The 56257-nt window shown below is 73.2% G+C and carries 51 protein-coding genes and 2 pseudogenes; 28 read left to right on the top strand and 25 right to left on the bottom strand.

Annotated features, from left to right (window positions below; all coding sequences use genetic code 11):
* Positions 1–203 precede the first annotated feature (203 nt).
* Positions 204–926 (top strand): hypothetical protein, encoded by a 723-nt coding sequence (locus tag ACIA8Q_RS31080; RefSeq protein ID WP_396318083.1) that lies wholly within the window; start codon positions 204–206, stop codon positions 924–926.
* 213 nt (positions 927–1139) lie between these two features.
* Here ACIA8Q_RS31080 and ACIA8Q_RS31075 read toward each other — a convergent pair whose 3' ends face one another.
* Together ACIA8Q_RS31075 and ACIA8Q_RS31070 are read right to left on the bottom strand one after the other, a co-directional pair.
* Positions 1140–1709, bottom strand: coding sequence for a hypothetical protein (locus ACIA8Q_RS31075; protein WP_360215392.1), 570 nt, complete (start codon positions 1707–1709; stop codon positions 1140–1142).
* A 145-nt stretch (positions 1710–1854) separates the two neighbouring features.
* Entirely contained in the window at positions 1855–2838 is a 984-nt protein-coding gene (locus tag ACIA8Q_RS31070; RefSeq protein WP_396318082.1) for a hypothetical protein, read from the bottom strand.
* Between the two features lie 292 nt (positions 2839–3130).
* On the opposite strand from ACIA8Q_RS31070, the gene ACIA8Q_RS31065 reads away from it, so the two are divergent.
* Positions 3131–3592 carry a hypothetical protein gene (locus ACIA8Q_RS31065; RefSeq protein ID WP_360215398.1) on the top strand — a complete coding sequence of 154 codons (462 nt, stop codon included), beginning with the start codon at positions 3131–3133 and terminating at the stop codon, positions 3590–3592.
* Positions 3593–3785: 193 nt separating this feature from the next.
* Here ACIA8Q_RS31065 and ACIA8Q_RS31060 read toward each other — a convergent pair whose 3' ends face one another.
* The gene (locus tag ACIA8Q_RS31060) at positions 3786–4202 is read right to left on the bottom strand and encodes a hypothetical protein (protein WP_360215401.1); all 417 of its coding nucleotides are present in this window, start codon (positions 4200–4202) and stop codon (positions 3786–3788) included.
* Positions 4203–4728: 526 nt separating this feature from the next.
* Here ACIA8Q_RS31060 and ACIA8Q_RS31055 point away from each other — a divergent pair.
* Both ACIA8Q_RS31055 and ACIA8Q_RS31050 read left to right on the top strand, forming a co-directional pair.
* On the top strand, positions 4729–5163 hold the full coding sequence (locus ACIA8Q_RS31055; RefSeq protein WP_354644735.1) for an Hsp20/alpha crystallin family protein: 435 nt from the start codon (positions 4729–4731) through the stop codon (positions 5161–5163).
* 264 nt (positions 5164–5427) lie between these two features.
* Positions 5428–5826 (top strand): DUF2267 domain-containing protein, encoded by a 399-nt coding sequence (locus ACIA8Q_RS31050; RefSeq protein WP_360215404.1) that lies wholly within the window; start codon positions 5428–5430, stop codon positions 5824–5826.
* A gap of 239 nt (positions 5827–6065) precedes the next feature.
* Here ACIA8Q_RS31050 and ACIA8Q_RS31045 read toward each other — a convergent pair whose 3' ends face one another.
* Complete coding sequence (locus tag ACIA8Q_RS31045; protein WP_387906238.1) at positions 6066–6716, bottom strand: hypothetical protein; 651 nt, start codon at positions 6714–6716, stop codon at positions 6066–6068.
* Positions 6717–6903: 187 nt separating this feature from the next.
* Between ACIA8Q_RS31045 and ACIA8Q_RS31040 the strand changes: the two genes are divergently transcribed.
* The 4 genes from ACIA8Q_RS31040 (at position 6904) to ACIA8Q_RS31025 (ending at position 10877) form a co-directional block, all read left to right on the top strand.
* Entirely contained in the window at positions 6904–7194 is a 291-nt protein-coding gene (locus ACIA8Q_RS31040) for a hypothetical protein (RefSeq protein ID WP_360215466.1), read from the top strand.
* Positions 7195–7349: 155 nt separating this feature from the next.
* On the top strand, positions 7350–9422 hold the full coding sequence (locus tag ACIA8Q_RS31035; RefSeq protein WP_360215409.1) for a SpoIIE family protein phosphatase: 2073 nt from the start codon (positions 7350–7352) through the stop codon (positions 9420–9422).
* A gap of 150 nt (positions 9423–9572) precedes the next feature.
* Positions 9573–10079, top strand: coding sequence for a DUF6924 domain-containing protein (locus ACIA8Q_RS31030; protein ID WP_396318081.1), 507 nt, complete (start codon positions 9573–9575; stop codon positions 10077–10079).
* Between the two features lie 201 nt (positions 10080–10280).
* A complete protein-coding gene (locus tag ACIA8Q_RS31025) occupies positions 10281–10877 on the top strand; it encodes a GNAT family N-acetyltransferase (protein ID WP_396318080.1) in 597 nt (198 codons plus the stop codon).
* A 450-nt stretch (positions 10878–11327) separates the two neighbouring features.
* On the opposite strand, the gene ACIA8Q_RS31020 is transcribed toward ACIA8Q_RS31025, so the two are convergent.
* A complete protein-coding gene (locus ACIA8Q_RS31020; RefSeq protein WP_396318090.1) occupies positions 11328–12260 on the bottom strand; it encodes a YihY/virulence factor BrkB family protein in 933 nt (310 codons plus the stop codon).
* Between the two features lie 923 nt (positions 12261–13183).
* On the opposite strand from ACIA8Q_RS31020, the gene ACIA8Q_RS31015 reads away from it, so the two are divergent.
* Positions 13184–13597 (top strand): DUF6296 family protein, encoded by a 414-nt coding sequence (locus ACIA8Q_RS31015; RefSeq protein WP_396318089.1) that lies wholly within the window; start codon positions 13184–13186, stop codon positions 13595–13597.
* A 388-nt stretch (positions 13598–13985) separates the two neighbouring features.
* On the opposite strand, the gene ACIA8Q_RS31010 is transcribed toward ACIA8Q_RS31015, so the two are convergent.
* The gene (locus ACIA8Q_RS31010) at positions 13986–15083 is read right to left on the bottom strand and encodes a glutamate--cysteine ligase (RefSeq protein WP_360215424.1); all 1098 of its coding nucleotides are present in this window, start codon (positions 15081–15083) and stop codon (positions 13986–13988) included.
* Between the two features lie 570 nt (positions 15084–15653).
* Here ACIA8Q_RS31010 and ACIA8Q_RS31005 point away from each other — a divergent pair.
* The 3 genes and pseudogenes from ACIA8Q_RS31005 to ACIA8Q_RS30995 all read left to right on the top strand — a co-directional run.
* A pseudogene (locus ACIA8Q_RS31005) lies at positions 15654–16784 on the top strand (molybdopterin cofactor-binding domain-containing protein); the annotation flags it as partial.
* 177 nt (positions 16785–16961) lie between these two features.
* Positions 16962–17753, top strand: a complete 792-nt coding sequence (locus tag ACIA8Q_RS31000) for an ABC transporter ATP-binding protein (protein ID WP_396318079.1) — start codon at positions 16962–16964, stop codon at positions 17751–17753.
* Positions 17747–20152: an FtsX-like permease family protein gene (locus ACIA8Q_RS30995; RefSeq protein WP_396318078.1), complete on the top strand. Its 2406-nt coding sequence runs from the start codon at positions 17747–17749 to the stop codon at positions 20150–20152. Before ACIA8Q_RS31000 ends, ACIA8Q_RS30995 begins: the two co-directional genes overlap by 7 nt.
* Positions 20153–20400: 248 nt before the next feature.
* Here the strand turns inward: ACIA8Q_RS30995 and ACIA8Q_RS30990 are convergent, their stop codons facing one another.
* Positions 20401–21465, bottom strand: a complete 1065-nt coding sequence (locus tag ACIA8Q_RS30990) for an aldo/keto reductase (RefSeq protein ID WP_360215434.1) — start codon at positions 21463–21465, stop codon at positions 20401–20403.
* A gap of 127 nt (positions 21466–21592) precedes the next feature.
* On the opposite strand from ACIA8Q_RS30990, the gene ACIA8Q_RS30985 reads away from it, so the two are divergent.
* Positions 21593–22429: a helix-turn-helix transcriptional regulator gene (locus ACIA8Q_RS30985; RefSeq protein ID WP_360215437.1), complete on the top strand. Its 837-nt coding sequence runs from the start codon at positions 21593–21595 to the stop codon at positions 22427–22429.
* A gap of 277 nt (positions 22430–22706) precedes the next feature.
* Here the strand turns inward: ACIA8Q_RS30985 and ACIA8Q_RS30980 are convergent, their stop codons facing one another.
* Genes ACIA8Q_RS30980 through ACIA8Q_RS30970 form a run of 3 tightly spaced genes read right to left on the bottom strand, consistent with a single transcriptional unit; the run spans position 22707 to position 24508 of the window.
* Positions 22707–23021: a hypothetical protein gene (locus ACIA8Q_RS30980; RefSeq protein WP_360215440.1), complete on the bottom strand. Its 315-nt coding sequence runs from the start codon at positions 23019–23021 to the stop codon at positions 22707–22709.
* Positions 23018–24004: a protein kinase gene (locus tag ACIA8Q_RS30975; protein ID WP_360215443.1), complete on the bottom strand. Its 987-nt coding sequence runs from the start codon at positions 24002–24004 to the stop codon at positions 23018–23020. Before ACIA8Q_RS30975 ends, ACIA8Q_RS30980 begins: the two co-directional genes overlap by 4 nt.
* A gap of 36 nt (positions 24005–24040) precedes the next feature.
* A complete protein-coding gene (locus tag ACIA8Q_RS30970) occupies positions 24041–24508 on the bottom strand; it encodes a hypothetical protein (RefSeq protein ID WP_360215446.1) in 468 nt (155 codons plus the stop codon).
* 579 nt (positions 24509–25087) lie between these two features.
* On the opposite strand from ACIA8Q_RS30970, the gene ACIA8Q_RS30965 reads away from it, so the two are divergent.
* From ACIA8Q_RS30965 to ACIA8Q_RS30950, 4 genes are all read left to right on the top strand, one after another.
* The gene (locus ACIA8Q_RS30965; protein WP_396318077.1) at positions 25088–25921 is read left to right on the top strand and encodes an inositol monophosphatase family protein; all 834 of its coding nucleotides are present in this window, start codon (positions 25088–25090) and stop codon (positions 25919–25921) included.
* A gap of 95 nt (positions 25922–26016) precedes the next feature.
* The gene (locus ACIA8Q_RS30960) at positions 26017–26613 is read left to right on the top strand and encodes an NAD(P)-binding domain-containing protein (RefSeq protein WP_360215449.1); all 597 of its coding nucleotides are present in this window, start codon (positions 26017–26019) and stop codon (positions 26611–26613) included.
* 242 nt (positions 26614–26855) lie between these two features.
* Complete coding sequence (locus ACIA8Q_RS30955; protein WP_360215452.1) at positions 26856–27239, top strand: hypothetical protein; 384 nt, start codon at positions 26856–26858, stop codon at positions 27237–27239.
* Between the two features lie 174 nt (positions 27240–27413).
* Positions 27414–28007: a GNAT family N-acetyltransferase gene (locus ACIA8Q_RS30950; protein WP_396318076.1), complete on the top strand. Its 594-nt coding sequence runs from the start codon at positions 27414–27416 to the stop codon at positions 28005–28007.
* A 15-nt stretch (positions 28008–28022) separates the two neighbouring features.
* On the opposite strand, the gene ACIA8Q_RS30945 is transcribed toward ACIA8Q_RS30950, so the two are convergent.
* The 4 genes from ACIA8Q_RS30945 to ACIA8Q_RS30930 all read right to left on the bottom strand — a co-directional run bounded on the left by ACIA8Q_RS30945 (position 28023) and on the right by ACIA8Q_RS30930 (position 33339).
* A complete protein-coding gene (locus ACIA8Q_RS30945) occupies positions 28023–28841 on the bottom strand; it encodes a glycine betaine ABC transporter substrate-binding protein (RefSeq protein WP_396318075.1) in 819 nt (272 codons plus the stop codon).
* A 656-nt stretch (positions 28842–29497) separates the two neighbouring features.
* Complete coding sequence (locus ACIA8Q_RS30940; protein WP_360215460.1) at positions 29498–29917, bottom strand: hypothetical protein; 420 nt, start codon at positions 29915–29917, stop codon at positions 29498–29500.
* Between the two features lie 801 nt (positions 29918–30718).
* Positions 30719–32020: a hypothetical protein gene (locus ACIA8Q_RS30935; RefSeq protein WP_396318074.1), complete on the bottom strand. Its 1302-nt coding sequence runs from the start codon at positions 32018–32020 to the stop codon at positions 30719–30721.
* Between the two features lie 338 nt (positions 32021–32358).
* Entirely contained in the window at positions 32359–33339 is a 981-nt protein-coding gene (locus ACIA8Q_RS30930; protein ID WP_396318073.1) for a helix-turn-helix transcriptional regulator, read from the bottom strand.
* A 56-nt stretch (positions 33340–33395) separates the two neighbouring features.
* On the opposite strand from ACIA8Q_RS30930, the gene ACIA8Q_RS30925 reads away from it, so the two are divergent.
* From ACIA8Q_RS30925 to ACIA8Q_RS30915, 3 genes are all read left to right on the top strand, one after another.
* Entirely contained in the window at positions 33396–33842 is a 447-nt protein-coding gene (locus ACIA8Q_RS30925) for a hypothetical protein (protein ID WP_360213475.1), read from the top strand.
* The gene (locus tag ACIA8Q_RS30920; protein WP_396318072.1) at positions 33839–34381 is read left to right on the top strand and encodes an NIPSNAP family protein; all 543 of its coding nucleotides are present in this window, start codon (positions 33839–33841) and stop codon (positions 34379–34381) included. The genes ACIA8Q_RS30925 and ACIA8Q_RS30920 overlap by 4 nt, the downstream gene beginning before the upstream one ends.
* A 363-nt stretch (positions 34382–34744) precedes the next feature.
* Positions 34745–35044, top strand: a complete 300-nt coding sequence (locus tag ACIA8Q_RS30915) for a hypothetical protein (protein ID WP_396318071.1) — start codon at positions 34745–34747, stop codon at positions 35042–35044.
* Positions 35045–35157: 113 nt separating this feature from the next.
* On the opposite strand, the gene ACIA8Q_RS30910 is transcribed toward ACIA8Q_RS30915, so the two are convergent.
* The 7 genes from ACIA8Q_RS30910 to ACIA8Q_RS30880 form a co-directional block, all read right to left on the bottom strand.
* Positions 35158–36507, bottom strand: coding sequence for a hypothetical protein (locus tag ACIA8Q_RS30910; RefSeq protein ID WP_396318070.1), 1350 nt, complete (start codon positions 36505–36507; stop codon positions 35158–35160).
* Between the two features lie 222 nt (positions 36508–36729).
* Positions 36730–37230 carry a hypothetical protein gene (locus ACIA8Q_RS30905; protein ID WP_396318069.1) on the bottom strand — a complete coding sequence of 167 codons (501 nt, stop codon included), beginning with the start codon at positions 37228–37230 and terminating at the stop codon, positions 36730–36732.
* A gap of 57 nt (positions 37231–37287) precedes the next feature.
* Positions 37288–37629, bottom strand: a complete 342-nt coding sequence (locus ACIA8Q_RS30900; RefSeq protein WP_396318068.1) for a hypothetical protein — start codon at positions 37627–37629, stop codon at positions 37288–37290.
* A 380-nt stretch (positions 37630–38009) separates the two neighbouring features.
* Positions 38010–38627: a hypothetical protein gene (locus ACIA8Q_RS30895; RefSeq protein WP_360213469.1), complete on the bottom strand. Its 618-nt coding sequence runs from the start codon at positions 38625–38627 to the stop codon at positions 38010–38012.
* 117 nt (positions 38628–38744) lie between these two features.
* On the bottom strand, positions 38745–39758 hold the full coding sequence (locus ACIA8Q_RS30890) for a helix-turn-helix domain-containing protein (protein ID WP_396318067.1): 1014 nt from the start codon (positions 39756–39758) through the stop codon (positions 38745–38747).
* Positions 39759–40022: 264 nt separating this feature from the next.
* The gene (locus ACIA8Q_RS30885; RefSeq protein WP_360213465.1) at positions 40023–40661 is read right to left on the bottom strand and encodes an NAD(P)H-binding protein; all 639 of its coding nucleotides are present in this window, start codon (positions 40659–40661) and stop codon (positions 40023–40025) included.
* A gap of 97 nt (positions 40662–40758) precedes the next feature.
* On the bottom strand, positions 40759–41712 hold the full coding sequence (locus ACIA8Q_RS30880) for an EamA family transporter (RefSeq protein WP_396318066.1): 954 nt from the start codon (positions 41710–41712) through the stop codon (positions 40759–40761).
* A gap of 98 nt (positions 41713–41810) precedes the next feature.
* On the opposite strand from ACIA8Q_RS30880, the gene ACIA8Q_RS30875 reads away from it, so the two are divergent.
* The 3 genes from ACIA8Q_RS30875 (at position 41811) to ACIA8Q_RS30865 (ending at position 44221) form a co-directional block, all read left to right on the top strand.
* A complete protein-coding gene (locus ACIA8Q_RS30875; RefSeq protein ID WP_396318065.1) occupies positions 41811–42326 on the top strand; it encodes a MarR family winged helix-turn-helix transcriptional regulator in 516 nt (171 codons plus the stop codon).
* Between the two features lie 435 nt (positions 42327–42761).
* Complete coding sequence (locus ACIA8Q_RS30870; RefSeq protein ID WP_396318064.1) at positions 42762–43604, top strand: hypothetical protein; 843 nt, start codon at positions 42762–42764, stop codon at positions 43602–43604.
* Between the two features lie 23 nt (positions 43605–43627).
* Positions 43628–44221, top strand: coding sequence for a HEAT repeat domain-containing protein (locus tag ACIA8Q_RS30865; RefSeq protein WP_396318063.1), 594 nt, complete (start codon positions 43628–43630; stop codon positions 44219–44221).
* Between the two features lie 91 nt (positions 44222–44312).
* Here the strand turns inward: ACIA8Q_RS30865 and ACIA8Q_RS30860 are convergent, their stop codons facing one another.
* Together ACIA8Q_RS30860 and ACIA8Q_RS30855 are read right to left on the bottom strand one after the other, a co-directional pair.
* Positions 44313–45065, bottom strand: coding sequence for a hypothetical protein (locus ACIA8Q_RS30860; protein WP_396318062.1), 753 nt, complete (start codon positions 45063–45065; stop codon positions 44313–44315).
* 474 nt (positions 45066–45539) lie between these two features.
* Positions 45540–46730, bottom strand: a complete 1191-nt coding sequence (locus ACIA8Q_RS30855) for a HEAT repeat domain-containing protein (RefSeq protein WP_396318061.1) — start codon at positions 46728–46730, stop codon at positions 45540–45542.
* A 748-nt stretch (positions 46731–47478) separates the two neighbouring features.
* On the opposite strand from ACIA8Q_RS30855, the pseudogene ACIA8Q_RS30850 reads away from it, so the two are divergent.
* Positions 47479–48985, top strand: a pseudogene (locus ACIA8Q_RS30850) (ISL3 family transposase).
* A 458-nt stretch (positions 48986–49443) separates the two neighbouring features.
* On the opposite strand, the gene ACIA8Q_RS30845 reads toward ACIA8Q_RS30850, so the two are convergent.
* Entirely contained in the window at positions 49444–50139 is a 696-nt protein-coding gene (locus tag ACIA8Q_RS30845) for a DUF4241 domain-containing protein (RefSeq protein WP_387906191.1), read from the bottom strand.
* A 502-nt stretch (positions 50140–50641) separates the two neighbouring features.
* Here ACIA8Q_RS30845 and ACIA8Q_RS30840 point away from each other — a divergent pair.
* A complete protein-coding gene (locus ACIA8Q_RS30840; RefSeq protein WP_396318060.1) occupies positions 50642–52081 on the top strand; it encodes a hypothetical protein in 1440 nt (479 codons plus the stop codon).
* On the opposite strand, the gene ACIA8Q_RS30835 is transcribed toward ACIA8Q_RS30840, so the two are convergent.
* Positions 52019–52519 carry a hypothetical protein gene (locus ACIA8Q_RS30835; protein ID WP_396318059.1) on the bottom strand — a complete coding sequence of 167 codons (501 nt, stop codon included), beginning with the start codon at positions 52517–52519 and terminating at the stop codon, positions 52019–52021. The two genes, ACIA8Q_RS30840 and ACIA8Q_RS30835, sit on opposite strands and share 63 nt — an antisense overlap.
* A 142-nt stretch (positions 52520–52661) precedes the next feature.
* Here ACIA8Q_RS30835 and ACIA8Q_RS30830 point away from each other — a divergent pair, with 142 nt between their 5' ends.
* The 3 genes from ACIA8Q_RS30830 (at position 52662) to ACIA8Q_RS30820 (ending at position 54590) form a co-directional block, all read left to right on the top strand.
* Complete coding sequence (locus ACIA8Q_RS30830) at positions 52662–52952, top strand: hypothetical protein (RefSeq protein WP_396318058.1); 291 nt, start codon at positions 52662–52664, stop codon at positions 52950–52952.
* Positions 52953–53081: 129 nt separating this feature from the next.
* Positions 53082–53486 (top strand): hypothetical protein, encoded by a 405-nt coding sequence (locus ACIA8Q_RS30825; protein ID WP_396318057.1) that lies wholly within the window; start codon positions 53082–53084, stop codon positions 53484–53486.
* Between the two features lie 726 nt (positions 53487–54212).
* Positions 54213–54590, top strand: coding sequence for a YidB family protein (locus ACIA8Q_RS30820; RefSeq protein ID WP_387907838.1), 378 nt, complete (start codon positions 54213–54215; stop codon positions 54588–54590).
* Positions 54591–56257: the final 1667 nt, after the last annotated feature.

Here is a 56257-nt window from a genome sequence, read left to right as displayed (position 1 = left end):
CAACACACCCATACCACCCACCGGCCCCCCCCCCCCGGCCCGGGGCCCCGCGCCGGGGGGGCGGGGGGGCCGCCGCCCGCCCCCCCCCCGCCCCCACCACCCCGCCCGGGGCCCCGCCGCGTCCCTTCGGCGGCGTCACCCACTACGACGAGCAGCAGCGCGCCGCCCTGCACGACGCCGAAGAAGTCCTCGTCACCGGATGCATGCGCGAGCGCGGCTTCGACTACCGCCCCCAGGGCCTCGTCACCGGCGACCACCGCGTCGACGCCAACCCGTACGGGCTGCTCGGAGCCGACCAGGCCGCCGCCGACGGCTTCGGCGTGATCAGCACGGTGCTGCACCTGAAGCAGGCCGCCGACCCCAACCAGGAGCACGACGCCGACCAGGCGTGGAAGGCTGCCCTCCTGGGGACGGACGCGCACCGGGTCACCGTCGACCTGCCCGGCCAGCAGCAGTTCTACTACAACGGCGACTCCTGCCTCACCCGGGCCCGCGACACCCTCTACGGCCCCGACTACTTCCGGCTGTTCAACACCTTCCAGGTGCTCAGCGGCGATGTCGTCGCCGGAGTCCAGGCCGACGGCCGGTACGCCGCCGCCGAGGGCCGGTGGCGGGACTGCATGTCCTCGGCCCACCAGAGCGCCACCCACCTGGCAGACCCGGTGGCCGTGATCGACCAGCGGGTGAAACAGGAGGGCGGAGATCCGGCGAAGACCCACGACCTCATCGGCGGCGAGCTCTCCCTCGCCAGGACCTCGGCCCGCTGCCAGGACCAGGCCGGCTTCGCCGCCACCGTGGAACGGATCCAGGCCGACGTCGAGAAGACCGTGCTCGGGGCCGACCAGCCCCTCCTCGACCAGCTCCGCGGCCTGCGGCAGCAGGCCCTCGCCCGCGCGAGCCACCCGGCCCCGACCGCCACCCACTGACGGCACGACCCCCGGCCGCCCCGCCGCCACCCGGCCGTCGCAACCCGCGGCAGCGGACCACCCGGCGCCCCCACCGGCCACTCCGCGCCCGAGAGGCGAGTCCGGCGGCGGCCCAGCCCCGCAGCCCGGGTCGCCGCCGGATTCCGACAACCTCTTCTCCCGTCCTTCTCGTTGCACCCGTGGCTGGACCGAGTGCGTCTGGATGCGGTCGTCTCAGTTGCACTGCCCACAGAAGCAGGGGGTCCGTTCGAGCCGTTTCGCCAGCCACCTGCTGGCGCGTATCCGTGCAACCGGATTCCTGGCCATACCGCAAAGGCGCAGCAGCTCCCACTCGTCCCGACGAAGCTTGCGCAGGTGCCGTGCGCCGAAGTACATGGCCATGTCGGTCTTCAGTCGTGTCCGCAGGACGGACAACTGTCTGGCCCGGATGCAGGTGATCCTCAGACCGGCGGTCGGCCCCTCGACTCCTGCAGGAGCAGTTCGTACAGACGCAGGCTGGAGGTTCTGGACGGGTGCCACCAAGTTGCCGCGTACGGTGAAGAAGAGCGCACGCGTCTTGGGTGACATCAGCATGCCGTTACCGTTCGCGTAGTACCAGGTCATCATCTCCTCCGCGAGCTGACGGCTCTCCTCGTCGGTCATCGGCGGTTCACGGTTGAGATCGGATACCGCAGTCAGTTCCCAGAGCTCCAGGTAGGCAGCCAGCATGCGTTCAGTGAGCTTGCCTTTGAGCTGGCGCCGGTAGTTGTGGGCCAGCCACAACCCGGCGGCCGCCACTGCCATGGTCAGGAGCGTCTGCATCCCGTCGTGCACTGCGTCCCCCCGCAGGACTCGTCAGAAGGTGAAACGCCGAGGCAGCCCCCGCGGTTCACGACCTCCTTGCAAGGTCCCTGATGACACGTCAAGTCGCAAGGCCGTCGACGGCCGGTCAGCCGCAGGTGTTGTCCGGGTGGTCGTGGGTGATGGCGCAGATCATCGCCTTCGCCCGGCCGTTGTTCGGGTACCGGCGCTGGAGCTCGCCCTTGAAGTCGTTCCACTGGCGGGTGATGTCCTTGACGGCCATGTCGTAGGCGCGGTCGAAGTTGTGGCCGGCGGCCGAACGCGGGCTGTCCGCGGTGTCCTTGTTGAGCACCCCGTCGTGGGTGACGCGGTTCGCGCAGTCGGACACCGTCCCGGTGTGGTCGCGGTCCGGGTAGCAGCCGGTGGCCAGGTCGTGGGGGATGTGGCCGGTGGCGTCCTTGGCCCAGTCGGTGCGGCTCATGGCGCTGTAGCGGGCGATGGAGAAGAACGCGGGCAGGTCGGTCCTGCCCAGGCCCGGGGGGTTCCTGACGCCGACGGCTCCCGGGCCGGCCTGGTCGCCCCAGTTGCTGTGGGCGTAGAAGTCCTCGATCTGGTGCCAGCCGCGGCCCAGGTCCTCCAGCACCTCGCACTTCGCCCGCCCCGGCTGGTCGTTCCACGTGCAGGCGGGGGAGAGGGAGGTCTGGGCGGCGAGGACGTGCCCGTTCGCGTCGACCAGCCGGTCCGCGGCGGCGACGGCCCGCTTGAAGTTGTGGACGGAACCGTCGATGCAGTCGATGATCTCGGCGTCGGCCTGCTGGCGGCTGCGGGGGTAGCGGCCGTCGTACCGGGGGTCGAGGTAGTCGGCGTTGTCGCAGTGCAGCTTGCCGATGCCGAAGTACTCGCCGTGGTCGTTGGCGACGATGGCGCCCGAGTTCCCGTCCGCCATCGCCGTCAGCGAGTTCGGGTGCCAGCCCCCGGCCCCCAGCGCGGCCCGGGTGATCCTCTCGTGGTTCCCCCCGCTGAAGGCCTGCGCCGGTGTCGCGGCACCGAGGGCGGTGGAGCACAGCAGGGCGAGGCAGGCGGCGCCGGGGGCGAGCAGGCGCCGCCTGCGGGAGGCGGTGGCGGGATTCACGGGGTCTCCAGGGGTGCGGTGGACGTCTTCGGACGGGCGGCGCGCGACCGGGTGCGGTGTCCCGCCCCGTCCCGCCCGCCGAATTAAGCATGTCCATGCCATATCAGCCTGAACCGCCACGGAGCCTGAGGCCCGTGTGCCGGTGCCGGGCGCCTCCGCCCGCCCCGGCCGGCAGGCCTCCGCGCGGCCCTGCCCGTCGCCCGGTGGCCTCTTCGTGTACGCCTGCGTTTGCTACCATCGCGGCTCGCGCGGACGCCCGGGGGCCGCGCACGGGGGAGACGGAGCCGGATCCATGAGCGTGCCCACTGGAGTCTCACAGTTCCGCCTGGGCCACCGGGCGAGCATGACCCGCACCGAGGGGGTGCGGAGCACGACCTACCGGTCGCAGTGGCACCTGTTCCCGCTCGGCGCGAGCCGGCGCCCGGAGTCGGGGGCCGTCGTCCTCGACGTGTTCTGCGGCGACTGCCGCCTCCCCGTCAGGGTGGTGCTGGAATCCGGGCCGACCGCCGCGCAGAAGCAGCGCACCCGCAGCACGTTCGGCTGGCTCCTGCTCGCGGCGGGGATCGTCCTCGTCGTCATCGCCTGCCTCATCGGCGGCGGCGGCGCCGTCGCCGGCCTGTCGGGCGTGAGCGGCCTGCTGGCCGTGGCCACCAGCTTCGGGGTGCGCAGCGCCGCAAAGACGTACCCGGGCGTCCACGTGGAGCGCAAGCAGATCGCCACCTCGGACGCCCCGCACCGGATCTTCGTCAGCTGACACCGCCCGACGGTGACGGGCTCCGGTGAGTCCGGCCGGTCCCGGCCGCGGTCGAAACCCCGTACGCGATGACGTCGGCGCGTCGCGCGTCAGGCCGGGCCCCGGTTCCGTGCTGCGCCCCCGTGTGCCCGTTCGCCCGCGTGTGCCCCCTTGCCCCCTGTGTGTCCGCTCGCCTGCGGGGCCGAGTGGCCGGTCAGCTGCGGCCGGTGCGGGTGAGTATGGCGGCGACGGTGCGGATGGCGGCTTCGGCGTCGGCGAGTTCGTCGTCGGTGGGCGGGACGGCGCCGAAGGCACGGCCGCCGGGGGCGTCCAGAGCGCGCCAGTGGAGGACCGGTGTGAGGTGGCTGCTGGCGTCGGCGAGGAACCAGGCGAGGTGGCCGTGGGTGCGTGCGACGGTCGTGGCGAGGGCGGCGAGGGCCTCGCGCAGCGCGGCGAGCCGCTCGATCCTCGGCAGCGCCTCCTGGACGTCGGCGGGGCCGACGGCGCCCGCGAGGGCCTCGGCGGTCTGCCGGGCCAGCGCCGAGTCGGGCGTGCTGAGCTCCCACGTCCCGTCGGTGAGCTGGAGTTGCGCCTCGTGAACGACCTGCTCGACCGCTTTGGACATGCTCATGGCGGCACCCTATCCGCCGAACGGATCTTCTCGTCTCCGAGGGTCCGTCCCCGGGGGCGGGTCGCCGTACGGCCCGGCGGAGCCTGGCCGGTGGAGGCCCGGCAGCAGGCCCGGTCGCTCGCTCCGGTCGGTCCCCGGCCCGCGACTCGGGCTGAGGCGGCGGTGCCGGTCATGCCGGCATCCGCCCGCTCCGGACCGTTCCCGGCGGGCGGCCGTCCGGGGTGTGCGAGGCGTCCGGGTCCCACGGCGGGCCCGTCGCGTCGGTCGGGGCGCAGGGCGTCGAGGTGCGCCAGGTGGGTGTCGACGGCGTCGAGGGCTGCGGCGGACGTCCGGTGGATCCGCTGGCTGCCAGGAACGAGGCGGGCTCGACCGGCCGGGGAGGTGTCGGCGGCGGCTCTGCGGGACTTCTCGCTCATGAAGTCACTCTATAGGCGACACGCCGACTTGTCATCGGATGGATGACCGCGCTACAAAGGTGTCAGGTGAAGCGCACTGGCACCCATTCGATCTGTGGAGGTGTTTCGCGATGCTGCTGCGCACTGACCCGTTCCGCGAGCTGGACCGGCTGACCCAGCAGTTCCTGGGCAACACGGGGACTTGGTCGCGTCCGGCGCCGATGCCGCTGGACGCCTACCGGGCCGGCGACGAGTACGTGATCTGCTTCGACCTGCCGGGGGTGGACCCGGAGGCGATCGACATCGACGTCGAGCGGAACATGGTGACCGTCAAGGCCGAGCGCCGCCCGCGCCAGGAGGGCGAGGGCGTGAAGTGGGAGCTGTCCGAGCGCCCGCTCGGTGTGTTCTCCCGCCAGGTCATGCTCTCCGACACCCTCGACCCCGCCGGGATCACCGCCGACTACGACGCCGGCGTGCTGACGCTGAAGATCCCGGTCGCCGAGAAGGCCAAGCCCCGCAAGGTCGCCATCAGCCACAGCGGCGACCGCAAGCAGATCCGGGCCTGACCCGTCCCCGACCGTTCCGGCCGCCCCCGATCTCTCCCCCTCGATCGAAGGGGCGGCCGGAACACCCCCAGTCGGTCGCTTCCCGAGGCCGCCCGGACGGGCAGCGCCCCGGACGCCCGGAGCGCTGCGCCAGGCCCGGGGGCCGCAAGATCCGGCTGCTGAACCTCACCGGTCTACACCGGCGCCGGGCACTCGGACTCCGACCGACCACCCTCACGCCGCCGCCGACCCGCGGCCGGCCGGCCCCCGGAAGGCTCCACAGCCATGACCCGCTACCGCCACCTGATCCAGCAGGTCCGCACCCTCGGCCGCTACGCCGGCGACGAGGAAGCCGAACGCGTCCTCACCGCCGTCCTGGCCGTCCTCGGCTCCCAGCTCACCGGCGAGGAGCGCTGCGACCTCGCCGCGGCCCTGCCCGACCGCGCCCGCGCCGTCTTCGCCTCGCAGATCCCCCTCCCCGCCCCGGTCGCAGCCCCCGTCTTCGTCGAAGCGGTCGCCCGCAACCTGGGCACCAGCCTCACCGCGGCCCGCTGGGACACCTCCTCCGTCCTCGCCGCCGTCACCGACCTCGCCGGCGACGACCTCAGTGACCGCATCCTCGCCCAGCTGCCCCGCGGCTACGCCCTGCTGTTTGGCCGCGCCGACCTGACGGTCGCCGCCTGAACAGACCCGGAGGGGGAACCCGGGAGACCCCGGCCCGGGCGTTCCACCTCCCGTGGGCCGGACGTCCGTCCCGCCACCGCCGACGCCGGCTCCCTGGCCACGAACACACTGATCGAGCCCGTCCGGGACCACCTTGCCCCGGCGCCGCCGACCGCTCCCGGGCCGGACCCTCCGCTCCTGCACCGACGGCGCGCCGCCGCGGGCCCGGGCCGCTCGTGCGGAGACCGCCCGGCAGGTCGTCACTCGGTCTCGAACTGTACGAGGTGGGCGACCTCTCGCCCTTGCGCGTCGAGACAGGGGTAGATGCCGCCGTTCTCGCCGTGGTCCAGCAGCGCGATGACCGTCGACCCGGTCCGTTCGTCCGACAGGACGTGCCATCCGGCACGGAACGTGTCAGGCGAGGATTCCTCGGGCGGCTGCAGGGCGTCGGGACTGTATTGCCGACACGCCCCCTCGAACGCCGGCAGCAGACCTCGGTCCCGGCCGTTCGCCGCACGGCGCCGGATCTCCTGCCCGGCCAGCCTCATCAGCCCGCTCACCAGGGCACCGTCGTCGTCCCGCCGATCGCCGAGGCACACGACGCCGCAGTGCGTCATCACGCCCACGCCCGAGTACTCACCGAGTTCCACCGGCGGTGCCTCGTCGAACCACAGCAGCAACCCGAGCGTCATCGGCGCCTCTCCCGGCGCCGCATCCATCACCGCGTACACCCGATGGCTGCCCGCAGGCACCTCCAGGCCGTCGGCCTCACCCGACGTGGGGTCGAACACGAGGGCCATGTCCGAGGAGACCGGGAGCGTACCCACGGGGTGGATCCACCACGAATCGCGCGGCCCGCTGGTCTGCGGTGCCTCCGCGAGGTGGGCGAACAGGGTCTTGGCGAAATCCATCTGACGTCTCCTCACTGCCAGGGCAGAGCGGGGCCGCCCTCCTCCAGGCCCGCATCCTCTCAGCAGCCCCTGACAACGAAGGCCTTCAGGAGCAGCGGAACCCTCCCGGCCGCCGTCCAAGCCGGGGTGCCGACCATGCCCACGCTGTTCATCGCGTTCGACCTGCTGCACGCCCACGGCCGCCCCCCTGCTCGCCGAGCCGTACGCACGACGACGGGACCTGCTCGAGAATCCGGAACCGGGGCAGCCGGGTCTGCGCGTCCCGCCGACCGGGGACTCGGTGGCCGAGGCCTACGGGTGGACACGCGAACACCGGCTCGAAGGCGTCATCGCCAGACACGGCGACTCCCGCTACCTCCCGGGGGCACGCTCCCGGGACTGGATCAAGATCGAACACCTCCGGGCGGCCGACGTCGTGATCGGAGGCCGGCTGCCCGCGGGCCCCGGCGCAGCCTCGGTACGCGCCGTCCTGACCTGAGTGGGCGGCGACGGGACACCGGGAGCCCGGCGTCCCGCTTTTCGCGCGGGGCCGAGGCCCGGGCCGCCGGTCACGTCCGCGGCATCGGGCAGACGATGGAATGACACGGGATCCTGGTGCGGTGGCCGGGCGAGCGGGCGAGGAGGTGGTGCACGGTGGCGGAGCGGTTGGGGCCGGCCGATGCGGCACTGGCGGCGGGCGGCCTGCTGGACGTCCTCGGCGTGGCGGCCGTCGTGGTGGACGCGCAGGGGCGGATCTCGCTGTGGAGCCCGCAGGCACAGGCGCTGTTCGGCTACCGGGGCGAGGAGGCGCTCGGCCGCGCGGCGATCGACCTGCTGGTCTCGCCGGACCGGCGGCAGACGGTGCTGGAGGCGTTCGAGCGGGTGATGGCCGGCGAGGGCACCTGGGCGGGGGCGTTCCCGGCCCGGCACAAGGACGGGCGCACGGTGCTGGTGGAGATGCGCAACATGCGCCTGCAGGCCGCGTCCGGCACCTGGTACGCGCTGTGCATCGTGTCGTCCCGGGAGACCCTGCAGCGGGTCGAGCGGGATCTGGCGCTGTCGGCGCGGATGGTCGACCAGGCACCGATCGGCCTCGCGGTCCTGGACGAGGACCTGCGCTACGAGCTGGTGAACCCGGCGCTGGAGCGGATCAACGGGGTGCCGGCCGCCGAGCACCTGGGCCGCACCCCGCACGAGGTCCTGCCGCACCTGGACGTCGCGGCGATCGAGGACCGGATGCGCGGGGTGCTGGTCACCGGCCGGCCGGTGCTGGAGGAGTTCACCGTCGGCCACATGCCGTACGACGACCGCACCCACGCGTGGACGTCGTCGTTCTACCGGCTGGAGGACCAGGCACACCGGGTGATGGGGCTGGCGATCTCCGTCATCGACGTCACGAACCCCTACGAGCAGTCCCTCACCGCGGCCCGCGCCCGGCGGCGCCTGTCGCTGATCGCCGACGCGTCGATCCGGGTCGGCACCACGCTGGACCTGCCCACCACGGCCCGGGAGCTGGCGGAGGTGACCGTGCCGGAGGTCGCCGACATCGCCGCCGTCGACCTGCTGGACGCCGCCCTGCCCGGGGCGACGGGCCGCGCCGACGACGGGCCCGCCCGCTTCCGCGCGATGGCGATCAAAGCCGCCCAGCCCACGCCCGCGACCCTGGCCGCGGACCCGGTCGGCGAGGTCACCCGCTACCACCCCCGCCGCCTGGTCACCCAGGCCGCCGTCGGCGGCCACCCCGTCCTCGTCGCCCACGTGAGCGCCGCCGACCTGCCCCGGATCGCCCGCGACGAGACCGCCGCCCGCCTCCTCGCCGAGGCCGGCGTCCACTCCTACCTGGCGGTGCCGCTCATCGCCCGCGGACGGGTCCTCGGCGCCCTCGACCTCAAGCGCACCCGCAACCCCGACCCGTTCGACCAGGACGACGTCCTGCTCGCCACCGAACTCGCCGCCCGCGCCGCCGTCGCCATCGACAACGCCCGCTGGTACCAGCACCAGCGCCAGGCCACCATCGCCCTCCAGCGCCACCTCCTGCCACCCCAGCACGCCCCCGACCCGCCCGGCCTGGCCATCGCCCACCGCTACCAGCCCGCCAGCGCCACCGACGACACCGGCGGCGACTGGTTCGACACCATCCCCCTGGCCGGCCACCGCACCGCCCTGGTCGTCGGCGACGTCATGGGCTCCGGGATCAACGCCGCCGCCACCATGGGCCAGCTGCGCACCACCACCCGCGCCCTGGCCCGGCTCACCACCGACCCGGCCGACCTCCTCACCCACCTCGACGCCACCACCCGAGACCTCGGCGACGCCATGGCCACCTGCCTGATCGCCCTGTTCGACCCGGCCACCGGGCTCCTGCGCATCGCCTCCGCCGGCCACCCCCCGCCCGTCCTCGCCCGCCCCGGCGACACCCCGCACCCGGTCCGGATCGACCCCGGCCCGCCGCTGGGCGTCGGCGGCCTGCCGTTCCCCACCCGCGACCTCACCCTGCGCCCGGGCGACGACCTCGTCCTCTACACCGACGGCCTCGTCGAAGTCCGCGACCAGGACATCGACCGCCGTCTGCAGACCCTCGCCGACCTCCTCGCCGGCCCCCGCCGCCCCCTGGACGACACGTGCGACCTGCTCCTCACCGCCCTGCGCCGCCCCGACACCCCGGACGACGTCGCCCTCCTCATCGCCCGCGTCCTGCCCGCCGGCCCGGACACCCCCGACCCGTGAACCGGCAGCGCTCCCGGCCCGGCCCCGCCGATCGCCGCCGCGCGGCTCGGCCAAGGGCCGGGCCCCGGGCCCGTGCGACCGGCTGTCAGCGGTGGCTGGCAGGGTGTGCGTGACACGTACGTACGGTCACGTGAAGATCGGAGCCTGACGATGCTGCCCGCCATTGCCGAGCGCGACGAGTTCGCCGCACTGGTCATCAGAACCGACTTCAGCGACGACCGGGCCTGGCAATCCGTGCTGGCAGAGCTGTCGAAGCCGTGGGAGTTCGACGGCAGCGACGATGTCGACCCCCACCTCCACGTGGTGGACGATCCGGCCTGGTCGGGTGCGACGCCCGATGCCGTGATCGCCGCGCTCTCGGGCGATCCGGAACTGAGCGTCGTCTACCTGGCGGACGGCGTCGCCATGGAGGACCACGAGCACACCCTGCTGGTGGTGTCCGTGCCGACCCGTGAGGAGCACGCGAGCGACGAGGAGTACACGAGCGACGAGGAGCACGCGAGCGACGAGGAGTTCGAGGCGGACGGCGGCACCGTCCGGACCGTTCCCGCCGGCATCGGTGACATCCACGCGAACCTGTCGATCGCCAATCTCGCCTTCGCGGACATCGTCGAAGCCGCCCGGAACGACCCCTCCGGCATCTTCCGGTCCTTCTGAGAACCCGCCGTGTGAGCTGGTCGAACTCCGGGGGCCCGTCCAACTCGCCACGGGGCCCGCCCGTTGAACGGCGCGACCCGGTCGGGCTGAGGCGGCGGCCGGCGGAGAGCCGCCCAGAGCACCAACCGGGGCGACCGCCGTGCCCGGCGGGACCGCAAAAGCGGTGGACAGCCTTCCGGCCGCCGGGCGAGCATCTCCGCGATGAACAGCGAACCCCACCCCACCAGCCCCCAGCGCGTCCGTTTCGTCGAGCTCGGTGCGAAGGCGCTGAGGGCGCTCGCCGACGGCGACCTCGCCGGCGCCAGCGCCGAGGCGGGCGTGGCCCTGGACCCGCACTTCGTCGGCGACCGGGCCCGCTGGATCTTCGGCTACCGCGCCGACCAGCTCGCACGGGAGCCGGAGGCCGCGCCGTGGATCACGCGGGCCGTGGTGTCCGAGCCGGACGGGGTCGTGGTCGGCGACGCCGGGTTCCACGGGCCGCCGGACGAGGACGGCACGGTCGAGGTCGGCTTCACCGTCGTGCCCGGGCACCGCCGCCAGGGCTACGCCCGCGCCATGCTGGCGGCGCTGCTCCGCAGGGCCGCCGCCGAACCCGGCGTCAGGACCGTGCGGGCCAGGGTCAGTGCCGACAACACCGCCTCCCTGGCCACCGTCGCGGGCTCCGGGTTCACGCGCGTCGGCGAGCAGGGAGACGAACACGACGGGCTCGTGATCGTCTTCGAGGTCCAGGCGGACGCGATCCGGACCGGGCACCCCGCGGCTCCGGCGGACTCGACGTCCGTCCCGGTCGAGCCCTGACCGAGCCGTGGGACATGGCGGCAGGGTGGCCGGGTCAGAAACTCCCGACCCGGCCACCCGCCCGAAGCGGGCCGCTCACGCCGTGCCGTCCTCCGGGCTCCACCGCGGGACCCTGACGGCACTCATCGACCACGGCTTCCGCTGGTTCCGCTTCGACGGCTGAAGCCTGGCCGACGCGCTCGGGCAACCGGCCGATCCGCCCGCCCCGACGGCTGCCGGGTCACTGCGGCCTGCCGGTCACGCCAGGCACGCCCGTTCGGACCGTTGCCGGTCCTGTGACCAGCAGCGGAAGGACCGGGGAGCCCAAGTGCAGCCGGAGGCCGCCCGTGCCGCCGACGCCGCGCTGCGCCCGTGCCGGCGAGGACCACCGGCGGTCGTGGAGCGCCGGTGCGGTGGCGCTCGACGAACACGAAGCTCAGGAGGAACGGCCCGGCACCTCGTGGAGCAGCTTCAGCCTTCGGCCGGTCGGGGGCTGCTGACGGGTGGCTGAACCGTGGCTCCGGATACGCCAGCCGGCCCGGCGGCGTCGCGGCGTAGTTCCGCTGCGAACTGTGCACCCGCCAGCAGCGCCAGGTTGGAGAGCCACAGCCAGATCAGGAACAGCACCGTCCCCGCAAGCGAGCCGTACAGGCGGCTGTAGGTGCCCAGGGCGCTGGTGTACAGCGTGAAGCCGGCCGAGAAGACCAGCCAGAGCGCCGCCGCCAGGGCGCCGCCGGGCAGGCTGGTGTGCCGCCGCCGCGCCGGTTCGGGGCCGGTGCGGAAGACGACCAGCACCAGTACGGCCACCACCAGCAGCAGAACGGGCCAGCGGACGAGCGACCACACCAGCGGTACCGTCCCTCCCAGGTGCAGAGCCCGGCCCACGCCCTCGGCGACAGGACCGCTCAGGATCAGGGCCAGGGCGCTGACCGCCAGCAGCACCAGCAGCACCGCCGCCGTCGCCACGATCCGCGGGGCCTTGCGCAGCGGGGAGCGCCGGTCGCTGGTGCCGTGCATCCGGTGGAGCGCCCGCCGGAACACCGCCAGATAGCTGCAGCACGACCACAGCGCGCTGCCGGCGCCCGCTGCCAGCAGTGTCCAGCCGGTCGAACCACCGCCCAGTGCCTGGGACAGCACTCCGCCCAGCTGCGCGCCGGCCTGGCCCGGCACCAGCCCGGCCAGGTGCGCCGCCGCGTCCCGGGCCACCGCCGGGCTGATCAGTGCGAAGCCGACCACCGTGGCCAGCAGTGCCGGCAGGACCGCCAGGATCGCGTAGTACGTCAGGGCTGCGGCGAAGTCGGTGACGTCGTCGTTCCACATCGTCAGCGGCGTGCGCCGCAGGGCCCGCCACCACCGTCCGTCGCCACCCGACGACCGAGCCACCGCACACCCCCAACTGCCCAGGAGACCGAAGGCGTCCGATCGGACGCCTCGGCCGCCTGCCCGCTCCGTACGATGCGAAACGCCTCATCCGCATGGCGTCCGTATGACGGCTGTCGTGCCAGTCGGTGAGCCGGACTGACCGGGTTCTGCAGCAGGGCCACCAGGGCACGGGGCGTGGCTCCGGCAGGGCCGCGGGGGAGCGGCGCACGTCGTGCGCGCCGTCTCCGTCCAGGGCCCGGGCCGCCCGCTCGTCGAACGTCCCGGGTGGGCCTCGAAGCGCACCCGGTTCTGTGCGTGTCCCCCTTCCGAGGAGCCACCGCAGTGCCAGCCGTCGGACGCGTGCACGGACCACCCGGGGGTTGTGCTGTCGGCGGGCACCGTTGGCGGCGGCTCCTCTGTCAGGGCCTCGAGCCGAGGTTTGCCGGACGGCTGCCCGTCCCTGGCAGGCGGGAAACGACCGTGCCGCCGCCAACGGAATGGACCTGGTGGGCGTCGCCGCGCGGCTGGGGTCGAGGAGGGCGGCGACGCCCTGTCGGGCGCCTGGGCAGCGGGTGCCGGTCCAACCCCCTTGGCCGCGTCGACGGCGGCCGGCAGACGGGGGAGGAGGCGTCCTTCCGGGCTGTGGGGTGGCGCAGTAGCCTGAAAGATTCACCCGCATGCGAAGGGGTTCTCTGCTGATGCGTCCGAACTGGGACCCGGCGTCGGTCGGCGAGATTCTCGAACCAGCCGGTTCGGTACCGGAATCGGTCCTGTGCCGGGCGCGCAGGACGATAGCCGCTCACGCGCTCGACCGCGAAGACTGCAGGCGGCTTCTGGAGGCGTTGGGCCTCGCGGAGGACGAGCCGTCGGCGACCCCGGGACATCAGTGACCGGACCGAAGCCGCTGTGGTTCCCGCGAGCCAGTGCCGCAGGCGCTTGCTCGAGGAGACCTGAGCGGGTGAGGGCTGGTCACTGACCACCTTCGGACTGGTCGGGTTCCTGCGGGCCGACACCTGTTCGGGCCTTCTGGGAGTAGCCTCCGGCCGGACGGCGGGACGGGCCCTTGGTCCCCTGGTCACGCCGGTGCTTCGAGGGGCCCTGCTCCTCGCCGCGCGGGCTTCGCTCTCCACGCTCTGCCCTGGCACCCCCTGCTCCTCCTCTTTCGAGGGTTCGCGCCCCCGGGCCGGGTCGGACACGTCCGTCCCAAGGTGCTGCTGGTGCATCTGAGCGACGACGTGGCTCCCGGTGGCGGCCACGTGTGGAAGGATCCCGCCGGGCTGTGGCGGCTGCGGATCGAGGGGGAGGCGGCGACCGTGCTGTCCGCGCCCGACGACTACGCCGACGGCCATCCGGTTCTGCACGCCGTCGCGATGCCCTGAGGACCGGTCGACGCCTGCCTGCCCGCGTTGTCCGGGTCTCAGAGGGCGGTGGTCCCACCGGCACCACCACGGGCCGTCGGCGGGGCCGGTCAGGCTCACGGGGCTCCTGCGGCGCATGTCCACGCCCTGGCATGCTGCCACGCCGGGGCGGTCGGCCCCGCCAGGGCGGTGGAGACGGGGACGGGGAACGACGGGGACGTGCTCGACGGGATGCGCTCGGTCCCGGGGAGACGGCGGTGGCCCTCGGGCCGATGACGGTCGAGGCAGCGCCGGCCGTCCCGGAGCCCGCCCTCGACGGGGCCGCCGGGACGGCCCCGGGCCACGGGCGCCGGGCACACCGCCGACCAGGCCCGGGCTGCGGGGAGGTCGGCTCCGGGGAGCGGGGAGCTCAGTGGCCGGTGGTCTGGTCGGTGAGCATCGCCACGAGGCCGGTCCGGCCTTCGGTGCGCAGTCGGCGCAGCTGGCGTCGGGCGCCGTTGCCCTCCCGCAGCAGGCGTTCCAGCGCGGGGGCGATGTGGCGCCCGTCCCCGGTGCCGTCGATCACCGGGCCGGTGTGGTCGAGCAGGGCGGCCACGGCATCGGCAACGGGGGCCAGACGGTCGGAGGTCGGGTCGAACACGGTGCCCGTGCAGCCGTGCCGTGCACTGTGCCACATCGCGGCCGCCAGGAGTTCCGGTTCGACGGGCGGGGGCCGGTGTCCGGATCGCGCGTCGGTGAGGGCTCGGGTGGCCAGGGCCCTCACGATTCCCGCGAGCATCACCGCTTCGTCGGGCCGTACCTGGACGTCCATGGCCCGGATCTCGACGGTGGGGAAGTGCTCGGAGAGGCGGATGTGCCAGTAGATCTGCCCGAGGTCGCCTATCAGCCCGCGTCCGACCAGGCCCGTGGTGCGCCGGTCGTAGTCGTGCGCGCCGTCGAACACCGGCGGCGGTCCGCTGACGGGCCAGCGGCCGAAGACGAGGGTGCGCCAGCTCGCGAACCCGGTGTCGGTGTTGTGCCACAGCGGCGAGTTCGCGGCGAGCGCGACCAACAGGGGCAGCCAGCGCCGCAACCCGTTCATCACCGTGACCCCGGCCGCACGGTCGGGAATGCCCAGGTGGACGTGCATGCCGCAGATCATCTGCTCATCGGTGAGCATCCGGGCGTCGGCGTGCATGGCCTGGTAGCGGGCGGTGTCGGTCACCGGCACGGGCACCCGGTCGGCGAAGGGCGCCGCACCAGATGCGACCAGGCGGCAGCCCTCCTGCCGGGCGGCTTCGCCCAGGGCCAGGCGCATGCGCAGCAGATGGCCGCCGGCTTCCTCCAGGCCGTGGCAGACGGGGGTGGCGACTTCCAGCTGGGCCTGGAGGAGTTCGTGCTGGACCTCGTCGCGTTCCAGGGCGGGCTGGAGACGGGCGGCGCGGCGTACCTGGGCGGCGCGGGCCACCGGGAGGCCGGTGGCCGGGTGGAGCAGGAGGTACTCCTCCTCGATGCCGAGGGTCAGCATGCCGGGCGGGTACCCGTGCGCCGGGCGCGTATGCGCCCGCGGTCCGCCCGTGGCCGCGGGCGTTCCTGGGGTCCGTGAACGGTGAGGCGCAGCACGCGGTCGCCGTGGCTGTCAGGTCCGGGCGGCTCTCAGGTCAGTGCGCCGGGCCAGGCCCGGGTGGCGTCCCGCTCGGGTGGTGCCCGCGCCGGCGGGCTCGGTGGCACAGCCCGGGGGAGGGGGCAGGTCGGGCAGGAGCGGTGCCGGCCGGCGAGGCGGCCGGCGGGGCAGTGGCGGCGCCGGGGGCAGCGGCGCGGTCGGTGCGGCGATGGCGGTCATGGTCTCGACCCCTCTTCTTCCTCGGCCCGGCCCCTGACAGCGGGCGCCTACCCGTGCCGGGTGCCCCCACGCCCGGTTCCGCCGTCGGGCGGTCCTCCGGCCGCCGCCGGCCGTCCGGGCAGGGGACCGCAGCGGCAGGCTGCGGCATGCGGGTGGTCTGCCCGGCGCGCCCGCGCGGGTGCCCGGAAGCCGGGTACCAGTGCGTCCGGCGCCGACTTCCACCCCACCGAAAGGACCGTGCATGGACGCGATCGTGCTGCTGAGGGAAGACCACAAGAGCGGCTCGCCGCGCTCGACGTGCCGGTGCCGTCCTGGATGCGCGCTCCCGGCGAGTGTCCCGGCATGTTCGGCCCGGAGGTGGCGATGGACGAGCTGGCCGAGCGGCTGGGCGTGGACCCGGTCGAGTTGCGGGTGCGCAACGAGCCCGCGGTCGAGCCCGGCTCGGGCAGGCCGTTCTCCAGCCGCAACCTGGTGGGCTGCCTGCGGGAGGGGGCGGCGCGGTTCGACTGGCCGCGGCGCGACCCGCGGCCCGGGGTGCGCCGGCGCGGCGACTGGCTGGTCGGTACGGGCGTCGCGGCCTCCACCTATCCGGTCAGCCGCATGTCGAAGTCGACGGCGGTGATCCGGTGGGAGGGCGGGCGCTTCGTCGTCGAGATCGGCGCGGCCGACCTCGGCACCGGGACGTGGACGACGCTGGCGCAGATCGCCGCGGACGCCCTCGGGGCGCCGGTGGGGGAGGTGGAGGTGCGCATCGGTGACACCGACTACCCGGTGGCGTCGGTGGCCGGAGGCTCCTCGGGCATGACGACGTGGGGCTCGGCCGTGGTCGAGGCCGCGCTTGCCTTCCTGGCCCGGTACGGGGCCGAGCCGCCGGAGGGGGCCGAGGCGCTCGGCTCCGTCGGGCCGGCCGACGACCGCTACGCGATGCACGCCTTCGGGGCGCGGTTCGCCGAGGCGCACGTCCACGCGGACACCGGTGAGGTGCGGGTGCCGCGGCTGCTGGGCGTGTTCGCCGCGGGTCGGATCATCAACCCGCGCACGGCGCGCTCGCAGTTCGTCGGCGGGATGACGATGGGGCTGTCGATGGCACTGCACGAGAGCGGAGTGCTCGACCCCCGTACCGGGCACGTCGTCAACCACGACCTCGCGGACTACCACGTGGCGGCCAACGCGGACGTCGTCGGGATCGAGGCGCACTGGCTCGCCGAGCACGATCCGCACGTCAACGCCGTGGGGTCCAAGGGCATCGGGGAGATCGGCATCGTCGGCACGGCCGCCGCGGTGTCGAACGCGGTGTGGCACGCCTGCGGCGTGCGGGTGCGGGACCTGCCGATCACGCTGGACAAGGTGCTGCCGGCGCTGGAGCGCCCGGCCCCGTCCGGGTGAGGGGCGCGGCGGCCGTCGTCCCCTGGCCCGCTGCCCCCGGGCCCGCTGCCCCCGGCCCGCCGCGCGTCCGCCACGGCCTGACAGGCCGGACGTGCCCGAACTCAGCCCTCGATCGGCTCCCAAGCTGGTATGACTGTCACCTCTTTCAATGATCATTCAGCTCGGGGGCAGTTCAGCATGGTGCAAAACAGCGCGGTCGTCGCGCTGACCGGAGTCCGGCGGGTGTACGGCAGCGGTGAGAGCCGGGTCGCGGCCCTGGACGGGGTGACCCTGGAGTTCCCGGCCGGCTCCTTCACCGCGGTGATGGGGCCGTCCGGCTCCGGAAAGTCGACCCTGCTCCAGTGCGCGGCGGGGCTCGACCAGGTGGACGAGGGCCGGGTCCGCCTCGCCGGAGTGGACCCGCGCGGCATGTCGGAGACGGCCCTGACCAGGCTGCGCCGTGAGCGGATCGGCTTCGTCTTCCAGTCCTTCAACCTGCTGCCCACGCTGACCGCCCGGCAGAACGTCGAGCTGCCGCTCCAGCTGGCCAAGAAGCCGCCCCGGCCCGCCGACGTCGACCGGGTACTGTCCGAACTGGGCCTGGCCGCGCGAGCCGCGCACCTGCCGAGCGAGCTCTCGGGCGGCCAGCAGCAGCGCGTGGCCATCGCCCGCGCCCTGGTCACCCGCCCTCAGGTGCTCTTCGCCGACGAGCCGACCGGGGCCCTGGACTCCCGCACCTCCCGGGAGGTGCTGGCGCTGTTGCGCCGGATCGTCGCCGAGCACGGGCAGACGATCATCATGGTGACCCACGACCCGGTGGCCGCCTCGTACGCCGGGCGGGTGGTCTTCCTCGCCGACGGCCGGGTGGTGGACGAGCTGGCGGACCCGACGGCCGAGGCTGTCGCCGCCCGGATGGCCGCGCTGGAGCCGACCGACGACGAACCCGGCGGCGCCGGCCGCGACCACCTCGAGGAGGCCGCGGCGTGCTGAAACTGGCCATGGCCAACCTGCGCAGCCGCTGGACCGCCTTCGCCGGGGTGTTCGCCGCCCTCGTCCTGGGCACCGGGCTGATCTCGATGATGTCGCTCGTCCTGGCCGCGACCGCCGGTACGCCCCACCCCGCGCCCCAGCGGTTCGCGGCCGCCACGGCCGTGGCCGTGCCCGCCGACGCGCGCGGCGAGGCGGCCCGGCTTCCCACCGGGCTGCCGGCCACCGTGGCGGGCGGTGCGCCGGCCGGGGTCGTCGCCGACCGCACCTTTGCGGTCCGCCGCCCGGGCGGCCCGTCCGACGCCGTCGGACACGGCTGGTCATCGGCCGCCTTGACGCCGTACCACCTGACGACCGGCCGGGCGCCGGTGGCGGACGACGAGATCGTGCTGACCGGCGGCGCCGAGCTGGTCGGCCACCGGATCCCACTCACGACCGCGGCCGGACGCTCCGCCTACACCGTCGTCGGCGCCACCGAGCAGCGCTGGTTCGAACACGCCGCCTTCTTCACCGACGCCGCCGCCGCGCGGATCTCGCCACCCGTCAACGCACTGGCGACCACCGGCCCGGCAGCCGCCCTGCCGACAGCCGACGGCGTGCTGCTGCTCACCGGGCAGGACCGCCGCCAGGCCGATCCCGACCCGTCCGGCGGTGCGGACCAGCTGCTGAACGCGCAGGCCATGGCCGCCACCACCAGTGGAATCGCGGTCTCGGTCGCGGTCTTCATCGTGATCGCGACCTTCGCCTTCTCGATCGAGCAGCGCGGCCGCGAGCTTGCGCTGCTCCGGCTGACCGGGGCCACCCCGTGCCAGGTGGCCGGCCTGGTCCTGGCCGAGGCCGGACTGGTCGGCACGGCCGGGTCGCTGCTCGGGTCGCTGCTCGGGGTGGCGGGCGCCGGCGTGCTGCGCGGGTGGATGGTCCACCACGGTGTCGCACCCGGATGGTTCGACGTCGGCGCCGATCCGCTCGCGCTGCTGCTCGCCGCTCTCCTGGGCGTCGCCGCCGCGCTGTCGGGCGCCGCCGCCGTCGCCGTCCGGGCCGCCCGGGTACGCCCGGTCGCGGCGCTGCGGGACTCCGCCGCGAACAGCCGGGCGATGACCCCGCTGCGCTGGGTACTGGCCCTGGGCCTGTTCGCCGGCGCCGTCGCGACCGGCTGGACGATCACTGCGACCTCACCCGAGTACGCGGTGAACGCCCGCAAGTACGGCGCCGTGCCGCTGCTCTTCGTCGGCGGTCTTGCCCTGCTCGCGCCCGTGCTGCTGCGGCCCGTCGCCCGGCTGGCCACCTGGCCGCTGGCCCGGCTCGGCGCGGGTCCGCTGATCGTCCGCCAGAACACGCTCAACGCCGGGCGCCGGACCGCCGCCACGGTCACCCCCGTGGTGGTGGCCGTGGGGTTGGTCGCGGCCATGATGAGCATGCAGGGCGCCGGCGACGGGGCCCGCGCCGATCTCGCGCGAAGCCAGACCCGTGCCGCCGCCGTGGTGCTGCCCCTGGACGGCGGGCTGCTGGACCGTCCGACGGCCGCCGCGCTCGCGAACCTGCGGGCCACCACGGTCACCCCCACCCGGCTGGAGATCAGCGGCGCCGACGGCACCGTCCTGGACTCGCTCAGCGGAAAGGCCGTCCGGCCCGACGCACTCGGCTCGGTGCTGAAGCCGACCGTGGTCGCCGGCTCACTGACCGGGCTCGGCGACGACTTCCTGGTGGTCGACGAGCACACCGCCCGCAGTGACGACCTGTCACCGGGGCAGACCGTCACCTGCTGGCTCCCGGACGGGTCACGGACCGCACTGCGCATCGCGGCGGTGGTCCGGACCGGTCTCAACGGCGACGACACCTACCTCTCGGCGGCACACACGGCGGGCGCACTGCCCGCGCTGGCCTGGCTCGACACGCCCGCCGACGCGGCAACGGCCCGGACGGCGCTCGACGGCCTGGACGCCGCGGTCGGACCAGCCGACCTCTACTTCGACCGCTCGGCGGCCAAGCAGCGCGCGCAGTCGCGGAACGCGAGCGTGGTCGTGCTCGGGATCTCGGTCGGCTACTCGCTGCTCTCGGTAGCCAACACCCTGGTCATGGCCGCGGCCGGCCGGCGGCGCGAACTCGCGGCACTCAACCTCGCCGGGGCGACCAGGGCCCAGACCCTGCGGCTGATCGCGGCGGAGTCCCTGCTCGCCGTGCTGGTGGGCACCCTGCTCGCCGCCGTGGCCGGCGCGGCGGTCGCGGCCACCCAGGCGACCGCGCTGCACCGCCTGGTGGGCGGGTTCGCGGCCACCGTCCCGTGGGCACCGCTCGCGCAGGTGGTGGTCCTGTGCGCCGCGGTCGCGGTGACCGCGGCCGTGCTCGCCGCCTGGCGCGTCACCCGCGGGCGGTCGATCGAGGCGGCGGGGGCGCGGGAGTAGCGGGGCTTGACGCGGAGGCCGAGCGCCACCCGGCCCGGGCCGGCGGCTCCGCCGGCCCGGGCCGGGTACGGGTCACGCGCGAACCCGACGATGCGGTCGGCAGGCCGCTTCGACGGAGTCCGACGACGGAAGCCAGCCGGACGCGGTTCGCCCGGACGGTGAACCGACGGCTGCTCCCGACCGCGGGCCCGGCCCCCGGTCCCTGACCGCGGATCCGGACCCCGGTTCCCGCAGCTGACGGCCGGCCGTCAGCTGCGGGTCTCGATCCGCAGGTCGCCGGTGGTCACCCGGCGGATGGGCTCGCTCGTCAGCAGCTCGTGCGGCTGGCCGAGGGCGATCGCGCCCGCCGCGTCGAGCCGGCCCAGCTGGGCGTCCGTCAGCTCGACCGCCAGGGCGCCCAGGTTGTCCTCCAGCTGGGCGGGGGTGCGTGCGCCGAGCAGCGTGCTCGTCACGCCCGGCTTCCGCAGCGTCCAGGCCAGCGCCACCTGGGCCGGGGTGCGCCCCAGCTCGCCGGCCACCTCCCGGACCACCTCGGCCACGCCGAGGCTGCGTTCGGTGAGGGTGCCCAGGGCTAGGTTGTGGCTCCGGCGGGTGCTCCCGTCGGGGCCGGCACCCGTCGCGCCCACGTCCTCCCGACCGTATTTGCCGCTGAGCACCCCGCCGCCGAGCGGTGAGTACGGGACCACGCCCAGGCCCAGCTCCCGGGCCATCGGGATCAGGTCGCGCTCCGCGGTGCGTTCGATCAGGCTGTACTCGACCTGCAGCGCGACCAGTGGCGACCAGCCGCGCAGGTCGGCGATCGCCTGCATCCGGGACACCTGCCAGGCCGGGGTGTTGGAGATCGCCACGTACAGCACCTTGCCCTGCCGGACCAGGTCGTCCAGGCCGCGCAGCACCTCCTCCACCGAGGTCCGGAAGTCCCAGACGTGCAGGTACAGCAGGTCGAGGTAGTCGGTGCCGAGCCGCCGCAGGCTGCCCTCCACCGAGCCGGACAGCGCCTTGCGGTGCCCGCCCCCGGAGTTGGGGTCGCCGGGGCGGCGCAGGGTCGAGTACTTGGTCGCCAGCACCAGGCGTTCGCGCTCCTCGCGGGCGAACTCGCCCAGCAGGCGCTCGGAGCTTCCGTCGGTGTAGGTGTCGGCGGTGTCGAGGAGGTTGCCGCCGAGCCCGACGTAGCGGTCGAACAGCTTGCGGGCCTCGGCCCGTTCGGCGCCCCACCCCCATTCGGTGCCGAAGGTCGCGGTGCCCAGGGCCAGCGGTGAGACCCGCAGTCCCGAGCGGCCCAGCAGCCGGTAGTCGTCCAGGGCCAGTGCCATCAGGCTCTCCTGTGCTCGCGTGTGTTCGTGTTCCGTTGCCGGGACCGAGTCTGCGGCGGCGGCCGACCCCTGATAAGGGAGGGACGTTCCTGGGAAGGCCGGTCCCACCCTGGCGGTTGGACCGGTCATGACGACACGCACCGTGGACACCACCGTCGAACTGGCGGCCTTCCTGCGAAGCAGGCGCGAACGGCTGGACCCGGAGCGGCTGGGCCTGCCCTCGCACCGGCGGGCCCGGCGCACGCCCGGACTGCGCCGGGAGGAGGTCGCCGAACTGGCCGGGGTCAGTACCGACTACGTGGTCCGGCTGGAGCAGGGCCGCGGGCTGCGGCCCTCGGCAGAGGTTCTGGCGGCGCTGGCCCGGGCCCTGTGCCTGGACCCGGGCGAACGCGACTACCTGTTCGACCTGGCCGGACGCCGCCGTCCCGGCACCACCGGCGGTCCGGACGCCGGTGTGGCCCCGTCGCTGGCCCGCCTGGTCGGCGACCTCTCGCCGCTGCCGGCCATGCTGCTGGACTACCGCTACGACATCCTCGCCTGGAACCCCGAAATGGCCCGCCTGCTACCGGGCTTCGAGGCCGTGCCGCCCGCACGGCGCAACGCGATGTGGCTGTGCCTGCTGCACCCGGAGATGCGCGGCTTCTACACCGACCGGGAGCAGGTGCTGCGGGACGGGATCGCCCACCTGCGCGCGGCATGGGCCGCGCACCCGCAGGACCGGGAACTGTCCGGCCTCATCGCCGAGTTCGCCGCACAGGACGAGGGCTTCGCCCGCTTGTGGGCCGAGCGGGAGGTCAGCGTCAACGGACGCGGCCGGAAGTCGCTGCGGCATCCGGTCGTCGGTGCGATCACCGTCGACTTCGACGTCCTGCTGCCGCTCCAGGACCCGGAACTGCGCCTGCTGGTCTACCGAGCCGCGGACGAGGAGAGCCGCGAGGCCCTTGACCGGCTCTGCGTGCGGTGACGGCCGCCCGGGAGCCCGGCCACCTGGGGGGCTCGGGCTCGCCGCGCGGACTGGGTGGCCGTCGCCCGAAACGGTGGGCCCGACCCGACAGCGGGGGCGAAGCGTCCGGCTCCCGGTCCGGTGACGTGCACCCCGTGGACTGGGAGAATCGAGGCTCCGGAACACCGGGACCAGCGGGACTGCGTGGAGACCATGAACGTGCTCTCTGAAGCGCGCGAGGTCGTGAGGGCGTACAGCACCACTTCTTCTCCCTCCAGGGGCGGGAAGGACTGCCGGACTAGGGCTCCTCGACGACGACGACGATCTCCTCGGAGCTGGAGGAACTGCTGGACGAGGAATGGTCGATGATGACGATCTCCTCGGAGCTGGAGGAGCTGCTGGACGAGTCGTCCTCGAGCGTGACACCCCGGTGCGGATCGGGGTGCCCGTCGCCCTCCGTGCGGGCGCGTTCGTCGTTCGTGCCCCCTGTGCCCGCTGCCCCGCTTCGGGCGCCCGTCCCCGTCGTGGTGGCCGCGGCGGCGGCGGTGGAGGCGGGAGCGAGGAGCAGTGCCGCGGTGGCGAGGAGGAAGGATCGGCGGGCTGGCTGGTTCATGGGTGTTCTCCGGGAAGGGTGAGGGTCAGGGCGCGGCGTAGGCGGTCGGTGAAGTGGCCGGTGGTGGGGTGGCGGGCGTCGGGGTCGGGGGCGAGGGCCTGCCGGAGGGTTTCCCGGAGGCCGGGCCAGACGGTGTCGGGCCAGCCGGTGAGGGGCCGGACGGGACGGGTGAGCCGGTGCTCCCGGGTGCGGGCCCGGCTGTCGGCGGCGGGCTGGTGGGGGTGTTGCCGGAGGACGCGGTGGAGGATCGCGGCCGCGCTGTACTGGTCGGCGGCCCTGGTGGGCGCGGGGCGCGGGCGGGGCGCGAGGCACTCGGGTGCGGCGTAGGCGGTGGTGGCACAGCGGTTCAGCGCGGCGCCGGCGGGGTCGCCGTCGCGTACGCAGCTGTCGAGGTCGATGAGCGTGAGGGTGCGGCCGTGGTCGAGGACGATGTTGCGGGGGCTGAGGTCGGCGTGGACGACGCCGTGGTGGTGGAGTCCTTCGACGGCGTGGCCCAGGGCCAGGGCGAGGTGGGTGAACAGCTCGGCGCTGTCGGCGGACCACGCGGCCATGGAGCGGTCGAGGTGGGGCAGCAGTTGGTGGAGGGTCAGCCCCCTCTGCCAGGTGGAGGCGAGGTAGTGCAGGTCGTGGTGGACGCCTTCGCCGAGGAGGCCGGCGGTGTCCGGGTGCGCGGCGGCGGCCCGCAGGCCGTGGACCTCGTTGCGGGCGCGGGCGAGTACGTCGGCCGGGGCGTCGCGGCAGGTGGTCTTGAGCGCGACGTCCCCGCCGTCGGGGGCCGTGGCCCGGAAGACGTTCTGGCAGCCCCGGCGGCGCAGCAGCCGCAGCGGCTCGTACCCGGCGACGCTGTCGCCCAGCAGGTGGGCGGGCTCGCGGCCGTGCGGGCAGCGGGCCGCGGGCCGGCGCGGTGGCGGCGGGCAGGCCCCGGACGCCTCCTGCCGGCCGGTCGGCGCCGCGGCGGCCCGTGGCGGGGTCGGCGGGGTCACCGGTGGCACCGCGCCGTCGCTGGCGGACGGGCCGGATCAGACACGGCTGACGGTGAACGGGATGCGCTTGGTGACGTCCTGGACGCGGACCTCGCCGCTGATCTTCGTGACGCGGGTCCCGCCGTCCGCGCAGACGACGCTGTCGCCGATCGCGTGACCGGCGTAGGAGACGAAGCGGATCTGGCCGCGGCCGCTCGTGTCGACCCTGATCTCGAAGGAGCCGATGGCGTACCGGGAGTCGCTGGGGCCGGTGGCGATCTCGGTCTTGAAGGTGTTGGCACCCGCGACGACCGGGGTGACGGTCATGGTGCGGTCGTTGCCGTTGGCGGAGGCGGCACCGGTGAACGGTGCGTCGAGGCCGGCCGCGCCGACGTAGTCGCCGACGGAACCCCCGCACGTGTCGACGGTGGCGGCGCCCGCCGCCGGCGCGGTGGTCAGCACGGCGGTCAGGGCGGTGGTCAGGGCGAACGCGGCGGCGGCTGCCGATCCGGGTCCTCTTCGCATTGCACGGGTCCTTTCCGGTGGACGGATCCCGGTCAGTATGCGAATCGTCCGGCCGTGGCGGGGGAGGCGCCGTCGTGCCGGGTGTCAGGATCACCGCAGCGGCGTAGTGCGTCCGGTCCGGCCCGGTCCGGCCCGGTCCGGTCCGGCCCGGCCCGGCCGACGGCAGCGGGTGTGGGCGCGGGCCGGGCGTCCCCGACACCGGTGCCGGGCAAGGGTGTTCGCGGGTGTTCGCGGGTGGGCGGTGCCGCGGCGCCCGGTCGTTGCGGGAGGCGGCGGCGCTGGCGACCGACCCCGCGACCCGCGGGATCGGCCAGTGGCGTCCGGCTGGAAGCGAGCCGACCCGCCTACGCCCACGCCGGGCTCGGCGAGCGGCGCGAGCCGATCCGCCGGGAGGGGGCGAGGAGCGGTCGAGGGCGGCGAGCAGTGCCCGTTCAGTTGCATGGGAGTCATCCTTCCCGTGCTTGACATGCACTTGAAGGTAACGTCGGGCCTGGATACCTTCGTCACCAGAGCGCAGGACGCACCGCACGACGCGGCTGGACCGGCCTCAACCACCCCTTCTCGCACGGGAGTACCGCCATGTCCGCAATGCCTCAGGCCACCGCCGCCGACCTCTCCGGCGCCACGCTCTCCGCCGCCGATCTGCTCGCCCGGACCACGGACGCGGTGCGCGCGGCCGGTGCGGCGCTGCGCGAGCGCTTCGGCGACGTGGTCCCCTACCGGACCCGCGAGGAGCTGATGGCCGCACTCGCCGCCAACGACGACGCGGCCCTCGCCATCCTGCGCCCCGCCCTCACCGAACTGCGCCCGGGCGCGGGCTGGGTGGAGGACGAGCTGGACGGCGGGGCGCTGCCGGCCGGCGAGTGGTGGGTGGTGGACCCGGCCGAGGGCAACGTCAACCACCTGCACGCCCTGCCGGAGTGGGCGGTCACCGCCACCCTGGTGCACGACAACCAGCCGGTGCTCACCGTCGTCCACCTCCCGCTGACCGGCGAGACCTACACCGCGCTCGCCGGCGCGGGCGCCCACCTCGACGGGCGGCCGCTGCGCGTCTCCCCGACCGAGGACCTGGGCCTGGGCATCGTGGCCACCAGCCAGGCCCGACCGGACGAGGACGAGGCGGTCGTGCGCCGGGTCGGCTCCTCGATCACCGCGATGCTCTCCGACGCGCTCGTGGTGCGCACCGCCGTGCCCGCGACGCTGCACCTGGTGAACGTGGCCGCCGGCCGGATGGACGCCTTCTGGCAGTTCGCCGGCGCCCGCGCGGACCTGCTGCCCGGCGCGCTGCTCGTCACCGAGGCCGGCGGGACGGTCTCCGACGCCCAGGGCCGCCCCTGGACCCCGCAGAGCGCGAGCTTCCTGGCCGCCACGCCCGGTGTCCACGCCGCGGCCGTCGCCACGCTCTCCCGCTGACCGCACATCACCACCCGCGGCCACAACCCACTGCCACCGCTCACGGCCACGACCCGCGGCCACAACCCATCCGCAACGAAAAGGACCTGACCACCATGACCACGATCGCAGTCCTCGGGAACGGCCGCGTCGGCGGCAACCTGGCCGCCGCCCTCACCCGGGCGGGGCACGAGGTGAGCGCGGTGGACCGCGCACCGGGCGCCGCCGCCGCTGCCGCCCGGACGGCCGAGGTCGTCATCAACGCCACCCCGGGCGCCGGCTCGCTGGAACGGCTCGCCGCCCTGCGCGAAGAGCTGCGCGGCAAGATCCTCGTCGACGTCTCCAACGCCACCGTCGACGGACCGGACGGACTGCCCGCCGACCTGATCTACCCCGGCTCCAGCCTGGCCGAGCAACTCCAGGAGGCTCTCCCGCAGACGCGCGTCGTCAAGACCCTCAACACCATGCTCTTCCCGGTGATGACCGCGCCGGCCACCCTCACCGAGCCGCCGACCGCGTTCCTGTCCGGCGAGGACCCGCAGGCCAAGCAGACCGTCCGCGACCTGCTCGCCGACCTCGGCTGGCACGAGGAGTGGATCACCGATCTCGGCGGCATCCACACCGCCCGCGCCACGGAAGCCGCGATCCTGTTCGTGCCGCACGTCATCCGCGCCAGCGGGTTCACGCCCTTCGCGATCTCGATCGCCCGCTGACCAGCCACCGCGCGACGGCCTCCGGACCACCTCAAGACCCGGCAGCCCAAGGCCGTCGACGAGGCCGGCAACCGGCTTCCGGCGCCCCCTCGGGACCGGCGCACCACGCCGCCGCCCGCGGCCACCCCGGCGGCGAGCGTCCGACACCGCCTGCCCCACCGCCCGGATGCACCCGGTCGTACGGAGTGGTCGACTCGAAACGACGGGAAGTCTCGGGGGCCGTCACGGAGAGGAGCCGAGCGATGCCGAAGGTATCCAAGCAGTCCGCGACGAACGTCCAGGAGTTCGGTCCGGTGACCGACCGCCGCGAGGAGATGAACGGCTACACCGTCGAATTCGTCTCCTTCGCGGCGGACGCGGACCTGGACGGGCCGCTTCAGTCGCTGCCCGACGGGCAGTGCCACTGCCCGCACTGGGGCTACGTCATCGCCGGGCGCATGCGCTTCGTCTTCACCGACCACGAGGAGGTGTACGAGGCCGGCGACGCGTTCTACCAGCCGCCGGGCCACCGGCCGTACGTCGACGCGGGGACGGAGCTGCTGCAGTTCAGCCCCACCGACGCGCTCGCCCGCACCGAGCAGGCCATCATCGACTGGATGGGCCGCCAGCAGGGCGGCACGCCTTAACTGCTCGGGTGGCACGGCTGCCTCCGTGTGAGGGCCGGCGGTTCCGGGGCCGAAGGTGGACTCGAGGGTGCGGGCGGACTCGGGGGCCGTGGTCCCCGACCGGGACGATCGCCCTGTCCACCGGCGTCGTAAAGCAGTGGACAGGCCTTCATCCGTTGGACGGGCATCTCCGCGGTGAACAGCGAATCCCGTCCCGTCCCCAGGCGTGTCCGTTTCGTCGAACTCGGTGCGAAGGCGCTGCGGGCGCTTGCCGACGGCGACCTCGCGGGCGGCAGTGCCGAGGCCGGTGTCGCCCTCGATCCGCATTTCGTCGGTGACCGGGCTCGTTGGATCTTCGGCTACCGTGCCTCCCAGCTCGCCCGGGAGCCGTCGGCCGCGCCCTGGATCACGCGGGCCGTCGTGTCCGAGCCGGACGGGGTCGTGGTCGGCGACGCCGGGTTCCACAGGCCGCCGGACGAGGACGGCACGGTCGAGGTCGGCTTCACCGTCGTGCCCGCGCACCGCCGCCAGTGCTACGCCCGCGCGATGCTGGCGGCGCTGCTCCTCAGGGCCGCCGCCGAACCCGGCATCAGGACCGTACGGGCCAGGATCAGCCCTGACAACACCGCCTCCCTGGCCACCGTCGCGGGCTTCGGGTTCACACGCGTCGGCGAACAGGGCAACGAACGCGACGGACTCGTGATCGTCTTCGAGCTCCCGGCGGACGCGATTCGGACCGGGCACCTCACCGCCGCGGCGGGCACCGAGACCGTCCTGGTCAAGCCCTGACCTTCGCCTCGGCTGTCAGTCGCCCGGGTGGATGCGGGGAAGCAGGTGCGGGCGGCCCGCGAGGTAGCGGTCGGCTGCCTGCAGCGGCGTGAGGCCGGCGACGTTGATCAGGACGTCCAGTTCTTCGACACCCGCGTTGCCCGGCTCGAGTGCCGCGAGCCGGGCGAGTGCCTCCGGGCGGATCCGCTCGATCGCCTCGTTCCGAACCACCGGACTGGCCGCGTCGACGGTGCCCAGCAGGCCCTTCGGCTCCGTCAGCGGCCGCAGCCCGTGGAGGCGGTTGAGGTACTGGGGCCGCCAGAGCGGGATGACGAACCATTCGTGCCGGGCGAGCCCGCGTTCGACCCTGGCGACGAAGCCCGCTTCGTCGCCAGGGGTGAAGCGGTAACCGGCCCGGTCGAGGCCGTAGTCCGCCACCATGCGGGCCGAGAAGCGGCTGATGCCGGCTCCCGGGTTGACGCCGTCGATCACGCGTGTCATCCGCTCGGCCACCTCGGGGCGGGCGAGGTCGCCGACCTCTGCGACCTCGGCGGCGGGGACGTAGGGGGGTACCGCCCAGAGGCAGTACGGCTCGTAGTGCGGGGCGAGCACGGTGACCTCGTCCCGGTGTCCTGCCAGGTACTCATCGTGGCTCGACGGCAGCCAGGCGGACACCAGGATGTCGATCTCTCCGGCGGACTGACGGCGGAAGAGCTCCTCGTGGGGCGCCTCCACCACCGAGACCGGGTGTCCGTGCGCTTCCAGGACCCGGCGGACGAGTGCCGCGGTGCCCCGGTGGAACGACAGGGCGATCGAGCCGACGGTCAAGGGACACGGGCGCGTTCGGCCGGACATGGCAAGAGTTCCTTCCGCAGGCTGACTGCCGGCCGACCTGGACCGCTCCGGCGTGTTGGGCACGACGGACGCTATGGGAGAGGTCGTGGTTACCCGCAAGGGCCATTGCTACCTTTTGGGTACTGTCGGCCGGCGGCCACGAGTGCGGAGCCGGGGCGTCGACGCCGACCAGCACCGGGGCTCCCCTGAGCTGCGTCGGGCGCGCTGGGTCGCCTCGGGCGGTCCGGAAGCCGGGTCGCCCGCGGTCGGCGGAGCGGGCGTGCCCCGGGCCACTGGCGTGCTTGCGCCGGGCGTTCAGGTGAGTTCGCCGGGCTGGAGGTTGGGCAGACCGGTGTGTCGGGCGACTCCTTCGAGCACGACCCAGTGTGGAGGTGGCGCACGATGGCCCTGGCACACGACCGGGCGCCTTGGGAGGCCGGGAGCGGTGGCCCGCCGGATCGGAGCGTCCTGACCCTCGTCCCCCTCGTCGCCGGCACGATGCGGAGTACACGCTCGCCAGGCTCTCCGGTCGAGACGACCCTGGGCGTCGGCCTCGGCCTGCAGGGAGGTCAGGATCCCCTCCCGGATACCGTCAGAGCGGCTCCCACCGTCCTTGCTCAGATCTCCCCGCCCCATGACCAGTACAACGAGCTGCGACGTTCACAAGAACCGCGGCACTAGCCGTTCGGGGGCTTCGGGACCCTCGGGTCGAAGGGCGCGGTGTCGAGGGGCGGGGCCGCCGGAGGGTTCGGGGCGCTCCGAAGGCCCGGTGGTGTCCTCCGGTGCGCGGAGCCGCTCCGCAGGAGCAGCTTGCCGACCGTCTCGGCGACACCGGCGGCCAGGGCCGCCGCACCCACGATGATCACCAGGATCACCAGGACGTTCCGGTGCTCGCGTGCATCGGGGCACTCCACCGGCTCCGGCGTGCTGGTGATGGTCATGCTGTTCTCGCCCCTGGTCATGATCGTGTGGATCCTGCTGTGGGACCAGAGCGACCCGCAGTCCCCGCCCCTCGCCTCGACCGGCATGGCGCCCCAGAGCAGGCCCCCCAGGAGCAGGACCGCCCCCATCACCGTCAACCGCACTGCACCCGCCATCGTTCTTCCCCCCGACGTGTCCCCGTAGCGCTCTGTAGGGGGATACCGCACGGGCCGGGCGCTGTCAGCACCACGGGAGAGAGCTCCGGCGAAACTCGTCCATCTGCGGGTCCGGACGTCGACGCGCCCGTTCGGCGCCCCTGGGCCCAGCTGTCGGACCCTGCCTACCGGCCCACTGCATGTTCAACGGTCGTCGCAGGCACGGGGGGAGTCCGATGCGCGGGGCGGAGACGTACGGGAGGCCTGGGGCCGGATGGTCGCGTTGCTCGAACGGTACGACACCAGGCGCTTCGCCGCCGGTGGTCCGGCGAACCGGGAGGCCATCGGCCGGGCCGAGCGGCACCGTCCCGGTGTCGTGGGCCTGCGCGGCCCACGAGCCGTCGAGGGCGACCACCCGGAGCGCAGATTGACGGACCGGAACTGCCGTTTGACGCCCCGTCGTGCGGCAGGCCCAGCGGGGCACCGGTATGTCCTTGCCGCCGCCCCGCTGGCGTTGCCGGCCAGCCACGCCCGCCGATTCCGGCCCGCTGCGCCAGCGGCGCCCCTTGTCGTCAACGTCTGCTCCCGCAGCGGCTACCCCGTCGGCGCCCGCTCGCGAGCGGCTGCACGACCTCGTCGACCAGCGCCTCGCCCAGCAACAGACTGTGTTCCGGCTCCGCCCGGATCGCTGCAACCCACCGAAGCCTGCGCTCCGGCCGCCGATTCGCCCTCCTGCAGTCTTGCCTCGACGACCCCGCCCCGTCGCTTCCCCCGAGCGAGGTCGGGGGAAGCGACGGGGCGGGCGGCTCCCGGCGCTGTGGTTCAGGTCCGGCGGCGCAGCCGGCGGCCGAGCAGGACGGCGCCGGCACCGAGCGTCGCGAGCCCCGCGGCGAGGGCCGCCGGGAGGACGCCGGTCCCGGCTTCGCTCCCGGTGGCGGCGAGCTCCGCTGCGACGGGCGCGGCCGGCGCAGTCGGGGCGGGGGCGGGCGCGGTGGCGGGGGCGACCGGAGCGGTGTCGGTGGCGGGCGCGGCGACGGGCGCGGTGTCCGTGGCCGGCTTGGCGGCCGCGCCGGCCGCGGTGCCGGAGGTGCTGCCGGCACCCTGCTTGGTACCGCTGCCCGAGGCACCCGTCGTGCCCGGGGTCGCGGAGCCCTTGGCCGGGGCGATGACCGTGACGGTGCCGCCCTGGGCGCACATGGTGGTCCCGTGGAACGGGGTGCTCTCGTTGACGAAGACGCACGGGTTGATCTTGGTCGCCCCGAGCGGCGTGGTGGCGTCGTAGGACACCCGGACCCGGGTCACCGTGGTCTTGTGGGCGCCGATCGAGGAGTCGCGGCCCTGCAGGTAGACGCCGGGCTTGCCGTCCGGGTCGGCGTCGGAGACCTTCTTCAGCGTGGTCCAGCGGCCGTCCGCGGTGCGCACCTGGACGGTGGCGTGCGGGTCGGTGAAGAGCACGTTGCCGAGGTTGGCGTAGGCGGACGGGGTGGGGTTGGTCAGCACGGCGTCGAACTCGATCGGCTCGCCGCCGGCGACCGCCGTGGCGGGCAGGTGCGCCAGCGAGGTGCTGACGGAGTCGACGCCGATCTTCGCGAACCGCTCGTCCAGCTTGGGCCACGATCCCGGCTCGGTGAGGCGCGAGCCCAGGGTGATGGAGCGGAATCCGCCGTTGCCGGCGCCGTCGTGCGGCAGGCCCATCGGGGCGCCGATGCGCATGTCCAGCTTCACGCTCCTTCCGGGCGCGACCGTGATGCCGTTGATCGTGCCGTTGTAGGTGACGTCGGTCTCCCCGTCGTAGAAGTCCAGCGGCACCGACTTCCAGGTGCCGTTCGCCGGGTCCTTGTAGTCGATCGTGATGGCGTGCTGGCGCGGCCTGCCCGGCTCGGTCTCGGTCTGCAGGACGAGCGTGTAGGTGGTGGTCTCGGTGCCGGTGTTGGTCACGGTCTCGGTGAACGCGACCGGCTGCCCGGCGAGGCCGACCGTGGCCGGCGCCTGGACGGCCAGGGTTCCGTGGGGCGCGCCCTGGGCGGAGGCGGCCTGTGCGGGGACGGCGAGCGAGCCGCCGAGTGCGGCGACCCCCAGCGCGGCGGCGGCGACGAGACGCCGGGAGCGGGTGTTGGCGGACATGGTTCCCCCCCTGGGAAATGTGATGTGGGCATGCCAGGTACAGCGGGCGGCGTCCGGAGCGGATGCGCGTACGACTGCGACCGGGACGGCGAGTGGAGCGAAGCGGGCGAGGGGCGGCAACGGCCCGTGCGCCTGTCGGCCCACGGAGACCGGCTCGCGGTCGGACGAGGTCCGCCGCCTCCGGAAGGTGGCCCCCTTCCGTGCCTCTCACTGATACAGACGCGCGTCCCCCGCCGGGGTTGCAGACGGATCCGAAGAATTTTTCCGGGCCGTCTCCGCCAATGGGGGACCGGTGCGAGGGGGCCGCGGGTTCTCGGCCTGTGGCGCGCGACGGGGCGTCAGTCGCCCCGGGCGCCGGGTGTGCCGAGGTAGCGGGCGGCGAGTTCGCGGACGGTGGCGGCGATCGAATCCCTCAGTTCCGGCGGGGCGAGGACTTCGAGGTCGGCGCCCAGCTTGAGGAACTGGTCGTGGGCGTGGGCCAGGGACTCGATGGGGAGGCGCGCCGTGGTCCAGCCGTCGGGGTCGAGGGTGCCGGTCTCGGTGGCGGCCCGGTGCTCGGCGGGGCCGAGGTGCTCGCGGATCCGGCCGAGGCCGCGGGGGGAGAGGCGGACGGTGGCGTGCGCGGTGTGGCGGCGGGCGTGGAAGTCGGCGACCTGCGCCTGCCAGTGGGCGGCCAGGCGGAAGCCGGCTGGGGGAGTGAACTGCTCTGCCAGGGCGGTGAGTTCGAGGATCTGGTCGACCCGGTAGGTGCGTGGGGCGGCGCCCTCGCCGGGGGAGGCGACGAGGTACCAGCGGCCGGCCTTGAGGACCAGGCCGTACGGTTCGAGGCGGCGTTCGACCGTCCCCTCCCAGCGGCAGTAGCGCACCAGGATCGCGTACCGCTCCCGGACGGCGTCCGCGACGGCGGCCAGGTGCGGGGTCTCGTCGGCGCGGCCGTACCAGCCGGGGGCGTCGAGGTGGAACCGGTCCTCGACCCAGCCGGCCGGGGTGGGCAGCGCGGCGCGCAGCTTGAGCTGCGCGGTGGACAGGGCCTCGCCGAGGCCGAGCTGGGCGGCCGGGCCGGGGAGGGCGGCGAGGAAGGCGGCCTGGGCCTCGCTGGTGGTGAGGCCGGTCAGGCGGGTGCGGAAGCCGTCCAGGAGCTGGTAGCCGCCCGCGTGCCCGGCCTCGCCGTAGAGCGGGATGCCGGCCGCGGCGAGCGCCTCCACGTCGCGGTAGACGGTGCGGACGGAGACCTCCAGCTCCTCGGCCAGCTGGGCGGCGGTCAGCCGGCCGCGGTTCTGCAGGAGCAGCAGGAGGGAGAGCAGTCGGGAAGCGCGCACACCCGGAAGTATCCACTGACAGGAGGTGTCAGTGGACCGGCCGTAGCGTCCCTCCCATGAACGACTTCGACTTCTTCACCGGCACCTGGCAGGTCACCAACCGCAAGCTCACCGCTCCGCTCACCGGCAGCGACGACTGGGAGGAGTTCCCCGGGACCAGCGTCGCCCGGCCGCTCTTCGGCGGCACGGGCAACTTCGACGAGATCACCTTCCCGACCCTGGGCCGCCAGGGGGCGACCCTGCGGCTGTACGACCAGGACAGCAAGCAGTGGTCGCTCCACTGGGCCGACAGCCGCACCGGCCGGCTCGAGCCGCCGGTGGTCGGCGGCTTCGACGGCGACCGGGGGGACTTCTTCGGCGAGGACAGCTACCAGGGCCGCCCGATCCGGGTGCAGTACACCTGGTACCGGCTCGGCCCGGACGCGGCCCGCTGGGAGCAGCGGTTCTCGGCCGACGGCGGGGCGAGCTGGGAGCTCAACTGGGTGATGGAGTTCACGCGTTGATCGTCGAGCTGCGGCAGTACACCCTGCGTCCCGGGATGCGGGAGACGCTGATCGAGCTGTTCGAGCGGGAGTTCGTGACGGCGCAGGAGGCCGTGGGGATCACGCTCGGCGGGCGGTTCCGCGACGTGGACGACCCGGACCGGTTCGTCTGGGTGCGGGCCTTCCCGGACATGGCGCAGCGCAAGCGGGCGCTCGAAGCGTTCTACTACGGGCCGCTGTGGCGGGAGCACCGGGAGGCGGCGAACACGACCATGCTCGACTCGGACGACGTGCTGCTGCTGCGCGGCCCCGGCTACCGTCCGCCCGCGTGCACGCCGCTGGTGACGGTGACGATCTGCCACCTGGAGCCCGGCGGCAGCGGGCCCGCGGCGGGCCCGGCGGCGCACCGCACCGAGCACGCGGCCAACACCTTCCCCGCGCTGCCCGTCCGCGAGGAGGCCGACGTGCTGCTCTGGTTCACCGAGGGCGCGGCCGCCCGGCCGCACTGGCCCGGCCGGGTGGAACAACTGCGGCTGGCGCCGGTCGGGCCGCAAGGCTAGGCCGTTCCTTCAGATCATCGGATCGCCCGTCGGATCGCCGGGCGGACCAGCCGACGTCACCGATCAGTGCGACCACGCCGCAGCCCGGTCGACCTCTTCAACCGCATGATCGGCCGGCTCCACCACTGTTCGACGCCCGTCGGCCGTTCGACGGGCAGGCTGCCTTCCCCCGGCCCGCTGATTGCCGGTGCCGCCTGGCAGGGCTCAGGCGTCCGGACCCGGTCCGAAGCAGTCTTCCAGCTCGGCGCGCCGGTCCTGGGGCAGGTGATCGCTGAGCGGGCTCTGCCGGGGACTGCGCTCGCCGTCGCAGATCCAGCTCCGCTCGTCCGCGTCGAACGACTACGGTCGGGCTCCCCACATCGGGTGGCCTCCGAGCAACCGCCGGGCCAGCGGCCGGCACTCCTGCGGGGCGCCGTGGGCGACCAGTGCTTCGGCGACGGCCTCCACCGCCTCGTCGGGGCACGCGGCGTCGCCCAGTACCGGCAGGAGCAGGAGCAGGAGCAGACGGGCGTGCGGATCGGTTACGCCATCGGCACCTTCCGGCCCAGCAACGAGGAACCGTCCACGACGGGAGCCGAGGAGTACCAATGCCGTGCCATCGCCATGCCGCGATTCTGGCGTACGAAGATCCGGCCCGTCCGACCGGCCCAGGAGCCGCCCTGACATCAACGTGACGCCTTGGCACCGGCGGGTGTCCGGCACGAGCCCGCCCACTCCGCCTGCGCCCGCCCGTGGAAGGCGCGGAGCAGCCCGTCGGCGGGGTTGCGCCTTGGTGCTCAGGCCGATCCGGTGTCGTGCAGGTGGTCGAGGGCGTGGTGGATGAGGGGCTCGTGCCGGTGGGGGGTGAGTCTGCGGTGGTACTCGCGGGCCAGGCCCGGGGGGAGCGTGCCGGTGAGGTCGATCGCCTGGTGGGTCGCTTCGGCGGCGACGTCGAGCTCGTCGAGGGCCAGGTGGGTGTCGACGGTGTACAGCAGCCACAGCGCGGTGTGGGGGGAGAGCGTGGTGGTGTGCGGTGAGAGGAGGAAGTCGGTGACGGGCCGGAAGTACGGTTCGGCCCTGCGGGGTTCTCCGAGGTACCACCACACGGCGGCCTGGGTGACCGACCGGTAGAGCCGGTAGGCGCCGTCGTCCGGCGGGCCGTCGGCGGTGGCAGGCACCTCGGTCAGGCACCGGTCGGCGCGCTCCAGCGCGAGAGCGGCCGTACGGGCGCGGCCGAGGCGGGCGAAGGCGACGGCCTCGTTGTTGTGCAGCGCCACCGCGGCCGCCGCCGGGGCCCGTGGATCGGCGCTGCGGGTGGCGCGGATGTAGAGCATGGCGTCGTCCGCCGCGCCGGCGACGAGGTGATGGCGGGCCAGCTGGATCATCGCCTGCGCTGCGAGTCCGGGGTGGCCGCCCTCGGCAGCGGCCCGGATCGCGGCCAGGTTGTGGCGCTCCGCGCGTGCCGCCTCGCCCAGGGCGCCGCTGAGCCACCCGCAGACCAGTGCCGTACGGGCGGCCAGCGCGAACAGTGCGGGCGCCGCCGGGTGGCCGTGCCCGTGCCGGGCGAGCAGGGCCACCACCAGCCGGTGCTCCGCGTGCGCCCCCGCGTACAGCCCCGCCGGTGACAGCAGGGTGCCGTGCTCCTGGGCCTCCAGGGCGCCCACGCGCGCCTCGATGCCCGTGACACGCCCGGCCAGGTCCTCGGGCAGCGACCCCTGCGGCCGGGAGGGCGATGAGGTGAGGCGTTCCAGCGCGCTGCGCAGCTGGCCGGCGAGCGCGGCTCCGCACAGCGCGAGGGCCTGTGGCTGCGAACTCTCGGCGGGCTGGGCCGTGGAGGCGAGGACGGCCGCGGCGCCCTCGTCGGTGTAGGGCTGGTCCAGGAGGACGGTGTCCCGGGTGGCCAGGTGCGTCCAGTGGGGCCAGCCGAGGCGGCGGACCTCGGCCGCCGGCACGCCGTGCAGGTGCGCCATCGCCAGCTGCGCGGTGAACTCCGGCACGATGCGCCCCGACTCCCAGCGCGACACCTTCTCCCGGCGTGCGGCCATGGTGCCCAGGCCGAGGTCGCGGTGGGTGTGTGAGAGGAGGCGGGCGTACTCGGGCTGCGACAGTCCCAGTGTCGCCCGCAGCAGGGTGAGGGGGTGCGCCATGGAGAGTGCCCTGGTTCTGTCGCGTGCAGGTCTGTCAATCCGATCGTACGAATCTTGTTTGGGGCATGCCAGGCGGTGAGGCACCCCTCAAGGCACCCCCCAGAGGGGCCGACGGCCAGGAACTTCCCGAAAAGATTCTGCGTGGGAAATCCACGGCGCATCGACAGCTCAAGCGAATGCCCGGCCGGAAGATCCCGGCCGGGCATTCGCTTGACGAACGGGCTAGAAGGGAGACCCTCCGTGTCCGATGATCGATTTGAGCATGCCGGGCGATCCCACCCCGTATGCGCCGATGAGCGAGTAGCCGAGCGCGGCCTCACCAGGGGTGAGGGGGGCCCGGGACGTCCAGGAGGCCTCGATCGAGCCCAGGGGCGTCCGCTCGAACACGGCGAACTCAGTGCCGTTCCGGCTGAAGCGGGTGAGGCTCTCCGAGACGGGCTCGAACGCGTAGGAAGCGTCGCGGAACTCGACGCCGACGCGATACGACCTGCGGGTTGCGAACCCCGTTCCGGGGACTACCCGGCCCGATTCGTCTCCCACCGTCAGGACGATCTGCCGCGGGTCGCGAGTACCGATGGGCGACGGGTCGCCGGCCACGGACCCTTCGCGACGCATCATGGTCGCATTCGGCAGGGAATGCGAGCTGACATCGACCACCCCACGCTCGCGGTCGACGGAGATCTCCACCCGCCCGTGGCGTGGGTCACCGATCACCAGGTCCATTCACCCGACTCCTTTCCTCGCACTTGCCTAATGCGCAAGCGAATCATGCATGGACGGTCAACGGGTCTCGAACGAGAACCCGGCCGTGCTGGAGCTGAACCCGCACATCGCGACAGACTCCTCGCCTATCTTCTTCCACGGTCCCCATGCGGTGTACGTGATGTCATGGGCGTTGTTCCGGCCACGCACGACGGTACATTTGATCTGGGCGCGATGCTCCTTCATCTCCCTCGGCCCGGGACTGATGCACCAGGAGGTCGCCTTCCCCCGGCCCAGGTCCAGCCCGGCCTTGACGGAGCAGGCAGCAGGCTGCGCGGAGGCCGTCGCGGGGACCGCCACGGCGGCGCCGGCCGCGACCACCGCGACGACAGCCGCCCTGGAGAATCGAGTACCGTGCATTCTTCTGTTCCCTCCCGAAGATGTAACGAATAAGCCGATTCCTGGACCTTCATCGGCGGAATCCCGGCTTATGCCGCACAATCTAGGAGCCGCCGCTTGCCGTATTCAAAGACAGGAGGCACCCCGGGAGGCACGCTGTTCTCGCTTGACAGGCCAACGCATTTCCGGGCGGGGCGGGCCGGCCGCTGGTGCGTGCATCCGTCCTCGGGGTGCTGCCGGGGACACCCCGTGACCGCCGACCGGCGCCCGGGCCGTGCCGGTCGGCGTGTCGGTCGGCGGTGCCGGGCCCCAGGTACGGCCGCGGCCCCGCACCCCGGGCGGGCCGGGGTGCGGGGCCTGTCGTTCACCGGTGCCCGCTCAGGAGCACGGCGGGCAGCCGGTCAGTGCCATGCGTCGCAGGCGACGAGGTGGTCGTCCATGTTGTAGATGCAGGCACGGACCCAGTTGCCGGGGCCGTCGTAGATGCTGTCGCCCCAGGCGGCGGTGTTCACCACCGTGCTGAGGATGCCGTCCCAGGTGCTGCCGCCGTCGTAGGACCGGTCCATGTAGGTGTCGAAGTTGTGGTTGGGGGAGTACCCCTGCTGGGTCGCCCACTCGTGGTGGTTCTTGTCCAGGGTGGTGGCGAGGGTCCACCAGCCCCAGCCGGCGCTGTCGCACTGGGACCAGTACACGCCGACGACGCAGTTGTGGTCGGTGGCGGGCTGCGGGCTGACGTTGAGCCGGGTGCCCTCCTCGCGGCTCTTGGCCTCGGCGGCGAGTGCGATCTTCGCCTGGTCCGTGGCCGCGCGCTGCGCCGGGGTGAGAACGGCGAGTTCCTGGTTGCCGCCGATGATGACCGGGTTGTCGATCGATCCGAGCGGCGCCTGCGGGTTGTAGCTGTGGTGGCCGGCCGCGGCCTTGACGGGGGAGGCGGCGTTCGCCGGGGCGGCGAGGGTGCCGAGTGCGGTGGTGGCGGCGACGGCCGCGAGAACGGTGGCGAGCTTGAGGCGGATGGTCACGGACTGTTCCTCTTCTTCGGGCGGACGGCGATGGTGGCGCGGGGGTGAGGGGCACGACCGCGCCCCGGCCGCCGTGATCCCACGGCGGACCGTCAACTCCCCACCCGTGAACACCGCTTACGTCGGCCTGTGGTCTCCGGCGCCATGAAATCTAGGCTGGGTCGGCGCGCTGTGGTGCACATGCCGTGCAGGGCCTCCCGACCCTGCGTGCAGTGCGGTCCGGAGGGCGTTCGCGCGGTGCTCGGTCGGCGTGATGCCGTACGCCTCGCGGAACGCGCGGCTGAAGACGGTGGCGTTCGGGAAGCCCCAGCGGCCCGCGATCGCCTGGACGGAGTGGTTCCTCAGCTCGTGGCGCGCGAGGTCGGCGTGGCAGCGTTCGAGCCGGCTCCGGCGGATGGAGGCCGCGACGCTGACGGGTTGCCCCTCGAAGAGCGTGTAGAGGCCGCGCAGGGAGATGTGGTGCCGGTCGGCGATGGTCCGGGGCGTCAGGTCCGGGTCGCCGAGGTTGTGCTCGATGAAGCCGGCGATCCGCTGTCGCATGGCCCGGGCGCGGGCCTCGGCCGGTGCCTCGCCGAGGGCTCCGAGGTGCTGGGCCAGGCAGGCGGTGGCCAGGTCGACGGCGATGGATCCCAGGCGTCCGGTTTCCTCGGCCCGGCAGTCCGGGCCGTGCGTGACGAGTGCGGTCAGGAAGTCGGCGAGGATCGCTCCCGTTCCCCCGGACACGGGGATGGGCCGGGCGAGTAGGCGGTCGGTCCGGCTCGGCTGCAGTGGCAGGACGGACCGGGGCATCTGCAGCACGATCGCCTGCACGAGCCCGCCGTCGGAGGTCGTCCCGGTGTCCTCCGGGGCAGGTGAGGTGCCCGGCCGTAACGGGTCCTCCGCGATCACCGCCTCGGGGCGGGGCCGGGGCACCCGGAGGGCGCGTGGCGTCGTCAGCACCAGCTGGTACTGCTCGGGGTCACCCCGCGGGACACGGAACGGGGTGCGGTGCGACCGGACCGGCGAGACGGCGAAGGTCGACACCTGTACGGGCCCCAGCCCCAGGTTCGTGATCCTGGCAGGGACGCCGGCCAGGTGTTCCGTGGCGAGCGCGACGAGCATCAGCTCACCGGAGACCGCCTCGCTCGGCACCGGTTCACTCGGTACCGCCTCGCTCGGCCCTGGCTCGCTCGGCCCTGGCTCACTCGGCGCCGCTTTACCGGACGCCGCCTCGCTCGGCCCCGCCTCACCGGACCGGGTGAACCTGTCCGCCGACGGTACGGCGGCTGCCGGTGCACTGCACGATCCCACGAAACCCTCCAGATGCTCACGGTGTGACAGGAACCCGGTCCTTGCGTCGGCGGAGATCACGCCCCGCCGGCGATCGGACCGGTCGACGGCCCGGCCGGGTCCGCCTCAGTACGCGACGGTGAAGCGCGTGCGCTGGTGGGCGGGCCGCTCGGCCTCGTCGAGCAGGGCGACGGCGAGGTCCTCCATCGAGACGGCGGAGACACCGTCGGCGTCGACCAGCAGTTCGTCCTTGCCGAGCCGGTAGCGGCCGGTGCGCTCACCCGGTGCGAGGAGGGCGGCGGGGCTGAGGTAGGCCCAGTCGACCTCGGTGTCCGCGCGGCACAGGGCGAGCTGCTCGCCACAGGCCCGGGCGATGGGCAGCCAGGAGGGCGGGAAGGCGGGGTCGTCGACGACGGTGGCGCCGTCGCCGCCCGGCAGGGTGAGGCTGCCGGCGCCGCCGACGAGCAGCAGGCGCACGCCCGTCCCGGCCAGGCCGGCCAGCAGGCCCTTGGTGGCGGTGGCGAGTTCGGGCTCGCTGCCGGGCGCCGGGCGGGTGGCGCCGATCACCACGTCCTGGCCGGTGGCCAGCCGGGCGACGTCCTCGGGGATGCGGGCGTCGCCGGTGGCGACGGTGACGGCGCCGGGCAGGCCGTGCGGCCGGGCGGGGTCGCGCAGGACGGCGGTGACCTGGTGGCCGCGGGCGACGGCCTCGGCCACCACCCGGCTGCCGACGTTGCCGGTGGCGCCGAAGACGGTGATGCGCATGGGGTTCTCCGGTTCAGGAAGGGGACGTACGGGGGACGAACGGGTTTCGGGCGAGGCAGGCGCTCGGGCGCCGTGGACGGTCGGAGGGTGCTCGGGCTCAGCGGGTGCGCCCGTGGACGGGCTGCCGCGTCGCGGCGGCCGTGGCCGGCGCGGGCTGCGCGGCGGGGGAGACCGGGCCCTGCGGGGCGGCGGGGCCGGTCCGCCGCTGCGTCTGCGCCGCGACCAGCGAGCCGAGCACGATCACCGCCCCGAGCGCCTGGACGGGGCTAAGGTCCTGCCCGAGGGCGAGCCAGCCGAGCGCGGTGGCGACCACCGGGCTGAGCAGCCCGAGGAAGGTGACGGAGGTCGGCGGCAGCGCGCGGATCCCGCGGAACCACAGCGCGTACGCCACGGCCGCGCCGATCACGCTGAGGTAGCCGTAGCCGAGCAGGTTGCCGCCCGTCAGGTGGGTCGGCGGCGCGCCCTCCACCAGGAGTGCGACCGGGAGCAGCAGCAGACCGCCCGCGGTGAGCTGCCAGCCGGTGGTGGCGAGCAGCGGGGCCGGTGAGGTCCACCGCTTGGAGAGGACGACGCCGGTGGCCATCACGACCGCGCCGCCGAGTGCGGCGGCCACCCCGAGGGCGTCGAGCTGCGCACCGGCGCGCAGGACCATCAGGCTGACGCCGGCCACGCCGGCGATGCCGGACAGCACGGTGCGCAGGGAGAGCCGCTCGCCCAGGAGCCCGGCGGAGAGTCCGGCGGCGATCAGGGGCTGGACCGAGCCGAGGGTGGCCGCGACCCCGCCGGGCAGCCGGTAGGCGGCGATGAAGAGGAGCGCGAAGAACGCGCCGATGTTGAGCGCGCCCAGCACCAGCGAGCGCCACCACCAACTGCCCTTCGGCAGGCGGCGGGTGACTGCGATGAGGAGCAGGCCGGCCGGCAGGGCGCGGATCACCCCGGCCAGCAGCGGCCTGCCGGGCGGGAGCAGTTCGGTGGTGACGAGGTAGGTCGAGCCCCAGATGGCGGGGGCGAGGGCGGTCAGCAGCACGATGGCGAGTCGATTACTTAGCACTAAGTCAATGTATCTCAGCGCTAAGGCATCTGGATGCGGCCCCGGGTGATCGCCGATGTGAGGTACCTCACCGCTAAGACATCGCCTACCCTGGACCCGTGGCAGATCACGTGGACCGGGTGGTGCGGCAGTGGGGCACGGAGCGCCCCGACCTCGACGTCTCTCCGATGGAGGTCTTCGGCCGGCTCACACGCCTCAGCCGCCTCGTCGACACCGAACTGAAGCGGAACTTCACCGAACACGACCTGGACGCCGCCTCCTTCGACGTCCTCGCCACCCTGCGCCGCAGCGGCCCGCCCCACCTCCTCACCCCCACCGGCCTGATGCAGTCGTCGATGGTCACCTCCGGGGCGATCAGCCAGCGCCTCGACCGGCTGGAAGCCCGCGGCCTGGTCACCCGCACGCCCAGCGGGGCCGACCGCCGCAGCCGCCGCGTGGCCCTCACCCCCGAGGGCCGCGCCCTGGTCGACCGCGCCCTCCCCACCCACCTCGCCGTCGAACGGCGCGTCCTCTCCGGCCTCGACGCAGCGCAGACCGAGGCCCTGGTGGCCGCCCTGCGCACCGTGCTCACCGCGCTGGGCGACGACACCTCGGGCGACGGCGAGGCCGGATGACGGCCGCATCTGCTGCTCGGCCGACGCGTCGGACCGGACGGACTCGACCACGGCGACGAGAAGGTCCTGCTGCTCCTGCCACCAGGTTCGCGCGGGCGAGCCACGGAGAGAAGTAGCTCATCCCCACCCTCGTGTGTGACCTGTTGGTTGTGGTGGGCGTGAAATGGCCTCGGATGCCGAGTTGTCTGGACCTTTGGTTGGACCTGTTGGGGGCTTTGCGAATCTGTTGTTTGTTGTCACTGGGGGATCAGCTGGTGTCACTAGTCCCTGTTGACGGCGGCGTGTGGGGGCGGGGGAGTCGTGGGTGTCACCGGGGTGCGGATGTGTGGTGACATCAGGAGACGCCGCCAGGTGACATCATGATGCAGATCGCTTTGCCAGCCAGCATGGCGGGCTCCAGCCCTGGATGCCGGGTGGCCGGTGTTCAATACCGGGGTGGTGGACTGGGCACGCATACGTGACAGCGGTTTCGATGTCGATCGCGTCCCGGTGCTTCTGGCGCGGCTGGAACGCCGGGACGACGCGGATGCGTGGCAGGAGCTGGGCTGGCGGCTCGTCCTCGAGGGCGACCTGGTCTTTCCGGTCGGCTTCGCCGCCCTGCCGCGGTTGGTGAGCCTCGCGCCGCGCAGCGCGCAGGCGCGCGCCTTGGCGGGGCGGATCCTCGAGCGCGCGGCCGCGCACCACGGCTGCGACGACCTGCTGGCGGACTGCGCCGGCACGATCGCGGAGTTCGGCGAGACGCTGGACCGGCACCTGCGGTCACGGCCGACCGACTATCTCGTCTCCTTCCGTGCTCTGCTCGCCGTCGTGCAGGAGTACCACTGGGCGAACGCTCTGGAGGGCTTCACGGACGACATCTACGAGCTGGAGTGCCCGCACTGCGCTGCGGGGATGAAGATCGCCCTCGGCCGGTTCGGGTGCTACTCACAGGTGTGGGACGGCGACGAGGAACTGCGACGGGAACTGCGACCGGCCGTCGCCGAGGAGCTGACCGGGACCGGCCGGTGGATGTACCGGACCGCGGTCCGTGACGAGCAGGCGGTGCTCGCCGACGGGATCGCTCACCTCTTCGGCGAGGCGGAATGCCCGGTGTGCGCCAGTGTCTTCAACATCGCGGACGAGTACACCCACGCCAACCGTCCGGCCGCATTCATCGATCGGGTCCCCTCCTCGGCCCAGGACACCGGAGCGGGCGCATCCCCCAGCCACCCGGCAGGCGGTGTCGGTACGGGGCCCTACGCTGCGCCCGGAACGAAGCCGAGCAGACAGGGACCGTGATGGCGTTGACGTTGGATGAGGCCGTGGAGCAGCTCGGCCACCGGTTGTCGCCGAAGCGGCGTTGCGCCGCGACGCGGCTGCGCCGGCTTGCCGACCCCGCGGCGGGTCCGCCGCTCCTGGAGGCTCTTGAGCGGGAGGTTCGTGACCCCCGTACGTGGGAGACCCAGTACCAGATGGTCATGGCACTGGGGATGTGCGGGCACCGCCCCGCGCTCGGCCTGCTCCGGGACCTTGCCCAGCGCCCCTTCGAGGCGACCACGGTGTACACCGCGCTCGGCGACGCCATCGTGCGGCTGAGCGCTCCCGAAGCCACGGGCGATTCCCTGCGCTGGTGCCTGGACAGCGGAACCCCGATGCTCGCCGACGGCGCCCTGCGCGCTGTCGCCATGCAGCGGCTGCGCCCGGACACAACCACGATCGACCACGTTCTCGATCTCCTCGGCCCCCTGGGCCCCCACGATGGCCTTCGGTTCTGGGCCGCGGCCGCCGCAGCGGGATGGCCGGGCCCCCGGGTTCAAGAGTTCCTCCGGGATTGCGCAGCCGGCCCTCGAGCCGACGTGGCCAGTGCAGCCGCCTCGTCCTTGCAGGGCAAGTACCAGACCTACACGCCCTTGTAGCAACCCGGCCGATCCACGTTCGACGGCGCGCCGGTGGCTGTTCGCGGTCGGTGGCTGGCCTCATGGTTCCCGGAGCCCTGGTGGGGGCCGGTCAGCGGCCGGCCAGGTGGCGGGAGGTGAGTTCGACGTCCTGGAGCTGGGCGGTGGTCAGGTGTCGGGCTTCCCAGATGACGGCGGCCACGTCCGTGGCCCGTGGGTGGAGCGGTGGCAGGTCGTCCGGGAGGCGGACACCGCCGAGCGCCGCCAGATCGCGGGCGGGAATGCCGAGCAGGCCCGCGAAGCCGGCGACCAGTTCGGGTGTCGGTTCGACGGTGCCGCGGCCGATCCCGCCGACGGTGGAGGCCGACAGGTAGATCCGCCCGTCGGTCACCGCGTGCAGAGCCTTCGCCGTGCACGTCCAGGTGAGGTTCCGGCTGTGCGTGAGCTCCAGCAGCACCGCGCCGAAGCCCGGCTCGTACCGGTGGTACGGCCGGTCGGTCCCGCCCCGCCCCTCCCGCGACACAAGCGGCTGCGCCCGGATCGCGTCCAGCAGCAGCCGCCGGTTCTCGGCGGGCATGACCATCGTGTTGTAGACGACGGTGCTGACCGACCAGTGCGGATTGCGGGTCACCGGTGTCAGGTCGTCGGGTACCGGTTGCCCGGCGAGAACGAAAAGGTCGGCGGCGTGCAGGCCGAGCACCGGCCCGAGACCCCTGAGCAGGCGTTCAGTCGGCGCCCGCCCGTCGAGTACCGCCTGTAGATCCGCCGGGTTGGCGCCTGCCGCCGCCGAGAGCACGGCGGAGTCGAGCACCCGATGGCCCATCAGGCACGCCAACAGCGCATCGAACTCCAGCACCCCAGTCATCCCGCCAACCTATCGACCTTGGCCTTGAGCGGGGCCGGGCGGGCGTGTTGCGCCGCCCGCCCGCCCGGTTCGCCGGCCCTGCCGCCGTGCGGTTCGCCGGCCTCGTGCCGGCTGTCTCCCGCCGTGCTGCCCCGTTGCTGCGCCCTGGCCGCCGTCCGGGCCTGCGCCGCTGTCCGGTGTGCTGCGCCTGGCTCCGGCTTGGCTGGGTTCGCGTCATGCTCGGGCGGGGCTGCGCCGTTGCTCGCCTCGCTGCGCCGCCGTCCCGGCCTGGCTGGGCTGGGGGCTGGTGCTGGGTGGTCGTCAGGCCGCCCTGGGGGCCGTCCTGGCGTCGTCCTGGGTGGTTGGTGGGTGTGCGGCGGAGTCGACCGCTTCGCAGGCGCGCCGGGTCGGGCCTGCCGAGCTGCCTGGCGTGTGTTCGGGCGCGAGCGGCGTCCCCGTTCTGACCGAGGGGCAGGTACTTCGCGGCTGTTGCACTCAATGGTTGCGGAACTGCTCCCAGGGGTCGGGGAGCGGGGCGTTCGGGTCCTTGCCTTCGGTGGACAGGCCGGCGTAGGCGCGCAGGGCGCAGTGCCCGGTCGGCACCTTCCACCGACTCAGAGCGTTCATTGCAGGGTATGGCCTGGCATCCGCGCCCTGGTCGGCGACGAAGCGCACGACACGCTGCTGCACGTCGCTCAGATCGCCGAAGGACTGCGGGGGTTCGGCGGGTTCGCCTGGGAAAAGCAGCGTGAACAGCATTTGCACTGTGTAGTACTTGTCGTAGAACCTCTCGACGCCCGTGCAGTCAGCCAGGCCGGCCAGCACGGCATCGACCGCCCGGAGCGTCGTGGCCTCGGACGTTTCGGCCAGGGCCATCATCGCGAGGCTGCCGTAGGAGCCGCTCAGGAACGACATCGTCCCGGTCTTCTCCGGCGGCCGGGCGACGACCTGGATCAGCACGTCGACGACGGCCGGACAGGCGATGCCGAGCCGCGTCAGCGCGAAGGCGGAGGCCCAGCGCAGCTCGACGATGGGGCTGTCCAGGTAGCTTTCGATGAAGGGGACGGTCGCCGGCTCGCCGAGCAGCCCGAGGGCGACCACTCCCGTCGCCGCGGCGCCAGGTGAGACTTCATCGGCGACGAACGCCTTGAGCAGCGGAACCGATATCGAGGCGAACTCGGGGAACCATGCGAGCAGGTTCGCGGTCTCGGCGCGCAGTTCGGGGCTATCCGAGGCAAGCAGGACGGCGAGTGCGGGAAGTGCTTCCCGAACGGCGTCATAGGAACGCACCACCGCTTCGGCGTCGATGAGTACTTGCTCGCAGCTCTCCTTGCGCTGTTTGCGCTGCTCATCGTCCGCGGCTTCGGCTATCCACTGAGCCCAATCGTCGGCTTCGCCTCGCATCCTTGCCAGGTAGTCGCGGTCTTCCCGAGGGTCGTAGCCGTTCGGCAGGTAGTTGTTGTCCAGCCCGATCGCTATGGCGGCCAGCAGGCCGACGAACCGGTGCCTGTTGACCAGTCTCGGGTCGAGTGCCATCCGCACGAGGAACGGAACGGTGTGCACCGCAGCCTGCGATCGCGTGCCCTGGTGCACGATCTTGTTCGCGAGCAGCACGCTCGGCGGGTACTGGCCCTCCCAATCCCCCGCCTGCATGGCCCGAAGGTGTCCGGGTACGTCGTCGGCCATGCCGTAGGAGTGTCGTAGTTGGGCCCAGGGCACATCGTCCAGGCCGGCAAGAGGGTCGCTGTCCGTCACAGCAGCAGATCCTGGCATTCCAGGAGTGCGTCCTGCGATTCGACGTCCGATCAGACGATGGCCATGCGATCGTCCGCGACCTGGGGGTCGGCGCTGGTGCGCTTGCCTATCCGCCCGGGCGGTTCGTCCTCGGCTGCGGGGTAGCCACCCGGGCCGCGCCGTCCTCGCCGTCGTTCAGGCCGTGGCTGGCTCCGGGCCCGGACTGGGCGTCCAGGCGCCGGAGGCGCCCTGGACGTCTCGGCGCCCCTGCTCCGGTCGTCGTCCGGCCCGTCCCGTCGTTCTGGCCCGGCGTTCGGTTTGGTGTCGCGCTTGTGGTGATTGCTCCGAGGTCGCCTCCCTCGAATTTCTCGACCGGGCTGGATCGGCGGTCGTGGTGTCGGTGGTGAGGGCCGTAGGCCCCTTTCCGGCGCATCCGAATTCGATTTCAGGGCGCTGCGCCTCGCGCGGCTTTCCTGTTTCGCATCGACAATGGATCGGATTGTAATTCGCATTCTCCCCCGTGGTGAAGCCTGACAGGGCTGTCGCGGGCAGTCTCCGAGGGGCTGGCTATTCGCCTCTCATGCCCGGTCGCAGGTAGTGGGTCTGTCCAGTGAACGGCTCTGTCCCGTAATCGGTGGTGACTAAGTGTGACGATCGCCGTTGGCATGGTGTGCGTGATGTCAACGAACTTGTGGGCGTGGTGTTCTCCGGGCTGTCGGCGCTGGTCGTCGAGGGTGTGACGGACGAGGGCGAGGTCATCCGGGTGTCGGCCCGGACTCGGGACGATCCGGTGCCGTGCCCGGTGTGCGGGCGGCCGACGGACCGGGTGCACAGCTTCCACGGGCGGGTGATCGCGGATCTACCGGTAGACGGTCGGCGGGTCGTGGTGTCGGTGCGGATCCGACGCCTGGTGTGCCCAGTGCTCGGTTGCCCGCGGCAGACGTTCCGCGAGCAGGTTCCCGGCGTGGTTGAGCGCTACCAGCGCCGAACCAGGCGCCTGGCCGACCAGCTCGGCCAGGTGGTGAAGGAGTTAGCGGGCCGGGCGGGCGCCCGCCTCTCTCGCACGCTGGCCTGCGCGATCTCCCGCTCGACCGCCCTGCGCCTGCTGATGCGCCGGGCACTGCCCCCGCCGCGTGTCCCGCGGGTGCTCGGCGTCGACGACTTCGCCCTCATACGCCGGCACCGCTACGCGACCGTGATCATCGACGCCGAGACCGGCGAGCGGATCGACGTCCTGCCCGGCCGCACCGCCCAGACCCTGACGGCGTGGCTGCGAGAGTACCCCGGGGTCGAGTACGTCTGCCGGGACGGCTCGGGCGGCTACGGCGAGGCGATCCGCCAGGCTCTGCCCGACGCGGTGCAGGTCAGCGACAGGTGGCATCTCTGGTCGAACCTGTGCGGCAGGGGCCTGGCCGAGATCCGCTCCCACGCCGCCTGCTGGGCCGCCGCCGTGAACCCCGTCCGGCCCGGAGGCGTACGCGAGCAGACCACCCGCGAGCGCTGGCACAAGGTCCACACCCTGCTCGGCCAGGGGGTCGGCCTACTCGAATGCGCCCGCCGCCTCGACGTCGCCTTGAACACCGTCAAGCGGTACGCGCGCATGCAGGAGCCCACCGGCGACCGCCGCGCACCCCGCTACAAGCCCACTCTCGTCGACCCCTACCGCGACCACCTGCGCAGGCGCCGGGCCGAGGACCCCGCGGTGCCCGTCACCCACCTCCTCCGGGAGATCAAGGAGTTGGGTTACACCGGCAGCGCCAACCTGCTGGTCCGCTACATCACCCAGGGCCGCGCGGATGGAGACAAGCCCGTCACCACCCCGAAACGCTTCGCCCGTCTCCTGCTCTCCCGCCCCGAAAACCTCCGGGACCAGGACACCGCGCTCCTGGTGGAACTCACCGGAACCTGCACCAAGATGACCGAACTCGCCCGCCTCACCGGCGAGTTCGCCCGGCTACTGGCCCCGGCCGAGGACAATGACGTCACTCACCGACTGGATCGCCCACGTCCGCGCCGCCGACCTGCCCCAACTACACTCCTTCGCCAACGGCCTCGAACTCGATCGCGCCGCCGTCGACGCCGGACTCACCCTCCCCTACAGCAACGGTCGCACCGAAGGCGTCAACACACGAACCAAGCGAATCATGCGGCAGATGCACGGCGGAGCAGGATTCCTCCTGCTCCGCCACCGCATCCTCCTCCAGTGATTACCACGTACCGTCACCACCGATTACGGGACAGAGCCGTTCTTTTGTACAGACCCCAGCCTCGCGGAGAACAGCAGAACTTGAAGGCAGTGCCGCCTTCCCATAACCGCCGACTTGAAGGCTGCCCAGGAGACCAACGCCGCGCTGCGCCCGTGCTGGGCATCCCGGGCGATCCGTGGTGGGAGGACCGGGTGCTGCACCCCAAGCTCTACCCGGTGAGGGACCGCAGGGTGTGACCTGTTGGTTGCCCGTTCCTCAAGGACCGCGGTATTAGGTGAGCATTTCGCCCCGGCCCGAGCCGCCGACGGGCTGGGCCTCCGAGTCCGGCAGAGCGGACGCGGAGACCTGCCGTCAGGCCGCCTCCGTCTGGCGGTCGGTTATGCGTCGGCCGGAGCCACGGTGCTCGGTAGCCCCCCCGACACGGTGGCAGGGGTCGGTCTGGTTCTCGCCAGGCCGTCTCAGTCCCATGGGCTGGTGGGCACCGGGCCCGGGGCGATGATCACCGCGATTTCGCCGTCGCGGGCACGGCCCGCCCAGACCTGGCCCCAGCCTTCCGGGACACCGAAGGTCAGCAGGTCGGCCCGGCGTTCCTCGTCGCGGGCGAGCTCGAAGTAGCCCTCGCAGAGGTCGTCGGTGGTCCGCCCGATCGGTGGGCCGCCGAATCCGGCGGCGGTCACGTCGGCCAGGTAGCGGTGGAAGGGCTCGGTCAGCAGTTGCCAGGCGGTGGCGTCGGCGAAGCAGCCCATGGCGTCCTCCGCCTCGAACCCCGCGCCGGCAGCGCGCAGGGCCGGGTCCTCGCCCACGCCGAGGGCGAGCTCCCACGTGGCCACCGGCTCGTCGCGCACGCGCAGGCGCGTGGCGGCGCACTCCCGATGTTCGGTGTAGTAGCCGCCGGAGAGGTGGGGCCAGTTGGCCCAGGAGACGTCCACCGGGTACTCGCCGGGCGGGATGCGGAACGCGAGCTCGCGCGGCGGCCTGGTGATCCAGGGCGAGTCCACGATCAACCGGCCGCTCGGCAGCCGGATCGTGGTGACCTCCTGAACCTCCGCTATCTCGATCCAGCTGTACGGGGTGTGCGGATCGCCGCCGATCCGCAGGCCCGGTGTGAACAGTCCGTCGAGGTACTCGCGCGTCTCCGGCCTGACCTCGTCCATTCCCGCCCCTTCCTTCTCTCACTTCTGTGAACCCTGCTGCCTCGGACGATACGCATCTCCGCAGACAACCCCCGGTGCCGCGGTCCGCGCGTGAAGTGGTCCGGGGCCGGGCACGAGGCATCTTTCCCAGGCCAGCGGCCCGCGCTGCGAACGCTGCGCTGCGTCCGTGTTGGACGTGCCGGGGCTCGATCGGGGGGAGGGCGGGTTCGGAGCTGGAGCTGACCGAGAAGGCCCGCCCGGGCCGGCGGCAGCCTGCCCGCTGTCCTGTCGGCCCGTCGTCGGGTCGGTACTACACCGCGTAGTCCCGACTGTCGGGCCCGGCAGGCGCTCGACTGCCGCGGCGCGGTCCACGGACGGTGTTGTGGAGTCGCCGTCGGCCGGGCAGGGTTCGCGCCCGGCTTCCTGGCCGCCTTCGCGGCGCTGCTGTCCGCGGTCCTGCAACCGGTGTTGAGGCCCGGAAAATTCGGGACCGGTGTTGGCCGGGTGCGGGATGCTGATGCCCATGAACGACCCGGAACAGCAGGATGTCGAAGACGAAGCGCAGGACGACGGGGAAGCAGCAGCCGCGGAGGTGGAGGCCAGCCGGGTGAGGACCACTCAGCTGCTGCCGCGGGACTTCGACCCGTTGGGTCCGCTGCGGGCGCAACTGGCAGATATCGGCCGGATCGTGAACCAGCCCCTGCTCGACACCATGGCGTCGATCAGGGCTCAGCAGAACGCGCAGATCGCGGCGGCGATGAACGCCGTCGTGAAGCCGAGGCTGAACATCATCGACCCCGCTCTGGCTGCTTCGATCGTCCGACCGCCGGCGCTGGCCGACAGTCTGCGGGAGGCGATGGCCGCAGTCACTGCCAGACAGAGTTCCGCGGTGACGGACGTGTTGCGGATCTTCGGTGCGGCCGACCAGGTGCGGGCCGGCTTCCTCGGCCCCTCGGTACGGCTGTTCGAGAACAGCTTCGCCGCCTCCGGCCTCGGCACGTACCTGGGACTCCTGGGTCCCGCCCTGACCGCCTCGCCCACCAATCCGCCGGTCCTGTCCAAGGGCCTGCAGGAGGCGGTGGCCGCAGTCACCGCCAGGCAGAACTCCATGGTGAAGGACGCGCTGAGGATCGCCGGTGCAGCCGAGCAGGTGCGGGCCGGCTTGCTCAGCAACTCGGTACAGCTGTTCCAGAACGACTTCGCGACCTCACACGCCTCGCCGTTGAGCCGGATCGCCGAAGATATCAGCCGCGCCTTCACCAAGGACCTGTTCGCCGGGTTCGCCAGCTTCCGCGACCTGTTCAAGGACTGGCTGCCGGACAACTTGACCGGCCTCAACGCCACACGATGGATGTGGCTGCTGCGCGTCGCTGCGAAGGACGGTACCTGCCTGGCCTGGGCGCCACGCGCGGAGATCGTCGACGCGCTCCTTACCCTGCCCAGCTCGGCGCGCCGGCGGCAGTACCTGGCCGACCACCGCCTGGAAGTCGTCGAGGACGTCGAAGCCAGCCTGGAAGAGGTCGACCACCCTGACCTGCTCGACCTGCGGACCCTCACCCTCCAGGCCGCCGCCTGCATCCGCGACGGCCACGACGCACCGGCGCAAGCCCTGCTGGGCAACGTGCTGGACACCCTCATGACCGCCCACGGCCGCGCCTGGCTGCGCAGCTACTTCCCCCAGGGCACCTTCCCGCCGGACCCGAACACCGGCAGCCACAAAGTGATCAAGGGAGTGCTCGGCGCCTACACCGGTAACTCCCAACTGCGAAGGCTGTCGGCCGTCCTCCTGGTCACCGCGATGAAGAACGTCTTCCTGAACGGTGTCGACCGCCAGCACACCTTCAACCGACACCTGAGCGCACACAAGGCATCCGCCCACACCTACCGCAGCGAGTTCGCCTTAGCCGCGCTCCTCAACACCCAGGCGCTGCTGCGCTTGGTGGACCGCTACCTGTACGTCTGAGCGCTCGTACCCAGCTGGAGGCCGCCCGTACCGCGAACGCCGCGCTGCGCCTGCGCGGCTGGAGCTGGCTTTGTACAGCAGCCGGCCCGGGGCTGAACCGAGCGCGACGTCGACGGCCTCGACGGCTGGGTGGCCCTGGTGGAGGGCCGGATCGTCCTCGGCGCCCTGCCGGGCGCCCTGCCGGAGCCCGTTGTCCACGCTGAGGCGTGGGAGGCCGGCGCGACGCTGCATGCCGCCCTCGCCCAGCACGCCCACCACCCCGAGCACGCCCTGGAGGAGGACGACGAGGAGGACGGGCTGTTCGGCGGCGTCCGCGGCCGGGTCCGCCGCCGGGCGGCCGGGATGACCCTGGAGAACCTCCAGCAGGCCCTGCACCGGGCCCGGGAGGACGAGCGCGCCGCCGACCGGTACGCCGACGCCGGCCACGAGAGCGCCCACGCCACCGCGGCCACCGTCTGCGCCGAGTGGCAGCGCGTACGCGACCACACCGTCGAGACCGGGGCCGACGCTACGACCCCGACCACGACACCGCCCTCCAGCACGCGCTGCGCCGCGAGCGCCACCGCCAGGACGTCGCCGAATGCGCCCGCGAAGCCGTCCACCAGGCCCGCCAGAGGTCCGACGCCGCCCTTACCGCAGCCTCGCCGGCACCGCCGCCCAGCCCCTCTACACCGCCCTGGAGCGCGCCGGCCTCCACACGCTCACCGACGACGACCACCAGGCCGTCCGCGACCTCACCCACCACCTCGACCCCGCCACGCTGCGCCAGGTCGCGAGCTGGCTGGAGCGCACCTGCACTGCGGCCTTCGCGTTGCGCGACACCGAGCAGGCCCGGCCCGTCCGGCCTGTCGTACGGCGCCGCCAGTTCTGACCGACCGTGCGGGCCCTCGGAGTCCGCTGCTCCTTCCGTTGCGCGCCCCGGCCGGTGATCCCCGACTGGGGCGCGCTGCTGCGTCGTCAGCACCGCTGTCCACCGCCGACCCCGGCCAGGGTGGCCGCCATGACGACGAAGAAGACCACGGCGCCCTGCCAGGCCCACGGCGCCGACGGCTGGGGCGACTGCCCGGTGGCGGAGCTGCGCACCGTCCAGACACGGCTCCTGGCGCTGCTGGAGCGGTACGCCGACGGCCTGCTGAGCATGGACTACCGGTTCAGCCCGGACAAGACCACCCAGCGGGCGATCCGCCTGCTCGCGGCCCTCCTGAACGTGCCTCCCAGAGCCGTACGCCGCCACGCCCGCGGCTCCCGCTGGCCCGCCAGCCGCAAGTTGCGCCGGGCGGTGAACCACCGGACGGAGGAGGAGTTCTGTCCCACGCGGCTGGCCGAGCGGGCAGCGAAGCAGGGCCGTGCAGAAGCCGCGGATGCCCGGCGCCGAGCCGCACGCGCGAGCCACGGAGAGACGTAGCTCATCCCCACCGCGGGGTGTGACCTGTTGGTGGGTGTGGGTGTGGAATGGCCTATCGCGCGGGGTTGTCTGGACCTTTGGTTGGACCTGTTGGGGTGGTGGGTCGGGTGATGGTCGGCCGTGTCGTTGGTGACTGTCTGTGACTGATTGGGTGATGGTTGGGTTGTCTCGGCCTCCAGTTCGGTGGCGGGGTTGTTTTCGCCTGTTTTTCGGGGGTGAATTTCGCTGGGTATTCCGCCTGGTTGTTTGGCGGATTGGTTGCCAGTGGTGGTGTGAATTCGGGTCGGATTTGAGGGGTGGGGTGGTGGCTGGGGGGTTGGTGTTCGGTTTGGTGAGGGGTTGGGCCCCGCGTCGTCGGGGTCTGCTGCGCCCTGCTCCGGTCGCCGTTGTCCGGGCCGGGCCCGCCTCGCTGTGCCCGTCCCGGGCCTGCTGTGCCCCTGCTCGGCTGTCGCCGTCCCGGGTCCGCCGTCCAGGCCGCGCCCTGGCCGGGTTCCTCGCTGCACCGCCGTCGCCGTCCGGCCTCGCTGCGCGGCCGTCCAGGGTGGTGCGCGGGCCGGGAGCGGCCGGTTCGGGCGGTGCCCGCCGCTGTGTCCCTCGCCGGGTGGCTGGGTGGTCGTCAGGCTGTCCTGGTGGTCCGCTTCCGGGTGTGGGCGCTCGTGGGGCAGAGCATGATCAGGGGGTTGGGCGGGCGTTCGTTCGCGTGGGGATCAAGAGAGGATGAGGATCATGAGTGAGTCTGAGCTCTCGCAGGCCGAGCAGGTGCCGGCGGCCGAGTCGGTGGCTTTGACGCTGCCTCAGGTGGCGTCGTGGATCGGCCCGGGTGCTAACGAGCCGGTGACCGCTGCTGAGATCGCCGGCGCGCTCGGGGAGGAAGGTCTGGGACGGATCGCGGGTGCGCTCGGCAAGGATCCTGCTGAGGCCGCGGCGTATCTGGCTGAGCGGCTGCCGCAGGCGACCGACGCGGCGACGCCAGATGGGTCGGTGAACCCCAGTGCCCGCCGCGGCCACCTGGCGCCTGACACGCTGCTTGTCCTGTGGGACGAGGTTCCCGACCAGATCACCATCCGGGAGCCCGCGGAAGGGATTCACTTCGGGCTCCGCTGAGCTCCTGAGGTCCCAAGCGCCGTGGAGGCTCTGGTGGTCTGGAAGGCCGTCCTGGCGCTGTCCTGGTGGTGGGTGGGTGCTGTCGCGTCCTCCTGTCGTGTGGGGTGCTGTCGCGTGGGGTGACGTGGGCGGATGCTCCTGTTCTCTTGTGTGTGGTGGGGGCGCGACAGGTGGGTGGGACAGGGTGCCGGGGCGCGGGCCGCGGCTGTTGCTCGGGTGGTGGTCGCCTCCGGTGCCGGCGACCGCCAGGTGCTGGCGGTCCTGGCCGCCGTCCGAGGCGCTGTCCGGGGCGGCGGGGCACGGCCGGCCGGTGGCCTGGTGGTGGGTGGGGGTGCAACGCGGGGGTGCGACGTGGTGTTGCGGTGGGGTGCAACACGGGGCCGTGTTGCGGGTCTGACCAGGTGTTATGTGGCCGTGGGCGGGGGTGGGTGGGTGTGTTGCACTTCGTGTTGCACCGGGCTGCGCCGGTTGGCCGGCCTCGGCGGCTCCCCGCCGCTCCGGCACCCCGTCCGAGCCGCCCGGCGCCGCGCCCCGCCGTCCCGCCGTTGGGGCCCTGGCCGCCGTCCTGGTCGGCCGCCAGGCCGTCCCGCTGCGCCCGTCTCGGCCGTCCGGCCGCTGTGCCCGTGTCCGCCCGGTGCCGTGCCCCGCTGCGCCCGCCCTGGCCGCCGTCCAGGTCCGATGTTCGGTTTGGTGTCGCTGCCCTGGGAATTTCCCGGGTGACGCTGGGTGGGATTTCCTGGGCGGTCTTGAAGGGCGGTCGCCCTGTCGAGGTGGAGGGCCGTAGGCCCCTTTCTGGCGCGCCTGAATTCGATTCCTCGCCGCTGCGCCCCGAAATGGGTTGTGATTGCCGCCGGAAAGGGAGCGGGAGGTAATTCGGATTCCCGCCGGGAGTGCGGCCGGATAGAGCTGTGATGGACGGTTGCTGCGAGGTTGTCTGTTCGCCTTCGGCGCCCGCCGGGGAACCGGTAGGATAGGGCTGTACGGAAGCCGGTGAAACGCTGCCGGATACGCTTCGGATTCCGGTTCGGAGTGTGCGGTTGAGGGCCCGTCAGGCACCGCCGCGCGGGGCGTCCGTGAGGGCCCGCCACCGGGGCCGGGGAGGCCCGAGCCGGACCGGAGGCCCCACCGGCACCCCCGAGGGCCGCAGGCCCCGCCCCAGGGGCGCCGGATGGGCCGACAGCCCAGCAATCAGGCGGCGGACCGGCCACCGGCCGGGACCGAGGGAGGGCTCCCGGGGGTGGGGTTGTGGTTGCTACCGGAAGTCCGCGACACATCGTCAACGCCGGGGGCCGCAGGCCCCCGGCCGGCACTCCGTCCGCCCGGAGGGATGGGCTACTACCCGAATTCCGCGTCACATCGTCAACGCTCACCCCCGGGCGCAGCCCGGGAAACCCTGCCAGTAAACCGGCCCGTAGGGCCGTGAAGACACCAGCCCAACAAGACAGGAAAGCCGACCGATTGACGGGCCGTAGGCCCGGGACAAATGCCCGAGAATGGCGGAGCGCAGCGACGCCAGACGCCCACCCCAACGGCGCGTGCCGCGCCCGCGAATTCGCCGCAGGCGAATTCCCCCAACCCCGCACCGCCCGCCGAGGCGCAGCCGAGGCCACACCACGCACGGTGACGGCGCAGCCGTCACCCCCCCCGGCCGCCCCGGCAGCCCGCCC

The sequence above is a fragment of the Kitasatospora sp. NPDC051705 genome, assembly GCF_044453265.1.
GTDB lineage: Bacteria > Actinomycetota > Actinomycetes > Streptomycetales > Streptomycetaceae > Kitasatospora.
The sequence above is the reverse complement of the archived record's forward strand: the minus strand, read 5'-3'. Positions and strand labels throughout refer to the sequence as shown.

Coding starts and splice junctions, on each gene's coding strand:
- ACIA8Q_RS31080 (WP_396318083.1), top strand. CDS start 204: ATGCGCGAGCGCGGCTTCGACTACCGCCCCCAGGGCCTCGTCACCGGC.
- ACIA8Q_RS31075 (WP_360215392.1), bottom strand. CDS start 1,709: ATGGCAGTGGCGGCCGCCGGGTTGTGGCTGGCCCACAACTACCGGCGC.
- ACIA8Q_RS31065 (WP_360215398.1), top strand. CDS start 3,131: ATGAGCGTGCCCACTGGAGTCTCACAGTTCCGCCTGGGCCACCGGGCG.
- ACIA8Q_RS31060 (WP_360215401.1), bottom strand. CDS start 4,202: ATGAGCATGTCCAAAGCGGTCGAGCAGGTCGTTCACGAGGCGCAACTC.
- ACIA8Q_RS31055 (WP_354644735.1), top strand. CDS start 4,729: ATGCTGCTGCGCACTGACCCGTTCCGCGAGCTGGACCGGCTGACCCAG.
- ACIA8Q_RS31050 (WP_360215404.1), top strand. CDS start 5,428: ATGACCCGCTACCGCCACCTGATCCAGCAGGTCCGCACCCTCGGCCGC.
- ACIA8Q_RS31045 (WP_387906238.1), bottom strand. CDS start 6,716: ATGGATTTCGCCAAGACCCTGTTCGCCCACCTCGCGGAGGCACCGCAG.
- ACIA8Q_RS31030 (WP_396318081.1), top strand. CDS start 9,573: ATGCTGCCCGCCATTGCCGAGCGCGACGAGTTCGCCGCACTGGTCATC.
- ACIA8Q_RS31025 (WP_396318080.1), top strand. CDS start 10,281: ATGAACAGCGAACCCCACCCCACCAGCCCCCAGCGCGTCCGTTTCGTC.
- ACIA8Q_RS31010 (WP_360215424.1), bottom strand. CDS start 15,083: ATGCTGACCCTCGGCATCGAGGAGGAGTACCTCCTGCTCCACCCGGCC.
- ACIA8Q_RS31000 (WP_396318079.1), top strand. CDS start 16,962: ATGGTGCAAAACAGCGCGGTCGTCGCGCTGACCGGAGTCCGGCGGGTG.
- ACIA8Q_RS30990 (WP_360215434.1), bottom strand. CDS start 21,465: ATGGCACTGGCCCTGGACGACTACCGGCTGCTGGGCCGCTCGGGACTG.
- ACIA8Q_RS30985 (WP_360215437.1), top strand. CDS start 21,593: ATGACGACACGCACCGTGGACACCACCGTCGAACTGGCGGCCTTCCTG.
- ACIA8Q_RS30980 (WP_360215440.1), bottom strand. CDS start 23,021: ATGAACCAGCCAGCCCGCCGATCCTTCCTCCTCGCCACCGCGGCACTG.
- ACIA8Q_RS30970 (WP_360215446.1), bottom strand. CDS start 24,508: ATGCGAAGAGGACCCGGATCGGCAGCCGCCGCCGCGTTCGCCCTGACC.
- ACIA8Q_RS30965 (WP_396318077.1), top strand. CDS start 25,088: ATGTCCGCAATGCCTCAGGCCACCGCCGCCGACCTCTCCGGCGCCACG.
- ACIA8Q_RS30960 (WP_360215449.1), top strand. CDS start 26,017: ATGACCACGATCGCAGTCCTCGGGAACGGCCGCGTCGGCGGCAACCTG.
- ACIA8Q_RS30955 (WP_360215452.1), top strand. CDS start 26,856: ATGCCGAAGGTATCCAAGCAGTCCGCGACGAACGTCCAGGAGTTCGGT.
- ACIA8Q_RS30945 (WP_396318075.1), bottom strand. CDS start 28,841: ATGTCCGGCCGAACGCGCCCGTGTCCCTTGACCGTCGGCTCGATCGCC.
- ACIA8Q_RS30940 (WP_360215460.1), bottom strand. CDS start 29,917: ATGGCGGGTGCAGTGCGGTTGACGGTGATGGGGGCGGTCCTGCTCCTG.
- ACIA8Q_RS30935 (WP_396318074.1), bottom strand. CDS start 32,020: ATGTCCGCCAACACCCGCTCCCGGCGTCTCGTCGCCGCCGCCGCGCTG.
- ACIA8Q_RS30925 (WP_360213475.1), top strand. CDS start 33,396: ATGAACGACTTCGACTTCTTCACCGGCACCTGGCAGGTCACCAACCGC.
- ACIA8Q_RS30910 (WP_396318070.1), bottom strand. CDS start 36,507: ATGGCGCACCCCCTCACCCTGCTGCGGGCGACACTGGGACTGTCGCAG.
- ACIA8Q_RS30905 (WP_396318069.1), bottom strand. CDS start 37,230: ATGGACCTGGTGATCGGTGACCCACGCCACGGGCGGGTGGAGATCTCC.
- ACIA8Q_RS30900 (WP_396318068.1), bottom strand. CDS start 37,629: ATGCACGGTACTCGATTCTCCAGGGCGGCTGTCGTCGCGGTGGTCGCG.
- ACIA8Q_RS30885 (WP_360213465.1), bottom strand. CDS start 40,661: ATGCGCATCACCGTCTTCGGCGCCACCGGCAACGTCGGCAGCCGGGTG.
- ACIA8Q_RS30860 (WP_396318062.1), bottom strand. CDS start 45,065: ATGACTGGGGTGCTGGAGTTCGATGCGCTGTTGGCGTGCCTGATGGGC.
- ACIA8Q_RS30855 (WP_396318061.1), bottom strand. CDS start 46,730: ATGGCCGACGACGTACCCGGACACCTTCGGGCCATGCAGGCGGGGGAT.
- ACIA8Q_RS30845 (WP_387906191.1), bottom strand. CDS start 50,139: ATGGACGAGGTCAGGCCGGAGACGCGCGAGTACCTCGACGGACTGTTC.
- ACIA8Q_RS30840 (WP_396318060.1), top strand. CDS start 50,642: ATGAACGACCCGGAACAGCAGGATGTCGAAGACGAAGCGCAGGACGAC.
- ACIA8Q_RS30830 (WP_396318058.1), top strand. CDS start 52,662: ATGCGCCCGCGAAGCCGTCCACCAGGCCCGCCAGAGGTCCGACGCCGC.
- ACIA8Q_RS30825 (WP_396318057.1), top strand. CDS start 53,082: ATGACGACGAAGAAGACCACGGCGCCCTGCCAGGCCCACGGCGCCGAC.
- ACIA8Q_RS30820 (WP_387907838.1), top strand. CDS start 54,213: ATGAGTGAGTCTGAGCTCTCGCAGGCCGAGCAGGTGCCGGCGGCCGAG.